The sequence below is a fragment of the Nakamurella endophytica genome, from assembly GCF_014646215.1.
In the GTDB taxonomy this organism is placed as follows: domain Bacteria; phylum Actinomycetota; class Actinomycetes; order Mycobacteriales; family Nakamurellaceae; genus Nakamurella; species Nakamurella endophytica.
In genome coordinates this window covers 570,252-627,922 of the sequence record NZ_BMNA01000003.1, presented here as the reverse complement: position 1 = coordinate 627,922, position 57,671 = coordinate 570,252, and the positions used below count along the sequence as shown (strand labels likewise).

The window sequence follows — 57,671 nt, the reverse complement described above, 5'->3', positions numbered from 1 at the left end:
GCTCGAGGGGCATGCCCAGCAGGTACAGGCTGATCATGTTCAGGGCGATGTGCGGCAAGCCGAAGTGCAGGAACCCGCCGGTCAGCAGCCGCCAGTACTGGCCGGCCGAGACCAGCTCGGGGATGGTGGCGCCCTGCCGGAAGACGGACGAGCCGGACGGGTCGGAGACCGACCCGGCCTGCACCGCCGTCACCACGAACACGACGACGTTCACGGCGATCAGCGCCGCGGTCACCACGGGCTGCTGCCCCAGCCGGGAGCCGGCGACGGTGCGCGCCACCCGCTGCTGGCCGCGGGACTCCGCGACGCACGCCCGGCAGTGGAAACCCACGCTCGCCGGGGTCAGGCACTCGGGGCACGCCGGCCGTCCGCAGCGGCTGCAGGTCAGCCCGGTCGGCCGCCCGGGGTGGAAGGCGCAGGTCGCGACGGCCGGCTGCACCGGACCGGACGCCGGCGGCCAGGCACCCTGGCCGGGCGCCGGCGGCCAGGCCGCAGGGCCGGGCGCCGGGGCGCCGTGCCCCGCCGCCGCGGCCGGGTCCGCCGGGCCGCGCCGGTCGGGGTGCGGAGGTACCGGTCCGCTCAGGACTGGTCGTCCTTGTCGACGGTGATGGAGCTGATCACGACGTCCTCCGACGGCCGGTCGAAGCGGTCCGTCCCGGTGGTGGCGATCAGGTCGACGACCTGCCGCGACTGCTCGTCGGCCACCTCGCCGAAGATCGTGTGCTTGAAGTTCAGGTGCGGCGTCCGGCCGACCGTGATGAAGAACTGGGAGCCGTTCGTGCCGGGCCCGGCGTTCGCCATGGCCAGCAGATACGGGCGGTTGAACTGCAGCTCGGGGTGGAACTCGTCGGCGAAGGTGTAGCCGGGGCCGCCGCGACCCGTTCCCGTCGGGTCCCCGCCCTGGATCATGAAGCCGTCGATGACCCGGTGGAAGACGGCGCCGTCGTAGAAGGGGCCGGTGCTGCCGCCCGAGGCGTTCTTGGTCGTGTACTTGGCCGTGCCCTCGGCGAGGCCGACGAAGTTCCGGACCGTCTTGGGCGCGTGGTCCGGGAGCAGCTGGATCCGGATGTCGCCCCGGTTGGTGTGCAGGGTCGCGTAGAGACTCACCGGGTCATCCTGCCACGCAGCGGCCGGCCCGTCCGGCGCCGTCCCCGGGGTCCCGGCGGGCGCTCAGCCGGTGCCGGAGCAGTAGTCCGGGGCCGTGCCCCGCTGCAGCCCGGCGCCGAACAGGGCGCACACGGCCATCGACCGGGCCTTGACCGACGGCGACTCGTTCTCCTCGACGACCACGGCGATCCGCCCGCGGGAGACCGCGTAGACCGACCGCGCCCCGGGCGCCCCGGCGACCTTGGGACCGCTGGTCAGCGACCCGCCGGTCCACCCTGCCGGCTGGCCGGCCGGCTCGGACTCGTCGACCGGGACGTGCTGGTCGACGGCAGCCGCCGCGGACTGCGGGGTGCCAGCCTCGATGAACCGGACGCTGCCCAGCGGTTGGCCGTCGGACCGGGTGAAGGTGCACAGCGGCTGCGGGGAGGTGTCGACCACCGTGGTCGGCCCGTGGTGCTGCCCGGTGATCAGCGACACCACGTCGGCGTCCAGGTACGGGCAGTCCCCCGCCCGCCCGGGGCCGAGCCGGGTCGCCGGCGGCGGCGCGGCGGTGACCGTCCGGCCGGCCAGCGTGCGGGTCACCGTCGACGGGGGCGCGGTCGTTGCCGGGCGGGACGGTGTGGCCGGCGCCGAGGTCGAGGTCGCCGGCGCACGCGTCGTGCGGTGCGCGGTGCCGGTCACCGGCGACGTGCGCGTGCCGGTCACCGCGGGGCCGGTGCCGGTCACCGCGGTGCCGCTCCCGCGCGCCGACGCGACCGTGGCGGCACCGCCGGTCGCGGGTGCCGTCGCCGTTCCGCTACCACCGGCCGAGCAGCTCGACACCGCCAGCAGGAGGACGGACGCCAGGGCCCACCGGACACGCACGGTCGCCGACCCTAGCCGGGCGGTCATGGGGTCCCGGTGTGCCCGCCCGCCCGGGCCAGCACCGTCCGCGCCTGGCGCAGCAGCGGCTCGTCGACCATGACGCCGTCCACCAGGGCGACACCGCCGGACACGGCGTCCAGGACACGCCGGGCCCACGCCGCCCGCTCGGCGGACGGCCGGGCGGCGGTGCGGACGGTCGGCACCTGGCGCGGGTGGATGCAGGCCTTGACCGCGAAGCCGCTGGCGAAGGCGTCCTCCGCCTCCCGGGCCAGCCCCGCCTCGTCGGCGACGTCCAGGTGCACCGTGTCGACGGCCGCCTTGCCCTCCGCCGCGGCGGCCAGCAGCACCTGCACCCTGGCCCAGCGCGCGAGGTCCCGCAGCGTGCCGTCGGGGAACCGGCTGGCCGTGCCGCCGGTGCCGGCCACCAGGTCCTCCGACCCCCACATGAGGCCCACCACCGGCTGGGCACGAGCCAGCTCGGCCGCGGCGGACACGCCGCGCGGCGTCTCGCAGAGCGCCACCACCCGGTGGCCGGCCAGCCCGGTCAGGTCGCCCGGGCTCTCCGCCTTGGCCAGCAGGACCGTCCGGTAGGCGGTCGCGGCCAGCGCCGCCAGGTCCGCGCGGTGGTCGGCGGTGCCGGCCGGGTTCACCCGCACCACGGTGCGCTCCGGGTCCACGGGATGCTCGACCAGCGCCCGCCGCGCCGCGTCCTTGCGGTCGGGTGCGACGGCGTCCTCGAGGTCGAGGATGACCCCGTCCGCCGCGGCCAGCGCCTTGCCGTACCGATCCGGGCGGTCGGCCGGGCAGAACAGCAACGCCGGCCCCGGGACGCCCGGCCACCCGGAGCCCGTCACGCCGGTTCCCCGGACGTCGCCGGCTCCGGACGGCAGAGCATCAGCACGGTGCGCAGCAGGGTGGCGACCACGACGCCGTGCTGGTTCCGCCCCACGTGCCGGAACGTCACGATGCCCTGGCCCGGCCGGCTGCGGGACAGTCGCTTGGCCTCGACGGTGCTCTCCGCCCGGATGGTGTCCCCGGCCAGCACCGGGTGCGGGAACGCCACCGACTCGAACCCCAGGTTGGCGACGATGGTGCTCTGCGTCAGGTGCCCGACCGAGAGCCCGACCACGATCGACATGGTCATCAGGCTGTTGACCAGCCGCTCGCCGAACTCCTGGGTGGCGCTGTAGGCGGCGTCCAGGTGCAGCGCCTGCGGGTTCATCGTCAGCGTGGAGAACAAGGTGTTGTCCGCCTCCCCGACGGTCCGGCCGGGCGAGTGCCGGTACAGGACGCCCTGCTCGAGCTCCTCGTAGTACAGGCCGCGCTGGTCCACGACGCGGGACGTCCCGCCGTCCGGCCCGCCGGCCGTCCCGCCGCCCGTTCCGGTCATCGCCGTCTCCTGCCTGCCGTCCGTCGCGCACCCGGTATCCGGGGACCGACGGTAGGACGACCGCCGCGGTCGCGCCCGCCGACACCGGCCGCCCCCACGCCCACCCGGGTACCCTCGGCCCGGGCGGACGACGCCGGTGGCGACGGCCGCCGGCAGGAGAGCAGGGGTGGGCCGGTGGTCGCGACGCAGAAGCGGGCGACGTCCCAGCGCGCCGCGATCCAGGCGGTGCTGGCCGGCACCGACGAGTTCGTGTCCGCCCAGGACCTGCACGCGGCGCTGCGCGCGGAGGGCTCCGTCGTCGGGCTGGCCACCGTGTACCGGGCGCTGCAGGACATGGCGGCCGCGGGCGACGTGGACAGCCTGCGGAACCGGTCGGGCGAGGTGCTCTACCGGCGCTGCGGGCAGCCCAGCCACCACCACCACCTGGTCTGCCGCTCCTGCGGCTCGACCCAGGAGGTCGCGGCGCCGGGCGTCGAGCAGTGGGCCCGCGCGGTGGCCGAGCAGTACGGCTACGTCGACCTCGACCACCAGGTCGAGCTCTTCGGTCTCTGCGCGGCCTGCGCCGCCGTCCGGGACTGAGCGGCGGCGCGGCCGCCGGTCACTCCCCGCCGTGCCCCGGCATGCTCGGGGCCAGGTCGTGCGGCGTGGACGCGTCGGCGTAGCGGAGCGTCGCTCCGACGCCGTCCCGCAGCGGCCGCTCGTCCTCTTCCAGCAGGACGACCTCGGCGTCGCCGCCCAGCGCCGCCCACACCAGGGCGGTGTCCGCCCGGACCTCGGTCGCCGACTGCGCGCCGACGGCCGTGACGTCGTCGGCGTCGACACCGATCTGCAACGGCAGCTCACCGACCCAGAGCGTGAACGTCGACGTCGGGTTGTCGTGCAGCAGGACGTGCTCGACCTGCGCGCGGCGCAGGGCGTCGACGACGTCCGGCAGGCTGGTGACGGCCTCGCCCTGGCGGCCCTCGGCGGTGTTGTACCGCTCCAGCACCGCGGCCCGCCGGCGCCGGCGCTCCTCGTCCACCGCGGCACGGATGGCCTCGGCCCGCTCGGCCTGGTCGCCGCCCTTGCCGCGGCCGCCGCTGGCGATCCGCACGGCGAGCTGGCGGCTCTCGGTGTCCAGCTCCTCGACGACCTTGGCCGAGGTCGGGGCGTCGGCCAGCACCAGCACCACGGCCGGCCGGTGCCTGCGGACGACCTTGCCCACCTCGGCGGCGATCTCACGGGCGTTCTGGTCCCAGGAGTCCTGGGTGAGGGATTGCACGTGGCGGGTCGACGTCGGGCCGCTCTCGTAGTCGGCCAGCACGTTGCGGCTGCCGACCACCTCGGTGCGCAGCACGGACTCGCCCCAGGCGTCGACCAGCTCCAGGTCCGCTCCGGTGTGGTCGACGTTGACGACCAGGTGCGGCAGGTGCACCGACAGCGCCCGGACGACGGGCAGCAGGTGCGGGGCCGGTCCGTAACCGGACTCGTCCCGCGGCGGCGGTTCCGGCAGCACCGCGTCGAACGCGAGGTCCTCGCCGGCCACGACGACGATACGGCCTGCCGGACCCGGCCGGCCGGTAGGTGCCAGCAGGGCCTGCTGGGCCGCGGCGAGGGCCGCCTCGGATGCCCCCGCCCCGGCCAGTCGCTCGCGCTCGTCCTGCCAGCGCACCTCGATCTCGTGCGCGGCGTTCTCATCCGACCTGGTGGCGTCGATGCTGACCGTGAGGAACGGACCGGTGAGGTCGGCCAGGTGACGCAGTGCCGTGAGCTTCATCCCTCGCAGGCTACGCAGGTGCGCCGACACCCGGCCGGACGGGTTCGTCCGGGCTGGTCCGGGGCCGGAAGCCCGCTGTCAGTCCTGCACGGGCTCGGTGAAGGTCGGGGTCAACGGGTCCGCGGCGGGCTCCCCGGTCCCGGCGCCGGTGTCGGTGACCGGCAGCACCGAGTCGTCGTCGGCCGCCTCGGCGACCGCCGGCGAGTCCTCGACCGCCGGTTCGGCACCGTCCCCGCCGCCGTCACCGGCGCCGTCCTGCAGCGCGGCGAGCAGCTGCTCGTCCTCGCCGCTGAGCGGCTCGGGGGGCAGGTGCTCCCCCGGCGCGCCCGCGTCGCTGCCGGTGTCCATCGCGCTGTCCGGCACCGGGGTGCCGGCCGTCCCGCTCTCGGTCATGCCGACATCCTCCCCGCCGGTCCGCCGCGGCGGGGCCTCGGGTGGCACGCGCCGCCGTCACCCGTGACGATGCCTGCGGACGGAGGGTCGCCGATGGCGGATTGGGACGGTGCCGGCTACGAGCGGGTCAGCCGGCTGCAGCGGACGATGGCCGAGCGGGCGCTGGCCGGGCTCGCGGTGCGCGGCGACGAGGCCTGCCTGGACGTCGGCTGCGGCGACGGGTACGTGACCCGGCGGCTGGCGGCCCTGGTCCCCCGGGGCTCGGTGCTGGGCGTCGACCCGTCGCCGCGGATGCTCGACCGCGCCGCCGCCGCACCGGCCGGGCCGGGCGCACCGGTGACCTACCGGCTGCAGGACGTCCGCGACCTGGACGACGTGCGCCGCTACGACCTGGTGGTGTCCTTCAACGCGCTGCACTGGGTGCCGGAGCAGCGGGAGGCCCTGCGCCGGCTGGCCGCCGCCGTCCGCAACGACGGGCGGCTGGTGCTGCAGCAGGTGTGTGCCGGGCCCCGGCCGAGCCTGGAGTCCGTCGCCGTCGAGGTCTGCCGGTCGCCGCGGTGGGCGGCCGCCTTCGCCGGCTGGACCCCGCCGTTCGTGCACGTGGACCCGGCCGGCTACCCGGACCTCGCCAGGTCCGCCGGGTTGACGGTCACCCGTCTCGAGGTCCGGGACGAGTCGTGGGACTGGGACACCCGCCGGGGGTTCGCCGACTGGTGCGCGGTCGGCTTCGGCGACTGGACCCGCCGGCTGGACGCCACGGACGCCACCTCCTGGGTCGACGACGTGGTGGCCGCCTACGAGCCGGTGGCCGGTGCCCCGGGACGCTTCCGGTTCCTGCAGCTGCGGGCCGAACTGGTCCCCACCTCGTCGGTCTGACCGGCTCAGCGGGCCAGCGGCAGCGGCGCGTCCCCGGCACCGGACAGCGTCGCGACCAGCCGGCGCCCGCCGGTCGCCGTGACCGCGCACGCCGCCTCGGCCGGCTGGTCCGCCCCGGACGCCGGGTAGCCGGGCACGGGCCGGCCCTGGACGTCGAAGTGGGTGACCGTCACGCCGACCGCGAGCGCGCCGCCTGCGGTGACGTCACGGCGGCCGGTCACCGCCTGGGTCAGCGCGGTGCAGCTGGTGGCCAGCTCGTCCGCCGGCGGCACGCGGTAGGTCAGCGGAAGGACGGCGATGACCTCGACGCCGTGCGGGATGCCACAGGGCACCGCCGGCCGCGGCGGGGCCGGTGAGGCCGCCGTGCACACAGCGTAGGAGTCGGGCAGCACTCCGCCGGGGAAGACGCCCCGCACCGACGTCCGGAAAGCCGACCCGCGGCCGTAGGAGACGCAGGCGACCCACTGCTGGCCCAGCCTGCGCTGGAGCGCGTCCGGTCCGATCACGGCGACCCGCCCGACCGCCGCGGGCACCCACGGCACCGCGGACCTGGTCGCGGCCTGGCCGAAGTCGGTGTCCGGGCGGATCCGGTCGAGCCCCAGGTAGGCGTCGGCGGCGGGACGGCAGGCGTCGACGTCCGGCACGGGCCGGACACCGAGGTTGTCCACGGGGAACAGCGGTCCGTCGCGGTACACGCTCACCACCTCGCCGACGTGCGGCAGGCGGCTCGCGGCGCAGTCCCCGGCCGGCACGGTCGGCAGGGCCGGAGCGGTCCTGTCGACCATCAGGTCCGGCCGCGGGTCCGCGAGGACGCAGTCGCCGACCCGCGGCGCGGCCGCCACGAGGACCGCCGGCACGGGCGATCCCGCGAGCCGGCGCGGCGCCGCGCCGGCCAGGCCGGCGCCGGCCACCGCGGCCAGCAGCAGGAGCACTCCGAGCACGCGCCGACGCACTCGGTCAGGCTACGACCGGCCCGGCGTTCCGCTGGGCCGGTCGAGGGATGTATCGGGCTCTTCACCGGACGTTCGGGACTCCGCGGTGGACCGCTGTCGGTGGTGCCCTGCACACTGCTGGAGCCCACAGGGACTTCACACTCCCGGTCCCGTCCGGCCCCTCCGGACGGGAGAGTCCTGCTGTCACCGACCCTGTCGGAAAGGTCGACCATGCACAGAGCCCTCCGCTGGCTGCGCCGCGTCGGCGGCGTCGCCGCCGCCTGCACCCTGGCGCTGCCCGTCACGGCGACCGTGGCGACGGCCGCGCCGGCCGCCCCTGCCCACCACGGCGGCGGCAGCGCCGTCCCGATCCGGTTGATGTCGTTCAACGACCTGCACGGCAACCTGACGCCGCCGGCCGGGTCGTCGGGGCGGGTCACCCTCGCCGACGGCAGCACGGTGGACGCGGGCGGCGCCGCCTACCTGGCGACGCACGTCACCCAGCTGCGGAAGGCGGCGCGGCACTCGGTGCTGCTGTCCACCGGCGACAACATCGGCGCGTCTCCGCTGAACTCGGCGCTGTTCCACGACGAGCCCACCATCGAGTTCCTCAACGACCTCAAGGTCGCGGCGTCGGTCGTGGGCAACCACGAGTTCGACGAGGGCTACCGGGAGCTGCTGCGCATGCAGTTCGGCGGCTGCCACCCGACCGACGGCTGCCAGTTCCGCCCCCGGTTCAGCGGAGCGCGGTTCCCGTACCTCGGTGCCAACGTCACCTTCGACAACGGCCGGCCGGCGCTGCTGCCGTTCTCGGTGACCTTCAGCGGCGGCGTCCCGATCGGCATCATCGGCGTGACCCTGCGGGACCTGCCGTCGGTCGTGGTGCCGACCGCCGTCCAGGGCCTGAAGTTCGGTGACGAGGTCACGGCCATCGACAAGACGGCGAACCTGCTCGACAAGCTGGGCGTGAAGACGCAGGTGGTGCTGCTGCACCAGGGTGACAACTCGGACGCCGACCCGGCCACCCCGAACGGGCCCGACGACTGCAACGTCGCGGCCGGCGGGCCGGCCACGGCCATCGCGCGGGCCGCCTCACCCAAGGTCGACGTGATCTTCACCGGCCACAGCCACCAGCAGTACGACTGCACCGTCAAGGACCCCGCGGGTCAGCCGCGGACGGTCATCCAGGGCCTGTCCTTCGGGCGGCTGGTGTCGGTGGTGGACGTGCAGGTCGACCGGCGCACCCGGGACGTCATCCGGTCGCGGACCAGCTCGTTCAACGAGGTGGTGACCCGCACGGTGCCCGCGGACCCCAAGATCCAGGCCCTGGTCGACCTGGCCACGTCGAAGTCGGCACCGATCGCCAACCGGCAGGTCGGCACCATCACCGCGGACCTGGTGCGGGCCGCGCCGGCGTCGGGCGAGTCCCCGCTCGGTGACGTGATCGCCGACGCGCAGCTCGAGGCGACCACCGGCAACGGTGCGCAGATCGCCATGACCAACCCCGGCGGCATCCGCACCGACCTGACCTACGCCTCGTCGCCGGCCGGCGAGGGTGACGGCGTGGTGACGTACGGCGAGGCGTTCGCGGTGCAGCCGTTCGCCAACATCATGCAGACCATCACGCTCACCGGTGCCCAGCTCGACGCGGTGCTCGAGCAGCAGTGGCAGCAGCAGCAGGACGGCACGGTCGTCTCCCGGATCCTGCAGATCTCGTCGACGCTGCACTACACGCAGCACCCGTCCGCTCCGCTGGGCTCCCGGGTCAGCGACATCACGGTCGGCGGGACGCCGGTCGACCCGGCCGCGAGCTACCGGGTGTCGGTCAACAACTTCCTGGCGGCCGGCGGTGACGGCTTCACCGGGTTCACCGCGGGCACCGACCTGACCGGCGGCCCGATCGACCTGGACGCCTTCACCGCCTACCTGACGGCGCACCCGAACCTGGCCCCGCCCGCCGCGGACCGCATCACCGTCGCGCCCTGACGGTCCCGGGCCGCGTCCGGGTGACCCGGACGCGGCCCGATCTCCATCCGGCGACCCGTCGCCCGGCAGATTCGTTCGCCGGCGGCGGGTCGCCGGCGTTGTCGGGGCGTGCGGCCGCGGCTTGGAGGGCTGTCGGGTCCGCCGGGGCCGGAACGTGCGGCCGGGCTGGCCGGAGGTCGGTCTGCCGGGGCCGGTGCACCGGAGCGGAACCGGCGGTCTCGCAGGCCCGTCGCTGGCCAGGACACGCGATCCGCGCCGCTTCGGTCGACGACCAGGATTGTCCACAACGGTTCCCTGCAGCCACCCGACGGCGTAGAATCGAACACATGTTCGAGCCGTCGTCACGCACGGAGAGGGCCGCTGTCCCCACAGCGGCCGACGTCCTCGCGTGGGCGGCCGCCCTTCCCGCGTTGGACGCGGATGTGCAGGATGCCGAGCGCATCGACCAGCTCACGGCACTGGAAACCCTCAAGTCGGTCTGCGCTGCCCTACAGGCACCGGTCACGGCGGCGTTCACCGGCTCGCAGGTCGCGCAACACCTGAGCGGGGGGCGCTCGCTGCCCGGCGCCCTGCGGAGCGTCGCCGGGCAGGTGGCGCTGGCACGCCGGGACAGCCCCGCACGGGGTCGCCGGCACGTCGCCGTCGCGACCACCCTCACCCGCGACCTGCCGTCCACGCTGGCGCAGCTCCGCGCCGGTCGCATCTCCGAATGGCGGGCCGCGCTGGTGGTCCGCGAGTTGGACTGCCTGCAGCCCGCCGAGCGCCGGCGCGCCGACGCCGAGATCGCTCCGCGATTACCGCAGCTCGGCGACCGGGCCACGGCGAGCGCCGCAGCAGCGGTCGCCTACCGGCTCGACGCCGAGGCGGTCCTGGCGCGCATCCGCGGAGCGGTGGCCGACCGCCGGGTGACCATCCGACCGGCGCCGGACACCATGGCGGTGATCAGCGCACTGCTGCCCGTGACGCAGGGCGTCGCGGTCTACGCGACGCTGCGCCGTCAGGCCAAGGTCGCCGCTGCCGCGGGCGATCCCCGGACGCGCGGGCAGGTGATGGCCGACGAGCTCGTCGGCCGGATCACCGGCACTGCCTCGACTCCGGACGAGCTCGGGTGCCGTCCGACCCCATCGGCATCGCGGTCGACCTGGTGATGACCGACCGTGCACTGCTGGACGGCGACGCGGAGCCCGCGCGGTTCGTCGGGCGCGGACTCCCGCCGGTGCCGGTGCCCGCGGCGGTGGCCCGGCGTCTCGTGGCCGCTCCGCGCACTGCGCGCGTGTGGGTGCGGCGGCTGTTCACCCAGCCCGGCACCGGCCGGCTGGTCGGGATGGACTCCCGTGCTCGGCTGTTCCCCGAGGCTGCTCGGCGGTTCCTCGTCGTCAGGGACCAGTCCTGCCGCACTCCGTGGTGCGACGCGCCGATCCGGCACCACGACCACGTCCAGGGACATGCCGACGGCGGCGCCACCGCGGTGCGCAACGGACAGGGACTCTGCGAGGCTTGCAACTACATCAAGGCAGAGCCCGGGTGGAGCGACCGAAGCGGCCCCTCGGACAGCATCGAGCGGCGCACCCCGACCGGACACGTCCACGCCGGCGACCCGCCGGCACTCCCCCGATCCGATCCGTGGCCGGCGGCCGGCCCAGCTCAGGCGCGCCGTGGGGACAGCCGGTCGAAGCCGGTCGGCAACCTGCGGATCTGGAAGGACACCAGCGCCGCGACCAGGCACATGCCGGCAGCGCCGAACCAGGCGACGGTGTACGAGCCGGACTGGTCGCGGATCAGCCCGGCGACCGACGACGCGATGGCGGCACCGAGCTGATGGGAGGCGAACACCCAACCGAAGACGATGGTTCCCGAGTCGCCGAACGCCTGCCGGCACAGCGCGACCGTCGGGGGGACCGTGGCGACCCAGTCCAGGCCGTACACCACCACGAACGCGATCATGCTGGGATGCACCTGGTCCGACAGCAGGCCGGGGAGCATCAGCAGGCCGACGCCGCGAAGGCCGTAGTACACGGCCAGCAGCACGCGCGGATTGATCCGGTCCGTCAGGTAGCCCGAGCACACGGTGCCGACGATGTCGAAGATGCCGACCACCGCGAGCAGGCCGGCGGCGGCCGTCTCACCGAGGCCGTGGTCGTGCGCGGCCGGGATGAAGTGCGTGCCGATCAGGCCGTTGGTGGTGGCGCCGCAGATGGCGAAGCCCGCGACGAGCGCCCAGAAGGTGCGGTGGTGCGCGGCCATGCGGAGCGTCGTCCACGCCCGCCGCGCCGCGCCCCCGGCTCCGGGCTGCGACGCAGCGGGGACGGGCGCTGCGGGGACGGTTGCGGCTGCGCCGGCGGGTGCCGCCCGGCCGGTCGGCGCTGCCGGGTCCGTCGGAACTACCGCACCCGCCGGCGCTGGCGGGCCCGTCGGCGGCTCGGCGCCGTACGGCAGTACCCCGAGGTCCGCCGGGTGGTTGCGCAGGAAGATCAGCACCAGCGGCACCACAGCCAGGGCGGCTGCCGCGACGACCAACGACGCCACCCGCCATCCGGAGTGCTCGCTCGCCGCCGCCATGACCGGCAGGAAGATCAGCTGACCGGTGGCGCTGCCGGCGGTCAGCACCCCGGTGACCAGACCGCGGTGCCGGACGAACCAGCGGTTGGCCACGGTTGCGGCGAAGACCAGCGCCATCGACCCCGTGCCGAGGCCGACCAGCAACCCCCAGGTCAGCAGCAACTGCCAGGACGCCCGGACGAACACCGTCAGTCCACTGCCGGCCGCGATCAGCACCAGCGCGACTGCGACCACCCGGCGGATCCCCCAGCGGTCCATCAGCGCGGCGGCGAACGGCGCGGTGAGCCCGAACAGGACCAGGTTGACACTGACGGCCAGCGACAGCACGCTGCGGGACCACCCGAACTCGCCCTGCAGCGGCACCATCAGCACGCTCGGCGCGGCGCGGAACCCGGCCGCGCCGAGCAGCGCGACGAAGGCCACCACGGCCACCAGCACCGCAGGATGCGGCCCGCGCCGACGACCGTCCGGTCTCGGTCGTGGCCCGCCGGCGGCGGTCCCGGGCACGGCGGCGGTCCTGGGCACGGCGGCGGTCCCGGGCAGGGCGGCGATCTCGGGCACGGGGCCGGTCGACGGCCCGGGGACGTCAGCCCCGCGACCGCGCGCGGAAGGGGGATCGCTGACCGCGGACACGCACGCCTCCCGGACGTCTGCACAGCTGACTTGCTCCAGGCAAGCTGCTCCGGCACGCTAGTGGCAGCACACCGTCCGGAGCAAGCCACCCGTGGAGGAGACTGCCGTGCCGTTGCGGTCGGACTGGTCGGCCGAGCTCTGCCCGATCGCCCGGACCCTCGACGTGGTCGGCGATCCGTGGGCCCTGCTCGTCCTCCGGCAGGCGCTGTCCGGCGCCCGCCGGTTCGAGGAGTTCCGGTCGGCGCTCGGCATCGCCGACAACGTCCTGAGCCGTCGTCTCCGCACCCTGGTCGAGCAGGGGTTGCTCGAGCGATCGCCGTACACGGACTCCGGGCGCACCCGGGACGAGTACCTGCTGACCCCGGCCGGGTCCGACCTGCTGCCGGTGGTGCACGCGCTCCTGCTGTGGGGCGAGAAGCACCGGCCGCACGACGACCCGGCGGTGCGCATGGCGATCGTGCACCGGGGCTGCGGGCAGGTCAGCCGGTACGCCGAGGTGTGCAGCGAGTGCGGCGAGGAACTGCGCCCGGACGACGTCACCTGGCGCAAGAGCTGGCGCGAGCCCCAGGACCTGCCACTGGTCGGCGCCCGCCCTCAGTAGGCCGGCGCCTCCCCCGGCGGGGCGGCCAGCGCCTGCTCGAGCCGGTCGACGAACACGACCTGCCCGCGCACCAGCAGCCGCCTGGCCTCGGCGAGGTCGACCCAGCGCGCCCGGTCGATCTCCGGGAACGCCACCATCCGCCCGGAGCCGCGGGGCAGCTCGAGCTGGAACGTGTTGCTGACGACCGCATCGGCGTCCAGGTCGCCGCGACGGGCGAAGACCCGCACGGTCTTGGCGGACTGCCGCGCGGTCCCCAGGTCCAGGTCCGGCCCGTCCGGCGCCGGCAGCGATCCGGTCTCCTCGCGGAACTCCCGCAGCGCCGCGTCGTGCGGATCCTCCTCCGGCCCGTGCTCGCCCTTCGGCACGGACCACGCACCGTCGTCCTTGCGCGCCCAGAACGGCCCACCCATGTGACCCAGCAGGACCTCCGGCCCCCGGCCGGCCAGCCGGTACAGCAGGAGGCCGGCGCTGGTCCGGCTCATCGCCGGCCCGCCGCCAGCACGGCCTCGAGCGTCCGCGGTGCGTGCCCGGTCACCTGCCGGACGTCGTCCGACACCGCCTCCAGGTCGCCCGCCGCGATGGCCGTGTACGTGCTCACCCACGCCTCGACCTGCCACGGTTCCGCCGTCCCCGCCCGCGACGCGAAGGCCTCCTCCAGCGTCTCGGGTCGGTACCGCACCGTCGCGCCCTGCGCGGCGCTGATCCGCTCGGCCGCCTCGGCGAGCGTGAACGCCTCCGGGCCGGTCAGGTCGAGCCGCCGGTGGGCGAACGTCCGCGGATCGCGCAGCACGACGGCGGCCACGTCCGCCACGTCGCGGCGGGCGACGGCGGACAGCCGGCCGTCACCGGCCGGCCCGCGGATCACGCCATCGGGCCCGGCCAGCAGCGGCAGGAAGTCCGAGTACAGGTTGTCCCGCAGGAAAGTCCACGCCATGCCGGACTCGCGGATCGCCTCCTCGGTGGCCCAGTGGTCCCGACCGAGCGTGAAGGTCGAGTCCGGCGCCGCGGCCAGGAACGACGTGTACACCACCTGCCGGACCCCGGCGGCGGCCGCGGCGTCGACGAACGTCCGGTGCTGCCCGCGCCGGTCCGGGTGCTCGGCCGCGGACACCATCAGCACCGTGTCCACGCCCGCCAGCGCGGAACGGACCGCGGCGCCGTCGTCGTACGGGGCGCGGGCCACCGCAGCCCCCGGCAGCCGGGGAACCCGCGCCGGGTCCCGGGCCAGCAGCCGGAGCGCGGCACCGGACGACGCCAGCACCCGGGCCACCATCCCGCCCACCGCCCCGGTCACCCCGGTGACGGCGAGCAGCGGGCGCGGGTCCGAGACGGTCGACATGACGGCGGCAACGCCGCACCCGCCGTCCGGATTCCGCGCACCGCCCAGCACCGCGCGACCGCGCGACCGCACCGCCCGACCGCCCCGCCCGACCGCCCCGCTCGGCCCGGCCGGCCGGGTCAACCGGCCAGCGCCACCGGCGACGGGGCGAGCAACGCCTCCATCTGGGCGGCCGGCATGGCCCGGGCGTACAGGAAGCCCTGCGCCAGGTGACAGCCGTGGGCCCGCAGCAGCTCGGCCTGCTCGGGCCGCTCGACCCCCTCCGCGGTCATCCGCAACCGCAGGTCGTTGCCCAGCGCCAGCAGCGCCCGCAGGAACCGCAACGCCTCCGGGTCCCGGTCGATGTTCGCGACGAACGCCAGGTCGATCTTCACCGAGTGCAGCGCGATCTGCCGCAGGCTCAGCAGCGACGAGTAGCCGGTGCCGAAATCGTCCAAGGCCAGCTCGGCACCGAGGTCGCGGAGCGCCGCGATCACCGGCAGCACCGCCCGGACGTCGTCGATCAGCGCGTCCTCGGTGATCTCCAGGACCAGCCGGTGCCCGCTCACCCCGTACCGGTGCAGCGCGTCCCGCACCCGGCCCGGGAAGCCCGGGTCCTTGAGCATGAGCGGCGGGACGTTCACGCTGGCCTGCAGCTGGTGGTCGCCCAGCCGGCGCGACCAGTCGGCCAGCTGCGCGCACGCCCGGTCGAGCATGTGGTCGGTCAGCCGGTCCAGCACGCCGGACCGGGCGGCGAGCCCGACGAACACCTCGGGCGAGATCCACCGGCCCTCGTGCCGCCACCGGGCGAGCGCCTCGACCGCCCGGACCCGGCCGTCGCGGATGTCGACGATCGGCTGGAACCAGGCCTCGATCCGGCCCTCGGCCAGTGCCCGCAGCAACGCCGGGCGCAGCTCGAGGTCGGCCGACTCCGGCAGCACCATGTCCGGGCGGTACACCGCGATGCGGCCCTTCCCGGCCCGCTTGGCGGTGTACATGGCCAGGTCGGCGCGGACGAACAGCTGGTCCGGCGACGGCGGCTCGTCGGCGGCCGCCAGGTCGGCGAACCCGATGCTGGCCCGCACCGACAGCACCCGGTCGGCCACCACGAACGGGGTGCGCAGCGAGTCCAGGAGGCGGGCGGCGACCGTGGCCGCGTCGTCGGTGTCCTGCACCAGGACCGCGAACTCGTCGCCACCGAAGCGGGCCAGCGTGTCGCCCGGCCGGAGCGCCCCCCGGAACCGTTCGGCCACCCGGACCAGCAGGGCGTCGCCGGTGGCGTGCCCGAGGGTGTCGTTCACGACCTTGAAGTCGTCGAGGTCCACGACCAGCACGGCCAGCGGGCGCAGGGTCGCGGCGTGGAGGGTCAGCGCGTGCGCCACCCGGTCGGCGAAGAGCGCCCGGTTCGCCAGACCGGTCAGCCCGTCGTGGAACGCCTGCTGCTGCAGCTGCGCCTCCCGGGCGGCGACCGTCTCCAGCAGCGCGACGTTGTCCCGCAGGGTGAGGTACTGCCGCAGCAGCACCGCCGCGACGGCCACCACGAGCACGACGTCGGCGACCGGCTCGGCGCGGTGGCCGAGGACCTGGCCCAGCACCGCGACCGCGCAGGCCAGGACCAACGGCAGGTAGGGCAGCATCGGGGCCGACGCGGTGAGCCGGCGCGGCGCCTGGAGGGCGGCCGGCGCCGCGGTGCCCGAGGCGGCCGCCGCCGACAGCCCGACCAGCACGAACCCGCACATCCAGAACAGGTCGGTCGCCGACCCGGTGGCATAGCGACCGATCGCGGTCAGGTACGCGAACGCACTGTCGGCGACCGCCATCGCGGCCAGCCCGGCCACCAGGATGGTCAGCACGCGCCAGTGCGCCGCGTACCGGGTGAGGGTCAGCAGAGCCATGGACAGCACGACGACGTCCCCGACCGGGTACGCCATCGACACCGCGAAGCCCAGGCCGCCGTCCTGCGCCGTGCCGGCGACCGTGGACAGCGTGGTGACCCAGGACAGCGACAGCAGCGAGCACACCACCACGACGCCGTCGATGAGCCCGCGCCAGCGGCTGCGCCGGTCGATCGGCGCCGGCAGCAACCAGAGCCCGGCCGCGGCCCCGACCGGCAGCAGGAGGTAGCCCGCGTCCGCGATGGACGGGAATGGCATTGCCCGGTGGAACCCCAGCTCGTAGACCGACCACACCGCCTGCCCGGCGGCCCAGCCGGCGAGGCCGATCCCGAGCCCGGTCCACGCGGCGCGACCCCGCCCGGTCGCCCGGCGCGCGGCCAGCCCGGCCGAGGCGGCGGCCAGCGCGGCCACCACGAACTGGGCGAGGTCGGCGACCCAGCGGACCATCCCTGCGCCGCCGGAGCCGCTCAGCACGACGGTCGCCGCCAGCAGGGCCACCACCGCCGACACGACCACGAGCAGGGTCGACAACCGGCGACCGCGCAGGGTTGGCGGTGCACCCCGGGTGCGCAGGGTCCGCCGGACGCCCGCTGCTCGCGTCTCCGCCACCGTCTCACCTCCGCAGGACCGTCCGGGCAGCGGTCGGCGACCGCACCGGCCCGGGTGGCCGCCCGGGCCGGCGTCCTGCCGGACTGCGCTGCGCCACCGACCATGACGGCTGGGCCGGCGGCGGACAGCCGCTTCTGCGGCACGAACACCTTCGAGGCGCCAGGTGCACACCCAGGGGCCGCCACGGGCGCCGGACATGACTGTCCGTGACGGTCGCGGTCCCCCGGGTTCAGCGACGCCCGACCGCCGGCACCTCGCCGAGCAGCCCGCGTTCCCGCGCCACCGCGGCGGCTTCCGTCCGGCTGCCCGCACCGAGCTTGACCATGATGTTCGAGACGTGCACGCTCGCCGTCTTCTCGGAGATGGCCAGCTCGCGGCCGATCTGCCGGTTGGACCGACCCGCCGCCACCAGCTCCAGCACCTGCGCCTCCCGCGGCGTGAGCACGTCCGGCGGAGGCTGGAGGGCGGCGCCGGCGGACCGAGCCCCAGCGGCGCCGGGAAAGCGAGCCCCACCGGCGCCCGGAGAGCCCAGGGTGCCGACGGTGCCGACAGTGCCGCCAGAGCCGACAGAGCCGACAGAGCCGACAGAGCCGACAGAGCCGACAGGGCCGTACGGCGGATCGGCCGCGCCGCCGGCGGTCTGCGCCCGACCGCCGGGGCCGCCGTCGCCGACCACACCCGGCGCCACGTCGCCGGGTATCCGCAGCCGCGCCCGGCGCGCCAGCCGGTGCAGCTCGTCGAGCAGCGGGCGGGCGCCGAGCGTCGAGGCCAGCGCGGCCGCCCGTTCCAGTGCCGCCAGGGTGTCGGCGCCCCGGTCCCCGGCCGCGATCCGGGCGGCCGCCTCGCGGTACCGGGCGTCGGCCTCCTCGGGGACCCGCGCGGCGCGGACGGCCGCGTCCGCCACCGCTGCCCAGGCCGGTCCGTCCTCGGCGCCGGCGGCCCGGGCGGCGTCGGTCCGGATACGCAGCCGCCAGAACTCGCCGTAGGGACCCTGCAACGCCTGCGCCGCCGAGCGCACCGCACGCTCGACGTACCCGGCGGCGCCCGCGGCGTGCGCGTCGGCGTCCTCGGTGCGGCCGGCCCACCGGGCCGACGTCGCGAGGTCCGCCGAGGCGGTCACCGCGCGGCCCAGCAACAGCAGCGCCTCGGTGCTGTACTCGTCGCCGTCCAACCGGCGCAGCCCCTGCTCGGCCATGGCCAGTGCGGCGGCCGGCTGGTGGCGCACCAGGTGCAGGTCCGCCGCCCGCAGATCGAGTTGCAGCTGCAGGAAGAAGTCCGGCGTGCCGCGCAGCCGGGCCAGGAAGTCGTCCGCCTCCGGCCGCCCCTGCCCGACGAGCACCCCCAGCGCGACGGTGGCCAGCACCCGCGCCGTCGGGCTGGGCGCGTACACCGCCGACAGGCTCTCGGCCAGCACGTCGTCCCACCGGCCGGTCGACTCGAGCAGCCAGGACCGCATGAGCAACAGGTCCAGGCCGTAGCCGCTGAAGGTCAGGCCGGCCTCGGCGGCCATCGCGATGCCGCGGTCGGCGACCGCGAGCGCCGCGGCCGCGTCGCCGTCCTCGAGCAGCTGGGTGCTGCGGAACCGCAGGGCCCGCAGCCGCAGGTGCACCGCACCGGTGCCCTGCCCGGCCCGGTCCGCCGCCTCGGCCAGCAGCGCGGCGCTGTCTCCCTCGACGATGCCGCGGCGGGCCAGCAGCGCCCGGCTGACCAGCACGTCGGTGGCGACCGGCGCCGCGTCCGCCGCCAGCGCCACCGCCATCGCCCGGTCCAGCGCCACCAGGCTCCCGGGCGGGTCCGACCACATCAGGGTGCGGGCCCAGGTGGCCAGCGTGCGTGCCAGCTGCGCGTCGGCCGGGCCGGCGTCGTGCAGCAGCTCGACCGCCGCCCGCGCCACCTCCTCGGCCCGGCGGTCGGCGGCCGGCAGCGGGGCGTCGTCATACGGCTCGTAGTCCAAGAGGTAACGCGCCAGCCGTTCCCGGGCGGCGGCCGCGGCCCGGACGTCGCCGCGGCGGTCCGCCTCGGCCACGGCGGCCCGGCCGTGCCGGACCGCGCGGCCGGTGTCGCCGCTGCCGGTCGCGGCGTCGGCCGCGCGGGTCAGCAGGTCGAGCAGGTCCGCCCCGGATCCCAGCCGCTGCAGCACCTGGACGGCCTGTTCCAGGTGACGCAGCGCTTCCGCGGACGCGGCCAGCCGTTCGGCCGCGGTGGCCGCGTCCACCAGCGCGCTGAGCGCGCCGGGCAGGTCCAGCGCGGCCATCCGATGGTGGGCGAGCTCGGCCGGGGACACCGCGTCCGGCACGGGACCGGACGCCCGGGCGGCCAGCACGTCGGCGAAGACGCCGTGCAGCCGGATCCGCTCGCCGGGCAGGAGGTCGTGGTAGACCGCCTCGCGCAGCAGGGCGTGCCGAAACGTGTACGACATCCCGTCGGTGACCAGCAGCCCGGCCTCCACCGCCTGCCGCAGGCCGTCCTCCAGCCGGTCGTCGGTGAGGTCCATGGCCCGCGCGGCCGATCGCAGCAGGTCCGCAGTCGCCGGACGGCCGGCCACCGCCGCGATCCGCAGCACCAGGTGACCGGCGGCCGGCAGCGCCTCGGCCCGGGCCAGCAGCAGGTCCGCCAGGTCCGCCGGCAGGGCGAGCCGGCCGGGCCGGGTCGGCTCCTCGTCGCAGGCGCGGGCGAGCTCCTCGGCGAAGAAGGCGTTGCCCTCGCTGCGGGCCCACACCTGGTCGATGACGGCCGGGTCGACCGGCACGCCGAGCAGCTGGTCCACCAGCCGGCCGATCTCCTCGCGGTCCAGCGGTCCCAGCACCACCCGGCTGACCTGCGGCAACCGCCCTAGTTCGGCGAGCAGCGGCCGCAGCGGGTGGCGCCGGTGCAGATCGTCCGTGCGGTAGGTGCCGACGACGGCGATCCGGCCCCGGCGCAGCGTGCGCGCCAAGAAGGACAGCAGGTCCCGGGTGCCGACGTCCGACCAGTGCAGGTCCTCGAGCACCAGCAGCACCGGGACGGTCTCGCCGAGCGCGGTCAGCAGGCGGTGCACGGCCTCGAAGAGCTGGCCCTGCGCCAGCCCGTCCGGCAGCCGGTCGTCGCCCGGCGGCTCGTCGACCAGGTGCGGCAGCAGCCGGGCGAGCACCGGCCGCCGGGCGGCCTCGACGACGAGCAGGTCGCGTCCCCGTGGGTCCTGCTCCATGGCCCGGAGGGCATCGACCACCGGCAGGTACGGCACGCCGAGGTCGCCGACCTGGACGCACGAGCCGAGCAGCACCAACCCCTGCTCGGCGGCCGTCGCGGTGAGGTCCTCGACCAGCCGGGTCTTGCCCGATCCGGCGTCGCCGCCGACCAGCGTGACGCCGGGCTCGCCGGCCAGCGCCTGCTCCCAGGCCTGGCGCAGCGCCGCGCGTTCCGCGGTGCGCCCGACCAGCGGCCGGCGGGGGCTGCGAGCCATGGGCTCATCGTGGCGCACGGCACCGACAGCCGGGGGCCGGACGGCGGAGCCGCGCCCCGCCGTCACGGGGCTCACGCGGTGCGGAGGGCGCCGCCGGGCAGCGGGCGGGCGTCGGGCACCCGGGTCGCCGCCCACAGCCGGCGCACGCCACCGGCCGTCCGGACGTCCCGGCGGTGCGCGGCCGACCGGCGGCCGGCGCGGGCGACCTCGCGGCGGAGGTCGTCCTGGTGCTGCTTGATGATCAGGTCCGTGGCGTACCAGTTGTTCGTCATGCCCAGCACGGTGGTCCTAAGGCGCCCCCCGGCACATCCGGACTCCTCCCTAGGCGCCACCTCAGACGCGGGGTCGGCGGACCTCAGACGCCGGGCACCTCGTCCGGCCACCCGGCGAGGCGGCGCCGGGTGCGGAACCGGCGCGGCAGCCCGCTGACCGGGTCGACGAACGCCACCTCCTCGGCCAGCAGCTGCAGGGGTGCGGACCAGTCCTGCCGGTCGACGTCGCGCAGCACCGGGTAGAACGGGTCGTCCTCGATCGGGATCCCGAGCCGCGACAGGTGCACCCGCAGCTGGTGGGTGCGGCCGGTCTCCGGCCGCAACCGGTACAGCGCCCGGTCACCGCGCACGGCCAGCCGCTCGATCCGGGTGACGGCGTTGACCTCGCCGGGCACCTCCCGGGCCACCGGCGTCCCGCGCTCCTTGACGATCCGGCTCCGCACGACGGCCGGCAGGTCCAGGTCCGGGCGGTGGGGCGCGACCGCCAGATAGCTCTTGGTGACCTCGCGGCGGGCGAACATGGTCTGGTACAGACCGCGTTGCGCCGGCGCCAGGGACAGCACCAGCACGCCGGCGGTGAGCCGGTCCAGGCGGTGCAGCGGGCTCAGCTCCGGCAGCCCGTAGCGGCGACGCAGCCGGACCACCACCGATTCGGTGACGTGCAGGCCGCGCGGGGTGGTGGACAGGAAGTGCGGCTTGTCCACGACCAGCAGCCCGTCGTCGCGGTGCAGCACGTCCACGTCGAACGGCACCGGCGGCTCCGGGGCGGGGTCGCGGTAGAGGTAGACGAACTCGTCCGGCTGGAACGGCAGCGTCTCGGTGACCGGGCGGCCGTCGGCCAGCAGCACCTCACCGGCGGCGATCTTGCCGTCCAGCCGCTCGCGGTCGACGGCGAACCGCTCCCGCAGGTGCTCGGCCACCGTGGTCCACGGACCGTCGAGGGGCAGCCGCACCCTGCTGGGGTTCAACCCGTCCCGCACCGGCAGCGGAGGCGGCCGGCGACCCGTCCGCTCCTGCCGCCGTGCCACCCGGCCAGGGTAGGTGCGCGCGTCCGGCCGTCGGGGCGCGGTCCCGACGGTCAGCCGGCGTCCGGCGGCGCCGCGGACCGCGGCCTCCGCGGACCGGCGCCCTGCGGATGGAACAGCTCGCCGCGCTCCAGCATGGCGACGAATTCGGCGATCCGGCGACTGCGCGTCGCCGCGGTCCGGATGGTCGACAGCCGGTACAGGAAGGCCCACCGGTTCTGCGACGTCAGCCCGTCGTAGCGGTCCTGTGCCGCCGGCGACGCGGCGAGCGCCGCGGCGAAGTCGTCGGGCGTGGTCGCCGTCGCCGGGCCGGGGTAGGCGGCGTCCCACCGCCCGTCCGCCTTGGCCGCCTCGACCGCCGCCCGGCCCGCCGGGAGCATCCGGCCCTCCCGCTCCAGCCGCGCGACGTGCTGGACGTTGCGCGCGGACCAGCGACTGTGGGAGGTGCGCGGCGTGAACCGCTGGAGGTAGCTGCCCTCGTCGCGGGAGCCTGCCTGGCCGTCGATCCACCCGACGCACAGCGCCTCGTCCAGGGCCTGGGCGTAGGTCAGGGTGGTGACCGCACCGCCGTTCTTGTGCAGTACCAGCCGCACCCCCGGGGCGGCGTCGTGGTGCCGCACCAGCCAGTCCCGCCAGGCGGCGGCATCGGGCACCAGCAGCTCGGGCAGCAGGACGGCCACCGGCTGACGGTACCGCCCGCTACGGTGGCCGCACCTGGGCAGACGGCATCGCCGGCGGGGGAGGGTCGACATGGCGGACGGGGCGCTGCGGCGGTGGTTCGGCCGGCACGACCCGACCTGGTACGCCACCCACCGGGCGGTCCGCGCCGGGATCGTCGTCACCGCGGCGTTCGCCCTGGCCGAGCTGACCGCGAACGACGGGCTGACCACCTTCGCCTCGCTGGGCGCCTCGGCGCTGCTGCTCTTCGTCGACTTCCCCGGCGACAACCTCACCCGCGCCGCGGGCTACCTCGGGCTGACCGTGGTGGGTGTGGTCTTCGTCGCGCTGGGGACGCTGGCGTCGGCGAACCCGGTCACCGCGGTGGCCGGGATGGCGCTCGTCGGCGGGGCGGTCGTCTTCGCCGGTGCGATGAGCGCCGCGATCGCCGCGGCCGGCCGCGCGGCGCTGCTGACCTTCGTGCTGCCGGTGACGCTGACCGGGACGGCCGCGGACATCGGGCCGCGCGTGCTCGGCTGGCTGCTCGCGGTGGCCCTGGCGGTGCCGGCGGCGCTGTTCCTCTGGCCGCCCCGCAACCACGACCGGCTGCGCGAGGACACCGCGGCGGCGCTCGCCGACCTGGCCGACCTGCTCGGCAGCTCCGGTCCGGTCCCGGCGGACCGGCGGGACCGCAGTGCGGCCACCATGAACCGGCTGCGGGCGACGCTGCGGTCCACCGAGTCGCGGCCGGTCGGGCTCAGCACCGGCAGCCGGCTGCTGCTGCAGTCGGTGGAGGACGTCGAGTGGCTCCGCGGGTCCATCGCCGGCGCCCACCGCGCCGACGGTGCGACCGGCACCACCGGTGCGACTTCCGCCGGCGGCGGCGACGCCACGACGGCGCGGCGGCTGGGCACCGACATCGCCCGCAGCACCACCGCGCTGCTGCGGGCCGCGGCCGACGTGCTCGACCTGCAGGCGGCGGACCGCGCGGAGCGCCGCCGCCGGCTCGACGACGCGCTGGCCGCGCACGCCGGGCTGCGCGACGACATCAAGGCGGCGACGACCGCCGTGCTGGCCGGGCCGCCCGGGTCCGGCCGAGCCCAGCTGGACATCGACCGCCACTGGCACACCGTCGCGTTCGCCGGCTACCTGGTCGCGCTGACCGTGGCCGAGGTGGCGGACGCCGATGCCCGGCCGCTGTGGCGACGGTTGCTCGGCCGCCGCCCGGCCCCGAGGCCGGGTCTGGCCGCGGCCGGCGCCTGGACCGCGGCCCGGCAGCTGGCCGCCCGGCACCTGGACCGCGAGTCGGTGACCCTGCGCAACGCGCTGCGCAGCGGGCTGGCCCTGGCACTGGCCGTCGCGGTGGCCCGGGTGACCGGTGTCGAGCACGCGTTCTGGGTCGTGCTCGGCACCCTGTCGGTGCTCCGCAGCGCCGCGCTGAACACCGGTCAGACCGCCGTGCGGGCCCTGCTCGGCACCGTGGTCGGCTTCGCCGTCGGCGCCGGCCTCATCGTGCTGCTCGGCGTGCACGCGCCGGTGCTCTGGGCGTTGTTCCCGGTGGCGGCCATGCTGGCCGGGTTCGCGCCGGCGGCCATCTCGTTCGCCGCCGGGCAGGCCGCGTTCACGGTGCTGGTGCTGATCCTGTTCAACATCATCGTGCCGACCGGCTGGACGGTGGGCGTCGTGCGCGTCGAGGACGTGGCGCTGGGCTGCGCCGTGGGTCTGGTCGCCGGTCTGGTCGCCTGGCCGCGCGGCGCCGCCGGGGCGCTGCGCCGCACCGTGGCCCGCGCCTACCGGGACGGTGCCGCGGAGCTCGACGCGGCCCTGGCCCCGCTGGAGCCGGCCGGCTCCCCCGCCGCGGGGTCCGTGCCGGCCGGGTCGGTGGACGCCAGGGTGCAGGCGTCGCTGTCCCGGCTGGACGACGCCTTCCGCACCTACCTGGCCGAGCGGGGCAGCAAGCCGGTGGACCTGGCGAGCCTGACCGCGGTCGTCAACGGGGCCCTGCGGCTGCACCTGGTGGCCGTGCCGATCGCCCGGCTCACCGGTGCGGAGACCGAGCCGGGTGACCCGGTCGCCGCGATCCGGTCCGGCGGTGCCGGACCCGCGGTGCGGTCGGCGGTGCGCCTGGTGGCCACCCGCGGCGAGGTGTTGGCCCGCCGGTACCGGCGGATCGCCGACGTGGTCGCGGGCGAGTCCGACGTCGCGGTCCGCCGCTGGCTCGGCGAGGTCGACGGCCCGGGGGCCTCGGAGGCCGCCGCGGCCGCCGCGGGTGGGCGGCCGGCGCCGGGCGACGTCCGGCACGTCGACGCCCTGGTGCTGGACGGCTGGTCCGCGCACGCCGACGGGCCGCTGACCGCCGCCGACGCCGAGGCACTGGCCCGCACGCTCTGGGCGGCGCTCTACCTGGACGACCTGGAGGTGCTGGCCGGTGGCCTGCGCGGCCCGCTGGCCCGGGTGGTGCGGGAGCGCGGCACCGTCGCCGACCCGCTGCAGGGCCGGCCCTCGACCGCCCCGGCGGCGGCCGGGACCGCGCCGGCCGGCCGCACCTGACGGCGTCGGTCACGGGCTCTCAGGCGGCGCGGACCTGGTCCCGCCCGGCGCCCTTCGCGGCGTACAGCGCCCGGTCGGCCCGGCCGATCAGCTCGTCGGCCGACTCCGTCCCGTCCCAGGTGGCGTAGCCGATGCTGCAGGTCTGGCCGTGCGGCACGGTCGCCCGGATCCGTTCCAGCACGGCCTCGCCGTGCTGCGCCGGGCAGTTGGGCAGGGCGACGGCGAACTCCTCGCCGCCCCACCGCGCGACCAGGTCGTCGCCGCGCACGGCGGCCCGCGCCGCGGCCGCGAACGCCGCCAGGTGCCGGTCGCCGGCCGCGTGGCCCCGGGTGTCGTTGAAGCGCTTGAAGTGGTCGAGGTCCAGCAGCGCCACGGTGAGCGGGGCACCGGACCGGCGGGCCTGGCCGAACAGGGTCCCCAGTTCCTGGTCCCAGCGGCGGCGGTTGGCCAGCGCGGTGAGCGGGTCGGTGGACGCCAGGGTCTCCAGCTCCGCCAGCAACGCCGCCTGCCGGAGGGCCACCGCGGCCTGGTCCGCCAGCAGCCGCACGACGGCGGCGCGCCGGTCGTCCAGGTCGGCGACCGGCCGGGTCCAGCCGGCCACCAGCACGCTGGCCGGGCCGTGGGTCGCGGTGCGGATCGGCAGCACGTACATCGAGCCGCCGCCGATCCGCCGGTGCAGCTCCGCCGGGACGCCGGTGGCGCCGGCCAGGTCCGGCAGGAACTGCTCCACTGCCGTGCAGGCGACCAGGTGGGCGACGGAATCGTCGGTCGGCGAGACCGTCTGGTGCCGCAGGTCCCCGGCCGTGGTCGTGGTGACCCGCAGGTCCCCGCCGGCCGGTTCGAGGAGCGAGACGACGTCCGCGTGGGCGAGCTGGCCGACGGCGTCGACGATGGACTGGCGGGCGTCGGCCCCCGACTGGATCTGCCGGGTGACGCGGGCGACCGCGTCCAGGTCCGCCTCGGTCTGCTGCCGGGCACGCTCGGCCTCGACCCGCTCGGTGACGTCCTGGCAGTGCGCCAGGGTGTGACTGGTCCCGTCGGGGCCGGGCAGGTGGTTGACGGTCGTCTCGACCCAGCGCACCTCGCCGCCGGGCCGCACCACCCGGCGGTGGGTACGGACGACGCCGTCCGCGGAGGCCCGGATCCGCTCCGGGAGGCGGCGCGCGTGCGGCCGGTCCTCGGGGTGCAGGACGTCCACCGCGGAGCGGCCGACGAGCTCGTCCTCGCCCCTGGCGACGAGGGCACAGAACGCCGGATTCACCGCCAGCCAGCGCCCGTCCTCGTCGATCAGGGCGACTCCGACAGGGGACCGTTCGAACAGCTGCAGCCAGCGCTGCTCGGCCTCGGCGTGCCGGCGTCGTTCGTTCTCCAGCTCGGTGACGTCCGTCGACACCCCGGCCACCGCCCAGACCCGGCCGTGCTCGTCGACCAGCGGAAACTTGTGCGACTGGTAGCGGCGGGGCCCTGCCGGGGTCTGCACCTCCTCGCGGAACGTCTGGGCCTGGCCGCCGGCGGCCACCTCGATGTCGTGTCGGTGGTAGGCGTCCGCGGTGGCCGGGAACAGCTCGGTCTCGCTGCGGCCGGCCACCGGACGGCCGGCGGCCGGCCCGCCGGCGCGGACCAGCCGCTCGAGTGCCCGGTTGGCGAACAGGAAGCGGCCGGACAGGTCCTTGGCGTAGATCATCGAGTCGCTGTTGTCCAGGACGCCGTCCAGCAGCCGCCGGTGGGCATCGCGGGAGGCCTCGGCGGCGCGGCGGGCGGCTACCTCGGCGGCCAGGTCGAGCGCCAGCCGGCGGCGGCGCAGCTGTGCCGAGACCTGGCGGGCTATCCGCTCCAGCTGGCGCAGCTGAGCCGACGTCAGCGTCCGGGGGACGAAGTCCGCGACGCACAGGCTGCCCAGCACGGTGCAACCGTCCGGCTGCAACGGGACGCCGGCGTAGAAGCGGTAGTGCGGGTCCCCGGCAACGATCGGCAGGTCGGCGAACCGCGGATCCGCCGCCAGGTCCGCCACCACCAGCGTGTCGGCCTGCTCGACCACGTGCCGGCAGACCGACACCTCGCGGGCGAGGGTCCGGTCGCCCGGTCCGCACATCGAGAACGCCCAGACGCGGTCGGCGTCGACGAGGTTGACCCGCGCGGCGGCCGCACCGGTGATCTCCGCCGCCAGCTCGCAGAGCTCGTCGAACTCGGTCTCGGCCGGGGTGTCGAGTACGCCGAAGCTGCGCAACACCTCGAGCCGCAGACGCTCCACGTCGTCCGACGGGGCGTCCGACCTGGCGTCCGAGACGCACCCGGCGCTCCCGCTCGACCCTGCGGTGTCCCCCGGATCCGCATTCACCGCGACCGCCGACGCCGTCATCGCCACACCTCCCCGCAGACGGTTGCTGACGCTCGGTGTCAGCAACCGTTCAGAGAGTAACCACTACCCGCGGTTCACGCAGCGTGAATCGACGAGACACCTGTGTCACGGACGGTCACCGCGCCTGTCGCCAGGCCCGTTCGAACGGCAACCGCCAGGCGTGCGGCGCGATGAGCTGGTGGATGGCATTGGGCCCCCAGGTGCCCGGCGGGTACATCTTCACCGGCGGCGGGTCGTCGAGCAGCGGGATGGACCGTTCCCACAGGCTCTCGATGCCCTCCGCCGTCGTGAACAAGGTGTGGTCCCCGCGCATGGCGTCCAGGATCAGCCGCTCGTAGGCCTCCAGGACGTCGCCCGCCCGCTCGGTCTCGTGCGTCGAGAACTGCATGGACAGCTTGTCGAGCTTCATGCCCGGCCCCGGCCGCTTGCCGTAGAACGACAGCGACACCTTGGACTCGTCCGCCAGGTCGAAGGTCAGGTGGTCCGGACCCTGCGACCCGACGCCGGAGCCGGCCGGGAACATGCTCTTGGGCGCCTCCTTGAAGGCGATCGAGATGATCCGCTGCCCCTCGGCCATGCGCTTTCCGGTGCGCAGGTAGAACGGCACCCCGGCCCAGCGCCAGTTGTCGATGCCGACCTTGAGCGCGATGAAGGTCTCGGTGTCGGACTCGCGCGCGACGCCCTCCTCCATCCGGTAGCCGCTGTACTGGCCGCGGACGACGTGCTCCGGCTTCACCGGCAGCAGCGACCGGAAGACCTTGTTCTTCTCCTCGCTGATCGCCCGCGGCTCCAGGGCGGTCGGCGGCTCCATCGCGACGAACGCCATGACCTGGAACAGGTGGGTGACCACCATGTCCTTGTAGGCCCCGGTCGACTCGTAGAAGCCGGCCCTGCGGTCCAGGCCCAGCGTCTCGGGGATGTCGATCTGGATGTGGTCGATGAAGTTGCGGTTCCAGATCGGTTCGAACAGCCCGTTGGCGAAGCGGAACGCCAGGATGTTCTGCGCCGCCTCCTTGCCCAGGAAGTGGTCGATGCGGAAGATCTGCGACTCGGCGAAGACCTCGTGGACCTGGTCGTTCAGCACGATGGCGCTGTCCAGGTCGGTGCCGAACGGCTTCTCCATGACCACCCGGGACCGCTCGACCAGCTTGGCCTCGTCGAGCATGGTGATCACCTGCAGCGCGGCCTTGGGCGGCACGCTCAGGTAGTGCAGCCGGCGCACCTCCTCGCCCAGCTCGGCCTCGGCGTCGGCCACGGCCTGGGCCAGCGCGTCCGGGCCGGCGCTCTGCGGCACGTACCGCAGTCGCGGCGCGAAGGCGGTCCACTGCTCCTCGGAGAGCTTGTGGCTGCCGAACTCCTCGATCGCCTTGCGGGCGAAGGTCTTGAACGACTCGTCGTCGTAGTCCTCCAGCGAGGTGCCGACGATCTCGATGTCCGGGGCCAGCGACGACACCGACAGGTGCGCCAGGCCGGGCAGCAGCTTGCGTCGCGCCAGGTCGCCGGTGGCGCCGAAGAGCACCACCACGTGCGGGGCGACGTGCTCGGAGTCGCGCCGGCTGGGCCGGGCGTCCGGTGACGGGTAGGCGATGGTCTGGGCTCTGGACTGCGCGGTGTCCACCACGGGACGATGATCCCACCCGGTGTCCAGGCCCCCAAGGGCCGGGCTCCGGGTTCACCCGCCGGGCCCTACCCGGTCCGGTCGGCAACCGTCACGGCGTCGCCCGCCCGGTGCCCGCCGTCCGCCCCCGACTCGACCGAACGCCGCTGCGCGAGGAGCTCGGTCAGCTCACCGATGCGGTCCGACAGGGCCTGCACCTGGGCGCGGGTGGCGGCCTGCTCCGCGTCGTCCTGCTGGGCGATCCGGCGCAGCAGCATCGAGGCGATGGTGGCGGTGACCATGCCGACCAGCGCGATGCCGCCGATCATCAGTGCCACGGCGACGCACCGGCCGGTGACCGTGACCGGGTAGAGGTCGCCGTAGCCGACCGTGGTGATGGTGGTGGCGGCCCACCACAGCGCCAGCCCGAAGCTGCGGATGGTGGCGTGCGGGGCGTGCCGCTCCGCCTGCAGCACGGCCAGCCCGGCGACGTAGACCAGCGACAGGGTGGACCCGCAGATGTACACGACCACCCGGCCGTGCAGCTTCACGCCGGCCGAGCGCTGGAAGATCGACAGCAGGGTGACCAGGCGGAGCAGGCGCAGCGGCCGCAGCATCGGCAGCAGCACGATGGCCAGGTCGACCAGGTGCCGGAGCACCCACCGGCGGCGGTGGGTCACCAGCACCAGCCGGCCGACGTAGTCGACGACGAAGACCACCCAGGTCAGCCATTGCACGATGCTCGCGACCCGCCACCACCGGCCGTGCAGGTCGGCGAGCACCTCCCAGGAGTACGCGGCCAGGAACACCACGGCGGCCGCCATCAGGGGCAGCTCGGCGCTGCGTTCCCAGCGCCGGTATGCGGCGGCCCGGGGATCGGTCTCCGGGTCGGCGCCGGGATCGTCCGGGTCCAGGGCGGTGCTGCCCAGGGGCCCGGCGGCCGAACGACGCATGGCCGCAGCATGACAGCCGGGTCAGGCGTCCGGCAGCGAGATCCACTCCGCCCAGTCCGTGTCGCTGCGCAGCAGTCGCGGCGACCGGAAGGGCCAGTCCCGGGCGAGCCACCGCGGCACCGTCTCGTCGAGCGCCCGCTCGACGTCGGACCCGACCAGCGCGTCCACCACCCACCACGAGACGTCCGCGTCGGCGCCGGGCCGCCCCGGATCGATGTACACGCAGCCCAGTAGGGCCGTCTCCGCCTCGTCGAAGAGCGCGTAGTTGAAGCTCTGGTGGGCCTCGATCTCGGCCTCGTGCCGGGCCAGGTCCTCGCGATCCTGCTCGCGGGTCATGGTGGCCGGCGGCCATCCCCAGGCCCGTCCGTAGACGGACCACAGGCGTTCCTGCGATCCCAGGACGGCCACCATGTCCAGGTCGACGTCGGCGGCGCGGATCGGCCGCAGGTGGTGGTGCGGGCCGACCTCGACCCGCACGGGGTGGACGAAGTCCGCGGGGAGCCAGTCGGCGGCGGGGGCGGTCACGGGACGACCCTGCCACGGCCGGCCGGGGCAGAATCGGCCGATGCCCGCCGTGCGCGTCGCCGTCGTGTCCGACACCCATGCCCCCCGGCACTGGAAAGGGCTCCCGCCCGGGGTCGCGGCGGTGCTGGCCGACGCGGACCTGGTGCTGCACGCCGGGGACGTCTGCGTGCCGTCGGTGCTCGACGAGCTGGCCGCCTTCGCGCCGGTACACGTCGTCGCGGGCAACAACGACGGACCGGAGGTCGCCGCCTGGGGCGCCACGCCGACGTGGGAGGGCGAGGTGGGCGGGCTGCGGGTCGCGATGATCCACGACTCCGGACCGGCCGCCGGCCGCCCGGCACGGATGCACCGCCGCTTCCCCACCGCCGATCTCGTGGTGTTCGGACACTCGCACATCCCGATGGACGTACCCGCGGAGAGTTCGGGCGTGCCGGTGCGGATCTTCAACCCCGGGTCGCCGACCGACCGGCGCCGGCAGCCGCACGGCACCGTGGGATGGCTCGAGATCGCCGACGGGCGCCTGGTGACCGCGCGCATCGTGCCGGTCACCTGAGCCGGTCACGGGCCGGTCGGGGCGGCCGGTAGCGTCGACCGTCCAGGTCCGTACGGCCGGGACGGCACCCGCCGGCCTCCGCCGTGCGGCCTCGACCACGAGGAGACGTCGAGATGGCGCACCGCACCGACGACCACAGCACGGGGGACCGCAGGGAGCCGTACTCCGACCAGGGCGGACCCCAGGGGCACCACGCGCAGACCCATGACGTCCGGCGCGAGCAGGCGACCAACTCGGCGCCGCAGTCGGACGAGCCGGACGAGTTCGCGAACGACCTCGCGCAGGACAACCGCACCGACCGGTAGCCCGCCCGCGGCCGACCCTCGCGGTACCGGGGAGGCCGCGGGGTCAACCCGCCGCGGCGGTGAAGGCCGGCAGGTAGCCCTGCGACTGCCCGGCCGCGGTCGGGTGGTACGACTCCCCCAGGTCGCGCAGGTCCGCGGCGTGCAACCACTTGTGGCCGCTGCAGAGCTGGTGGCCGGACCACGCCCCGCGCACGTCGACGAAGGTCCAGCCGTGCCGCGTGGCGGCGGCCGCCAGCGCGTCGTCCAGCAGGGCGATCCCGTGGTTGATGTCGGAACGTGTCCCCCCGCCGATCCCGGCGCACCACCAGGCGCCGGTCCGGTAGAACTCCGGATAACCCACCACGACGACCTTGGCGCCGGGAGCCCGGGCGGCCAGGGCGGCGCCGATCGCGTCCAGCGCCGCGGGCAGCACGGTGCGGACGGTGTCCTCGGCCTGCCGGACGGCCGGGGTGCAGTTGCCCCGGTGCAGGGCGCAGGCGGTCATCACCGAGCTGAAGCCGACGTCGTTGCCGCCCACCGTCAGGCTGACCAACGTGGTGCCGGCCGGCACCGCCGGGATCTGCGCGGTGAGCACGTCCTGAGTGCGCGCGCCGGAGCAGGCCAGGCTGGTGAACCGCACGTCGGGGTGGGCGGCCGCCCAGAGCGCCGGGAAGGCGTGCGGGCTGCGCCCGCAGTCACCGGTGTCGCCGGCCCCCACGCCGGCCGAGTACGAATCCCCGAGCGCCACGTAGGCCGGCGGCGGCGGCGTGAGCGCCTGGACCGAGAGCGCCAGCACGGCCGCGAAGACCGTCCACAGCGCCACGGCGACCGCCCGCACCCCGACCTCCGACGCCCCGCCCGGACCACCCGCTGCGGTCGGCGCGATGGTAGCCCGAGCACGACCGCGGTCGGCCCCGATCGCTACGCGACGGCCAGTGCCTTGCCGGCCTCCCGCGCCGAGTCCAGCGCGCCGGCGTGCATCTGCGAAGCCAGGTCGGCGAACTGGTCCAGCGCCGGGTTGACGCCGACCAGCGTGAACTCGCGCTCGATGACGGTCAGGTCGGCGCCCCAGACGTCGGCCAGGATGCGGCGCAGGTAGCCCGTCGAGTGGTCCCAACCCTCGCGGGGCGTCCCGGCGCCGTAGGCGCCGCCGCGCACGGTGGCCAGCACCACCGGCGTGCCCTGCAGCAGCGGCGGGCCGCCGGCCGCGGCCCTGGGGTCGGTGATCACCAGGTCGAACCAGGTCTTGACGTGCTGGGAGACGCCGAAGTTGTACAGCGGCACGGCCAGCAGGACGGCGTCGGCGGCGAGCAGCTCGTCGACCAACGCGGCGGCGAGCTCGACGGCGGCCCGCTGTTCCGGCGTCCGCTCGGCCTCCGGCACCCCGCGCGCCGCGAGGGCGTGGCCCCAGGCGTCGGCGGGCAGCGGGTCGACGCCGATGTGCCGGCGCTCGATCCGGTCGCCGGGATGCACCGCCAGCCACTCGGCCTCGACGATGTCCGCGATCTCGCGGCTGGCCGATCCCTCGGCTCGGATGCTGGCGTCCAGACGGAACAGGGGCACGACGTCCTCCTCGGTTGGTTACTTCATGCTTGAAGTAACCGTAGCACCGATGCTTCATGCTTGAAGTCCGGCGTGCGTCACAGCCCCGTCGGTACCATCCGACGATGGCCGCGGACACCGAGCCGTTGCCGGACGCGCCGGGTGCGGATCCGCCCGACGTGCGCTGGCTCTCCGACGACGAGACCGCCGCCTGGCTCGCCGTGGTGGCGATGATGCTGCGGCTGCCGGCCGCACTGGACGGGCGACTGCAGCGCGAGGCGGGCATCGGGCTGTTCGACTACCTGGTGCTGAGCTCGCTGTCCATGGTCGAGGGCCGGACCGCGCGGATGAGCGACCTCGCGGGTCTGGTCAACGGATCCCTGTCGCGGCTGTCGAACGTCGTCAAGCGGCTGGAGCAGCACGGCTGGGTGCGGCGCGCCCCGGACCCGGACAACGCCCGGTACACGACGGCGACGCTGACCGCGGCCGGCTGGGACAAGGTGGTGGCCACCGCACCGGGTCACGTCCGGTCCGTGCGCGACCTGGTCATCGAGCCGCTGGACGCGCAGGAGGTGCGGCAGCTCGGCACCTTCGGGCGGCGGATCGCCGATCGGGTGCTCGGTGGCCTGGCCGGCGCGCCGCTGCCGGCCGCGGGCGCCGAGGGCGCCGCCGACTGCTGCACCGAGTGACCGGCGGGGCGAGAAACACCCGTCCGGGACCGCGGACGACCGTCCGGTGGGGACACACCGCAAGGCGGTGACGCTGCGTGCGGCGCCGGGCCCCGTCCGGGTCACCGCACCTGCGATCCCATCGCCGCAGGTCACGGTGCGTCGGTGGACGCCAGGCACCGGACAAGGCCGGCCGGGTGATGGGCGGGGACGGGGGTGGGCATCCCCTTACTCTTCCCGGGTGACACAGCCCGTCGCCGACCGCCCGCAGCGCCGGATCCACGCCATCCTGGCGACCCTGGCTCCCCTGCTGCTGACTGCCGTCACCGCGTTCGTGCTGACCGGGACCGCAGATGCGGCGCCCGGCGCCGGACCCGCCGCCCCGGTCGCGCAGGCCGCCCGGCCGGCCGCGGCCGCGTTGGGCGACGGCTGGCTGCACACCAGCGGCTCGGCGGTCGTGGACGCGTCCGGCGCGCCGGTGCAGATCAAGGCGGTCAACTGGTTCGGGCTGGAGACGTCGAACTGCGCGCCCCACGGGCTGTGGCAGATCGGCCTGGACGCCGGCATGGCCCAGATCGCCTCCTGGGGCTTCAACACCGTCCGGCTGCCGTGGTCCAACCAATGCCTGGCCGCGCCCGCGACGGGCGTCGACGCGGTCAAGAACCCGACCCTGCAGCACCGGACCGGACAGCAGGTCATGGACGCCGTCGTGGCCTCGGCCCGTGCGCACGGTCTGAAGGTGCTGCTCGACCGGCACCGGCCGGAGACGTCCGCGCAGTCCGAGCTCTGGTACACGGCCGCGGTCCCGGAGCAGCGCTGGATCGCCGACTGGGTGACGCTGGCCCGCCGGTACGCCGCGGATCCCACGGTGATCGGCGCCGACCTGCACAACGAGCCGCACGGCGCCGCCTGCTGGGGATGCGGCGATCCGGCCCGCGACTGGGCGGCAGCGGCCACCCGGGCCGGGAACGCGGTGCTCGCCGCCAACCGCAACCTGCTCGTACTGGTGGAGGGCGTGGAGCGGTCCCTCGACGGCCGGACGACCTGGTGGGGCGGGTCGCTGGTCGACGCCGCGACCCACCCGGTGCGGCTGTCCGTGCCCGGCCGGCTCGTCTACTCGCCGCACGACTACCCGGCCAGCGTCTACGCGCAGCCGTGGTTCTCGGCGGCCGACTACCCGGCCAACCTGACCGGCGTCTGGGACCGCAACTGGGGCTACCTGCAGAAGACCGGCACCGCGCCGGTGCTGCTCGGCGAGTTCGGCACCAAGCTGGAGACCACCTCGGACCGGCAGTGGCTGACCGCGCTGGTGCGCTACCTCGGCACGACCGGCGCCGGCTGGGCCTACTGGGACTACAACCCGAACAGCGGCGACACCGGCGGCCTGCTGGCCGACGACTGGGTGACCCCGCAGACCGCCAAGCTGCAGGCGCTCGCGCCGCTGCTGGGGCGGACGGTGCCCACGACGCCGGCGCCGACGCCCGCCCCGTCCAACCCCGCACCCTCCGGTCCCGCCCCGTCCAACCCCGCGCCGTCCGGCCGCGCCGCCTCGGGTCCCGCTTCGTCCAGCCCCGCCCCGTCCGGCAGCACCTCCTCCACCGGCACCTCGGTGCCGGCGCCAGGCCCTTCGGGGACGCCGGGCGCCGTCACGGCGGCCTGGACCTTGCAGTCCTCGTGGAACGCCGGGTACGTCGCCCAGCTGGTGGTACGGCCGGCCCGCGGTTCCGTCGGCGGCTGGACGGTCAGCTGGGCCGACCCGGACGCGACCGGCGTCGTCAACGCCTGGGGCATGACGTGCCGGGTCGGCGGCGGGCGGGTCAGCTGCACGGGCGCGGACTGGGCCAGGACCATCGCCGCCGGCGCGTCGGTGACCGTCGGCCTGCAGGTCGCCGACCACGGCACCGGTCCGGCCCGACCGGAGCTGCGCGTCGGCTGACCCGACCCGAACTCCCGGGCACCGACCGGCACGGCACGGGGCGGCCGTCCGGTCCCGGCGATCCGGACGGCCCGGACGGAATCGCCCGTTCGCCGGCCCGGAGCACCTGTCCGAGGAGTTGGCGGCGGCGGCCGCTGCCGGACAGACTCCCCTGGACCCCGCACCGCGGGGCGCCGGACGGCGGGGGCACGGTCCGGCACGGATCCTCCGGGGGGAGACGACCGTGCGCGGTCGAGGCCAGCGTCCCGTACAGCGTCGAGCACAGTCAGCACCATCGGCACGGTCAGCACAGCCGAGGCGGTCCCCACAGCCACGACCGTCCGAGGCCTCCGGGGTCCGGTCGCCGTCCACCCGGTCACGCCGGGCGTGGCCGTCGATCGCCGGCGGTGCCGTCGCCGTCGCGCTGCTCGCCGGGTGCTCCGGCGGCCCGTCGCCGGCCGCGCCGTCACCCGCCCCGGCCGTCCAGCGGATGGTCACCACGACCACCGTCGTCCGCACCGCACCCGCCGCGGCTCCCGTCACCCGGACGGCTCCGGCCAGGACGGTGACCCGGACGGTCGTCCGCGCGGCCGCGACGCCGCGACCGCAGGTGTCGACGAGCCGGGTCACCGCGACCGCGACCGTCACCTCCGACCGCCTGGTCGAGGTGACCCGGACGGTCACCGAGACCCTCACCGAGACAACGACACTGACCGCGACGGTCACCGAACCCGCGCCCGAGCAGCAGGCGGCGCCGCAACCCCTGGTGGACCAGGGTGGCAGCAGCGTCGAGTACGGCAACTGCGCGGAGGCCCGCGCGGCCGGGGTGGCACCGCTCCACCGCGGCGACCCCGGCTACCGTGCCGGGCTCGACCGGGACGGCGACGGGGTGGCCTGCGAGTAGGGCAGGCAGGTCCGGGCATGGCTGAGCCCCCGCCCGGATGTCGGCTCCGGACGGGGGCTCAGGGGTGACGGCCCGGGGACGTCGGGAAGTCCCGGCGGGTCGTCGGGCGGCGGCGGACGGGACTCCCGGCACGCCCGCCACCGCGGCTCGTCAGCGGGTCACGGCTTGTACCCGCGGGTCGGCTTGACCAGCTTGATCAACGCGAAACCGGTGAGGACGACGGTCATCACCGACACGACGCTCCAGCCGGTGGTCAGCACGACGCGCTGGATCTGCGCGCCGGCCCGGTCGATCCACCACCACGTCGCGACGGCGACGGCGGCCGCTCCGAACACGGACCAGGCGAGCACCTTGCCGACCAGCGAACCGCCGCCGCCCTTGCCGGACTCGGCCTTGGCCTGCGCGGCCCAGCCGTCGCGCCGGCTGCCGAACCAGATGTTCAGCCAGGACACGAGTGTCGTCCAGATCCGGGTGGCCATCCACAGCTCCGCCGGGAAGACCAGCAGGGCGTAGACGATGTCGGCGGCGGTCCGGTCCGGCACGCGCCAGGCCACCTTGACGTTGATGGCGATGCCCACGGCGACCGGGATGAGCCACAGCGGCGACCAGACGAACTGGTGCACCGTCAACGACGCGGCGAGCAGGATCAGGAAGAGCAGCCGCACCAGGCCGTTGGCCAGCATCGAGAACTGCTGCTTCCACGGGATGAAGGTGTTGCGGTCGGGCATCTTGTGCCGCCACAGCAGCGCGGCCATGCCCTCGTCCCACTTGCGGCGCTGGCCCATCAGTCCGCGGACGGTGACCATCGGACCGGCGTAGGCCCGCGCCGTGGCCGACACCAGGGTCTTGCGGCCGGCCTCGTGCAGCCGCCAGGTCAGCTCCATGTCCTCGACCTGCGCGTCGGGGTCCCACGGCGAGTTCCGCTCGTGCCGGACGGCGACCTGCTGCAGGTGCCGGGTCCGGAACAGCGTCGCCTGGCCGCCGAGCACGTAGGTGGACCGGTTGCGGGCCATGATGTCGGTCAGCCAGGACGCGAAGTCCATGCGCTGGGCGCGGATCAGCTGGCGGGCGAAGAAGGTGGTGCCGAGCGAGATGTCGAAGGTGTAGCGGCACATCACGCCGGCGGCCGACGGCACCCGCAGCATCTCGGTCTCCAGCTGCGCGACCGCGTCCGGGGCGAGCACCGTGTCGGCGTCGACCCCGAGGACGAAGTCGTAGCCGGCGGCGAAGCGCTGCCAGCCCTGGGTCAGCGCGCCGACCTTCTTGTCCGCGTTGTCGACGGTCGTCAGCACCGTGACGCCCTTGAAACCCCGGGCGATCGACTCGGTCTCGTCGGTGCAGTTGTCCAGGATCACGACGATGGTGTCGATCGGGCGGGTCTGCCGGACGAGAGCGTCGAGGGTGCGAGCGATGTCGGCCTCTTCGTTGTGGGCCGGGACCAGCGCGAGGATCCGCGCGGCGCGGACCGGCTGGGTCACGGCGACCGGACGCCCGGTCAACGCCCGCCAGGTGGCCCTGGCGCGGGTGCGGACGGTGGTCATCGCGGAGCGGCCCGCGGGCCGGCCGGCGCTCGGCGCGGTCAGCAGCCCGGGCAGGGCGAAGTCGTCGAACGGGTCACGCAGGGGCTCGGCGTCGACGACCCGATCGTCGTCCAGCCGGCTCGGCAGCATCACGGTCATGAGAAATCCTGGGAGTTGTGACGCCCGTGGGGGCGGAAGTGTTGTGGACCGTCCGCGTCGTCGAGGGCTGGTCCTCGGGAGTGGTGAACGGATGAGGCGAGTCCCGGTCGCCCCATCCGCTCTGCAAGAAAACTAACGCTCCGCAACCTGGTTGACGCGACATTGCCCTTTGTTCACCCGTACGGGTTGTCCCCATCACTCCGCAGGGAGTGACGGTGTGTCACAGCGGCACACCGGGGCGGCGGCTGTCGGTCCCGGACGGCAGGATGTCGCCATGCGCATCGTGGTGATCGGCGGTACCGGGCACATCGGCAGCTACCTGGTCCCCCGACTGGTGCGGGGCGGCCACGAGGTGGTGAGCCTGAGCCGCGGCCGGCGGGGTCCCTACGTCGCCGATCCGGCCTGGGACGGCGTCGAACAGGTGGCCGTCGACCGGGACGCCGAGGACGAGGCCGGCACGTTCGGCCCGCGGGTGGCGGCGCTGCGGCCGGACGCCGTGGTGGACCTGCTGTGCTTCACCGTCGACTCCGCCGCGGCGCTGGTCGAGGCGCTGCGCGGCGCCACCGGCCACCTGGTGCACTGCGGCACGGTCTGGATCCACGGCCCGAGCACGATCGCCCCGGTCCAGGAGGACACCCCGACGGTGCCGTTCGGCGACTACGGGATCGCCAAGGCGGGCATCGCCCGGCTGCTCGCCGACGAGACGTCGGCCGGCGGGCTGGTGACGACGTCCGTCCACCCCGGTCACATCAGCGGTCCCGGCTGGCCGGTGGTGACCCCGCTGGGCAACCTGGACCCGTCCGTCTGGCAGGCGCTGTCCGCGGGGGACGAGCTGGCGATCCCGGGGCTGGGCGCGGAACTGCTCGCCCACGTGCACGCCGACGACGTGGCGCAGGTGTTCGAGCGGGTGCTCGACCACCCGGCCGAGTCGGCCGGCGAGGGCTTCCACGCGGTCGCGGCCCACGCGATGACGGTGCGCGGGTACGCCCAGGCGGCTGCCGCCTGGTTCGGGCAGGAGGCCCGGTTGCGGCCGGTCTCCTGGGACGAGTTCCGCGCCGACACCGCGGAGCACTTCGCGGATCAGAGCTGGGACCACCTGTTCCGCAGCCTGTGCCCGTCGATCGACAAGGCCCGCCGGCTGCTCGGTTACGTCCCCGCCCACACGCCCGAGGACACCTGCCGCTCCGCGGTGCAGTGGCTGGTCGAGCACGGACAGGTCCGGGTGGCCACCGCGCTGGTGCCGTGATGCCCGGGATGCCCTTCGAGGAACTCGCCCGCACGTCCGAGCAGGTCGCGGCGACCCGGTCGCGGCTGGCCAAGCGGGCGCTGCTGGCGGCCGCACTCGGCCGCGCGGCACCGGACGAGCTCGAGCTGGTGGTCACCTACCTGTCCGGCACGCTGCGCCAGCGGCGCACCGGCGTGGGCTGGGCCGCGCTGACCGACCTGCCGGCGCCCGCCGGCGCGCCGACCCTGACCGTGACGGAGGTGGACCGGGCCTTCGAGGCGGTGGCCGGACATGCGGGCAGCGGGTCGGCGGCGCGGCGCAGCCAGGCGATGGCGGAACTGTTCGGCCGGGCGACCGACCTCGAGCAGCGACTGCTCCGCGGGCTGATCTTCGACGAGGTCCGGCAGGGTGCGCTCGACGCGCTGGTGCAGGACGGCGTGGCGGAGGCGTTCGGGGTGCCCGTCGCTGCGGTGCAGCGGGCCGCGATGCTGCTAGGGTCCACGCCGGCGGCGGCGCGGCTCGCCCGGGAGGGCGGCCTGGCCGCGCTGGAGGCGGTCCGGCTCCGCGTCGGCCAGCCGGTCCGGCCGATGCTCGCCGCGAGCGCCGCCGACCCGTCCGCCGCCCTGCTCCGCACCGGCGTGCCGGCCGTCGCCGACGCCAAGCTGGACGGCATCCGGGTGCAGGTGCACCGGGACGGCGGGACGGTGCGGCTCTACACCCGGACGCTCGACGACATCACCGACCGGCTGCCGGAGGTCGTCGACGCGGTGCTCGCCCTGCCCACCCGGGACCTGGTGCTCGACGGCGAGGTCGTCGGCCTGCGACCGGACGGCCGGCCGCTGCCGTTCCAGGTCATCGCCTCGCGGACGGCCACCAGCGTCGACGTCGCGGCCGGGCGGGACCGGACGCCGCTGCGGCTGTTCGCCTTCGACCTGCTGCGGCTCGACGGGCGGGACCTGCTCGACGAGCCGCTCGAGGCCCGGGTCGCGCTGCTCGCCGACCTGCTCCCCGCCGACGAGGTGGTGCCCCGCCGGTCCGTCGGGTCGGCCGACGAGCTGGCCGCGGTGTTCGCCGACGTGGTCGCGCAGGGCTACGAGGGACTGGTGGTGAAGAACCCGCAGGCGCCGTACGCCGCGGGGCGCCGCGACGCGGCCTGGGTCAAGGTGAAACCGCGGCACACCTTCGACCTGGCGGTCACGGCCGCGGAGTGGGGGCACGGCCGCCGTGAGGGCTGGCTGTCCAACCTGCACCTGGCCGCGGTCCACCAGGACACCGGCGCGCTGGTGATGCTCGGCAAGACGTTCAAGGGGCTGACCGACCAGCTGCTGCAGTGGCAGACCGAGCAGCTGCTGGCGCGGGAGGTGCGCCGCACCCGCGGCACCGTCCACGTCGACCCGCCGCCGGTCGTCGAGATCGCCTGCGACGGCGTGCAGCGGTCCACGCGCTACCCCGGCGGCATCGCCCTGCGCTTCGCCCGGGTGCTGCGCTACCGCGACGACAAGACCGTCGCCGACGTCGACACCCTGGCCACCGTGCTGGCGTTGAACCCGCTGGAGGAGGACGCGCCCGGGTCGGGGTGACCCGCCGGCCCGTGCGCCCGATGTCCGGCTGACGTCCGGTCGATGTCCGGCCGGTGTCGCCCGCGGCTACCGGTCCGTCTCCACCAGCCAGCCGCAGGCACCGGGCAGCGCCTGCACCTCGTCCGGTCCCCAGCTGCCGGGGGCGTAGGGCTTCGGCGGCTCCGTGCGGTCGAGCACCGGCCGGGCCACCCGCCACGCCTGCGCCAGGCCGGCACTGGAGGTGAACAGGGTCCGGTCGCCGATGGTCACGTCGTGGATGAGCGCGACGTACGGCGGGAGCGGGTCCGCGCCACGGATGTCCTCCAGGTGCAGGTCGATGCTGTGCTCGACCAGCTCGAGCCCGGGACCGGGCTTCTTCAGCACCAGGCTCAGCTCCAGCGCACCCGACCCGGACAGCGACAGGGCCAGCACACCGCCCTGACCCGGCACCTGGGTCAGCGGTCCGTCGGGCTTGCGCAGCAGCAGCGACACCTGCTGCCTGGACTCGGCCAGCTGCTTGCCGCTGCGGAGCAGGAAGGGCACGCCGTGCCAGCGGTCGGTGTCGATCCACAGCGTGACCGCGGCCAGCGTGTCGGTGGTCGAGTCGTCGGCGACGTCGGGCAGGTCGCGGTAGCCCTCCGCCTGCCCGAAGACCGCCTCCGCCGGGTCGAGCGGGCGGAACGCGGCGATGACGGCCTCCCGCGCCTCCTGCAGGTCGTCGTCACCGAAGGACACCGGCGGCTCCATGGCCACCTCGGCGGCCACCTGGAACAGGTGGGTGACGATCATGTCCCGGAACGCACCGGTCGCGTCGTAGAACTGCGCGCGGTCGGCGACGTCCAGCGTCTCCGGGACGTCGATCTGCACCTGCTGCACATGCCGGTTGTTCCAGATGTCGCCGATCATGGAGTTGGCGAAGCGCAGCACGTGCAGGTTCTGCGTCGCCTCCTTCCCCAGGAAGTGGTCGATCCGGTAGACCTGGCTCTCGTCCATCTTCGAGAGCACCAGCTCGTCCAGCTTCCGGAAGCCGTCCGGCGAGGTGCCGTAGGGCTTCTCGTACACCACCCGGGCGCCGTCGAGCAGCTTGTGCTCGGCCAGGCCCTCGGTCAGGCCGGCGAACGCGACCGGCGGGACCGCCAGGTAGTGGATGTAGCGGGCGTTGGTCCCCAGGCTCTCCCGCGCCTCGGACAGCACGTCCAGCAGCGAGCCCGGGTCGTCGGACGCGAAGCCGCCGCCGGCGAACCGCAGCCGGGGCGCGAAGTCCTGCCACAGCGCGGCATCCGGGCCCTGCTCCAGGTCCAGGCCCTGCGCGGTCAGCGAGTCCTGCACCCGCTGCCGGAAGTTCTCGTGGGAGACGTCCCCGCGGCCGTTGCCCACCAGGATGTAGTTCTCCGGCATCAACCCGTGCTGCACGAGCTGGAAGAACGCCGGCAGCACCATCCGGTGGGCCAGGTCGCCGGTCGCGCCGAACAGCACGAACACGATGGCGTCCGTCGACGGCCTGCGGCCCGCTGCGCCGGTGGGCTCGCCGGATTCGGACTGGTCGGTGGGGGCTTGGGCGGAGGTCATCGGGGAGCCCTTCGTGACGGTGAGCAGCGGACACCACCGTGTGTACCCGGTCCCCGCCGCGCCCATGCCGCGGGGGCCGGCGACGCGCCGTCCCGACCCGGCGACACGACCTCCGACCTGCGGCGGGTGGGTTACCGTCCTGATCATCCGCTTTGTTGAACACCCAGCAGAGACAGGTCCCACCATGGCGCAGCACCGCCGTCGCACCGCCCTGCCCGCCCTCGCCGCCGCGGTGTCGGCCGTGGCCCTCGCGGTCACCGCCTGCACCGGCTCCGGCGGCTCGGCCGTCTCCTCCAGCACGACAGCCGTGACCGGGACCACCGCGTCGCCGGCCGGTGCCGCGTCCACAGTGACGTCCCCCGTTGCGTCCACCGCCTCGTCCGCCGGCGCGACCATCGCCTCGACGGCGGCTGCCGGCTCGTCCGGCGCCTCGACCCCGGCCACGTCCGGTGCGTCCTCCGGCGGCTCGGCGGGCGGTTCGACGACGGCGACCGCACCGTCCACCCTGGACACCCGCTACCCGCCCGCCGTCGCGGACCAGGAGGTGTCGGACGCCCAGGTCGACGCCGCCATCGGCCAGGTCGACGGCCTCGCCACGGCGGTGATGCGGCGGTCCGGCATCCCGGGCATGGCCGTCGCCGTCGTGCACCACGGCACGGTGGCGTTCGCGAAGGGCTACGGCGTCCGCAAGGAGGGCAGCCCCGGCGCGGTCGACGCCGACACGGTCTTCCAGCTGGCGTCGGTGTCCAAGGCGATCGGGGCGACGGTCGTTGCGCACGAGGTCACCGAGAAGACCGTCGACTGGTCGACTCCGGTGTCGAAGTACCTCCACGACTTCCGGCTCTCCGACCCGTGGGTCACCTCGCACGTCACGGTCGGCGACATGTACGCCCACCGGTCCGGTCTACCGGCCCATGCCGGAGACCTGTTGGAGGACCTGGGCTACAGCCAGTCGGACATCTTCCGGCGGCTGGGAGTGCTGCCGCTGCAACCGTTCCGGTCGACGTACGCCTACACCAACTTCGGGCTCACCGCCGGCGCCGAGGCGGTGGCAGCCGCGGCCGGCACGTCGTGGCCGGACCTGTCGCAGCGGGTGCTGTACCAGCCGCTCGGGATGACCTCCACCAGTTCGCGTTTCGCCGACTACGCCGCCCGCCCGAACCGCGCCTGGACGCACGTCCAGGTGGGGGGCAGGTGGCAGCCGAAGATCGTCCGTGACGCGGACCAGCAGACACCGGCCGGCGGAGTGTCGTCGTCGGTGAACGATCTCGCCAAGTGGCTGGCCATGATCCTGGGCGACGGCACCGGCAGCGGCGGCGTGAAGATCGCATCGCCGGACGCGCTGGACCCGGCACTGAGCGCGCAGATCGTGGCCAGCCCCGCCCCGCCGCAGGACCGGGCCGGGTTCTACGGCTTCGGGTTCGACGTCGCGTACCAGAGTTCCGGTCGCGTCGAGATCGCCCACTCCGGGGCGTTCTCCGCGGGCGCCGGCACCAACTTCGTCCTCCTCCCCTCCCTGGACGTCGGCATCGTCACGCTCACCAACGCCAGCCCGATCGGGGTCGCCGAGGCCCTGAACCAGCAGTTCGCCGACCTGGTGCAGTACGGCGCCCAGCGTTTCGACTGGTACGGGCTCTACTCGCAGGCGCTCGGCGGCCTCGGCGCCCCGTTCGGCCGGTACGCCGGCAAGCAGCCGCCGGCGAACGCGCGGCCCGCCGCCGACCTGTCCCGCTACGTCGGGACCTACGCGAACGGCTGGGTCGGCCCGGTGCAGGTCCGCCGCGCCGGCTCGGGCCTCGAGCTGGTCATCGGGCCGCGGAAGCAGACCTACCGGCTGACCCACTGGGACGGCGACGTGTGGACCTACCAACCGTCCGGGGAGAGCGCCAACCCCGGCAGCGTCTCGGCCGTGACGTTCGCCCGCTCCGGGCAGGGCGCCGCCACCTCGATGGACATCGAGTTCTACGAGCAGGACGGGGAGGGCGTGCTGCGTCGGACCTGAGGCGGGAGGACCGCCCGTGACGGTCCCGATTGAGCCCGTGTGGCGTGTGTGGCCGGTTACCATCACCCCTCGAAGGTCGGACGTTGTGGGGCAGCGTCCCGGGGGAAGGGGCTCACCGTTTCGCGCGCCGTTGCACCCCGGACCCGCTGGATCGAGGTCTCGCCGTCCGAGTACGCGCACGAGCGCGCCGGGCTCGCCTATCTGAAGACCCACCTGCCCAACGCCGCGCCGTACCGGGTCTGGACGAACTTCGAGTTCATGGACGGCAACGGCCGGTGGCACGAGGTCGACGCCCTCGTCCTGGGTCGCGGGCGGCTGCACCTGGTGGAGCTCAAGCACTACACCGGTCGGATCGGCGGCAACGAGCGGACGTGGGAGCGGGCCAACGGCCGGCTCGAGAACTCACCCCTGCTGCTGGCGCGACGCAAGGCCCAGCGGCTGGCCAGCCGTCTGGCCGACGAGCTGCGCAAGTGGGCTCGGGAGAGGGGTTACAACGCTGAGGAACTCGCCAGGTCCGTGCCGTTCATCCAAGAGGCGGTATTCCTCCACGCCGAGGACTTGAGGCTGGAACTCCTCGGCCTACAACGCGCAAACCTCTTCGGTATGCGCGGCAACCGGAGCCAGTTGCCGGACATCATCGACCGGCTCACCGAAGCACCGTCGGGTGAGCCGATCCGGGACCTGGACGGAGACAAGCTCGCGGTCGTCCTCGGGCGGCTCGGCATCGCCCGTCGGCCGACGCGGGTGGCTGGGTCGTGGCAGATCGAGGGCGCCCCGATCGCGGAGGGCGACGGCTGGCAGGACTGGCCGGCCACACACCAGCAGGACCCGGACCGGCAGGCCCGGATCCGTATCTTCCCGTCGCCGGCTGGCTCGCCGGACACCGTCCGCAGCGCATTGCGCCGACGCATCGAGCGCGAGTTCGCGCTGCTCCGGGACCTTCGGCACGACGCGATCGTCGCTCCCATCGATCTGGTCGAGGATGACCGTGGCGAACCGGGGTTGGTGTATCCGGTCGACGACGACTTCCGACCGCTGGACCTCCTGGAGCGGCCGCTGACCGGCGCGGAGCAGCGGGCGGTGTTGGAACGATCCGCCGAGGCCTTGGCATACGCCCACCGTCACAACGTCGCACACCGAGGCCTGACCCCCCGCGCCATCCGGGTGCAGCTTCCGGCGGCCGCCGATCAGGAGCCGCGCGTGCAGCTGGCGGACTGGTCGTGGGCGGGGCGAGTGCATCAGCCCGACACCGGCCTCGCCAGCCGCCTCGGCGCGCCCTCGGACTATTCGGAGTCGGACGGCTCCGGCGTCTACGAGGCGCCGGAGGGACGCTGGTCCTCGGCCGCCGACCGACCCGGGTTGGACATCTTCGCTCTCGGCGCGGTCGCCTACGAGATGCTCACCGGCGGTCCGCCGGCTGCGGACCGAGCCACCCTGCGCCTGCGAGTGCGCGAGGAGAACGGGTTGGACCTGTTCGCCTCCGGAGCGCCGTTCACCGACCAGCGAATGCGCGACCTCGTGCTGGCGGCAACCAGGCCCAAGGTCAGCGAACGGCTGCCGTCCGCACAGAAGTTCGCCGAACAGCTGGCCGCCCTGCGGTCGACCGCGACCGCGGACGTCGATCCCTTGCTCGCAGCCGTCGATGTGGTCATCGCCGACCGATTCAAGGTCCTCGAGGACCTGGGATCCGGTTCGACGGCCAAAGGACTCCGCGTGCTGGACCTCCCGCACGACCGGCAGTGCGTGCTGAAGATCGCTCTGGATGACGTCGCCGCCGAACGGCTCGAGGACGAGGCCGAGGTGTTGCGCTCGCTGGATCAATGGACGGGCCCGACTCGGGATCTGGTGGTCCGGCTGCTGGATGGCACTCCGCCGGTCGGCACCGAACGGTCCGCCCTGCTGCTGTCCGACGGCGGCGAGGACAACCTAGCCCGACGGTTGCGGTTCGGACCGGAGCCGCTGTCCAACCTCAGGGCGCTGGGAACCGACCTGCTGACGGCCCTGGTCGAGTTGGACAGGATCGGGGTGCTGCACCGGGACATCAAGCCGGCGAATCTCGGTCTCCGGCGACGGATCGGCGGCAAGCCTCCGCGCCTGACGTTGTTCGACTTCTCGCTGTCGCGAGGGCGCATCGGCGCCCTGGAGGCAGGCACCCCGCCGTACCTGGATCCGTTCCTGAACGATCCGCATCGCGGCGTCTACGATTCGGCGGCGGACTGGTACGGAGCCGCCGTGGTGCTGTTCGAAATGGCAACCGGCGAGGCCCCCCGCTACGGCGACGGGCTGAGCGATCCGGCCACCATCGCCGACGAGGTGAGCGTCGAGGCTGCTGGCTTCCCCGCCGATCTGCCACGGCCGGTCATCGACGGGCTGGTCCCGTTCTTCCAGCAGGCGCTCGCCCGGGACAGCCGCCAACGCTTCGGGACGCCCGCGCAGATGCTCGCCGCCTGGACGGCTGCTCTCGATGCGACCGAGGCGGGAGCCGGCACGGCCGTGTCGACCAAGCGGCAACCACGCCGCGCCGCCGCGCCGCCTTTTCGACCGGTGTCCCTGGACGACGTCCACATGCCAGCCGGTCTTGCGGGTCTGGACCAGCTCGTCACGGAACTGGGGCGACGCAGCGGGTCCTCCAACAGCAACACTCGGAAGCTGGTGTATCTTTTGGTGCCCCGGTCGCCAGTGGACGACCCTGTCGACCCCTTGGACACGCAGGCCGCACTGGGCTCCGCGCTCGGTATCACCCCGGCGTCGGTGTCACAGCAGTTCGGCAAGCTGGCGGAGCTGTGGCGTGATCAGGCTGAGCTGCGCCAGGCCCTGGAGTGGCTCCGCGCCGAGCTGGACAACCACCTGGCGGCCGACGGCGGGGTGGCTGCCGCGAGCACTGCGGTCAACTGGTTGCTCGATGTCCTGCCGACCGGCGAGCTCACCGCACCGCGTCGCACCGCCACGGGACTGTTGCGGCTGCTGCTCGAACTCGATACCCGGTGGCGGCCGGACTCCGCGTGGCAACGCCGGCGGCACGGCCGCACCATCGCAACGGTGGCACGAGATCCGTTGCGCCTCGACCAGGCAGACGCCGTCGCCAACAGGGCCGGCCGGCTGCTCCGGGAAGGAACGGAACTCGGCCGGTGGCTCGTTCCGGCAGCGGTTGCTGTTCCGGCACTCCGCGAGGCGTTCGAGGCCCTGTCCGGGCAGGCGAACGACGAAGTGGGCTCGGCGGTTCCGGACCGGGTCCTGCTCGAACTGGCAGCGACGGCGTCCGCCGTGGGACTGTCGGCCGCCGGCGAGCTGCACTCGGTCGATGCCCCCGTCGAGGCTGCGGTGGAGGCTGTGCTGCAGGGCTTGCCGGACACCGCCGAGGTGGCGCCCGACCACCTGGAACAGCGGCTGACCGCACGCTTCCCCCACGTGGCTGCCACCCTTCCGCGACGACCCGGTCTGGACAACGTCGTTCGAGCGGTCCGGCCGTCTCTGGGGTGGTCCCCGGAACGACGGGCGTACGTCAGCCCCGTCTCGGCCGCCGTCCCGGAGACGCTCGCCACCCGGCTGACCACCCACGGTCGACCGCCTGTTCCCGGCCGGACGGTTAGTCTTAGCTGGGCACGACTGGGGGACGGACCGGTGTTCCGAGCCGTTCAGGTGCCCACCGGATACGGAGACGACCTGGCCGCCGCCCTGGTCTCGCTGATCGACGCGCAGCATGTCGACGTCTCGGAGTTCCTGCTGTCCGCGATGGAGCGGCAGGCCGCGGCCGGCGGGGTGCCGTGGTGGGACATCGTCGCGGCGGACGCCGGCTCGGCGCAGGACCGGCAGGGACTCGCAGCGTTCGTGCAGCAACAACTCCCTGCCCTGTTCGATCAGGTCGAGCGTGGCTCTCGCCCCGTGGTGCTCACCGATCTCTCGGTCCTGGCCTCCTACGGTCTGCTCCCCACTCTCAGCCGCTGGGCCGACGTGACGCGGCCGCCGCCCCGCACGATCCTCGCGCTGGTTCCCGCCGGGACTCGACCCGGGACCGTCGACGGCGCTTCTCTGGTCCTCAACAGCCCGGAGCAGTCGGTCGTCCTGTCGTCCGATGAAGCCGCGGCTCTGCTCGCCGTGGCGGACGACCGCGCGCACGCACCGGTCGACGACGGCGCTCGCTGACTCCCACCATCGCACGCAAGCCTGCCGCAGTACCGGCGGCGGAAAGAGGGTTCCCGACCATGGCGACAGCAACCGGGCCGGCACTGACGGCCGCCCTGAAGCCTCAGCTGGCCACGTTGGTCGCCGACCTGCGGGATCGCACGCTGGGAGACCCGGAGGGCGACGCGGCCTGGCGGACGGGGCACCAGGCTGCGGTTGCCGCACAGCGCACGGCCGGCTCGTTCGAGGACTGGTCCACCGACCAGCTCACCCAGGCGGCGGTCGGCTGGCTGCTCGGTTCGGTGTTCGTCCGGTTCTGCGAGGACAACCTGCTCCTCGGCGGTCAGGGTCGGTCCCGAACCGCGGGTGTCTGGATCACCAGCAACGACCGCGAGCGGCGACAGGCCGCGCTGGACGCCGAGCGGGCGTTCTACCTCGCTCACTCGGACTACTCCTACCGCGAATGGCTCGAGGTCGCGTTCGCAGCTTTGGCAGATAACCCGGCCACCGCGGCGCTGGTCGGCGAGCACTCCGCTTCCCGGATCGCGGCTCCGAGCTCCGAGGCGGTCGGCCGACTGCTGGAGTTCTGGCGGCAGACCGACGACGACGGCAACCTGCGCTGGGACTTCGCGGACCCGCAGCTGTCGACACGTTTCCTCGGCGACGTCTACCAGGACCTGTCCGACTACGCGAAGGAGCGCTACGCCCTCCTGCAAACGCCGGACTTCGTCGAGGAGTTCATCCTCGACCAGACGCTGGAGCCGGCGCTGGCCGACCGCCCGCTCGAGGGCTTCCGGATGATCGACCCCACCTGCGGCTCCGGCCACTTCCTTTTAGGTTCGTTCCAACGGCTGCTGGCGCGCTGGCAGGCAGCGGCTCCCGGCTTGAGTTCCTGGCAGCACGTTCAGCTTGCGCTGGACGGGGTCCATGGTGTGGACCTCAACCCGTTCGCGGTGGCCATCGCTCGATTCCGGCTCACGGTGGCCGCCCTCAAGGCGGCCGGCGAGGTCTCGCTCGTCGACGCGCCGGAGTTCCAGATCCATGTCGCGGTCGGCGACTCGTTGCTGCACGGTGAGAGCCAATACGTGCTGAGCCACGACGACCGATCCATGGACCTCGACGTGGAAGCGTCAGGCTTCGCCTACCGCACCGAGGACTTGGCGCTGCTCCGCAGCATCCTGATGCCTGGGCGGTACGACGCCGTGGTCGGCAACCCACCGTACATCGTGGCCAGAGACAAGGCACTCAACGCCCGATACCGCGAGCTCTACAAGACCTGCAAGGGCACCTACGCCCTGACCGTGCCCTTCATGGAGCGCTTCTTTCAGCTCGCCAAGCCAGGAGACACTGCGGGCTGGGTTGGTCAGATCACGTCGAACTCTTTCATGAAGCGGGAGTTTGGCGCGCCGCTGATTGAGAAGTTCCTCGCAAATCGCGATCTCCGGTTAATCGTTGATACCAGCGGCGCGCATATCCCGGGTCACAACACACCGACGGTTATCCTAATTGGTCGCAATGACAGACAGCGCTCCACCATGGTGCGTGCCGTGCTCGGGATCCGAGGCGAGCTAGGGCGACCGGCGGTGGCCGCCGAGGGCAAGGTCTGGTCCTCGATTGCTCAGCACGTCGGCGCGAAGGACTTTGAAGATGAATGGCTGAGCGTCACAGACGTCGCACGGCAATCTCTAGCGCACCATCCGTGGAGCCTGTCCGGCGGTGCCTCACCACGCCTTGCTAGGGCCCTTTCGTCGGCAACAAGTAATCTCAGTTCGCTCATCGAAGTGATCGGGCGCACAACACACACAGGCTTGGATGACGCCTTTTACGTCCCGTTGTCCGTCCCTCTCACGTACGGGTTTGAGGAGGACGTCGTCCCTGTGGTACTAGGTGAGAATGTACGGAACTTCGTTGTCAGTCCCGCACTCGTCACCCTCTTCCCGTATCGCAGCGACGGCACCCCTGCACGGCCTTCCCTGCGAGCTATGCAATCCTTCTGGCGCACTCGAGCGATGCTCGAGCGCCGCGTCGACTATGACCAGACTCTGGCGCAACGCGGACTGCGATGGTTTGACCACTCGATGTTCTTCGCCCAGCGGTATATCACGCCCCTTTCGTTAGCATTTCCTTTTGTCGCCACTCACAACCACTTCGTCCTCGACCGGGGGGGCAAGGCCTTCAACCGAACCGCGCCGGTCATCAAGCTGCCGGCGGGCGCGACGGAGGACGACCACCTACGATTGCTCGGCGTCCTCAACTCCTCGACGGCGTGCTTCTGGCTTCGGGCAGTGTGCTTCCAGAAGGATGGTTCCGGCGAACCCTGGGAGCGTAGGCACGAATTTGACGCAAGCAAGGTTTCCGATTTGCCGTTGCCGAGACTTGCCTCCTGTACGAAAGCGCACATCCTCGACACCCTCGCGCAGCAATGGTCTGCTCTGTCCCCTGCGTCGACCATCGAACGCAGCGGAACCGACCGCGTCGCTTTGAAGCAAGCGGAGGAAGACGCGGATCGCACTCGGCGACAGATGATCGCCCACCAGGAGGAGCTGGACTGGGAGGTGTACCAGCTCTACGCCCTGCTCGACGAGGACTTGACGTACCCGCACGACATCCCGCAGGTGGCCCTCGGCGAGCGGGCATTCGAGATCGCGCTCGCGCGCAAGGTCGCGGCGGGAACCGAGAGCACGGAGTGGTTCGCGCGGCACGGTTCCACGCCGATCACCGAGATCCCGAAGCACTGGCCGGCCGACTACCGCGCTCTGGTACAGCGCCGTCTCGACCTCATCGAGTCCGACCGGTTCGTCAACCTCCTGGAGCGGCCCGAGTACAAGCGGCGGTGGCAGGGTGAGCCTTGGTCCAAGCGGCTCACCGCCGCATTACGGGATCACCTGCTGATTCGTCTGGAGAGCAGGTCGCTCTGGTTCGATGAGGGCGGGCGGCCGCGGCCACGGTCCGTCAACGAGCTCGCCGACGTCATCGAGACGCACCCGGAGTTCGACGGCCTCCGGGACGCCCTCGATCAGTGGGCGGGCCAGGTCGGCGCGCCGGTCGTCGCGACCCTGCAGAAGCTGCTGGACACGGAGCATGTGCCCTACCTCGCGGCGTTGCGGTACAAGGCCGATGGCCTGCGCAAGCGGGCCGAGTGGGAGCGGACCTGGGCGGCGCAGCGGGAGGAGGACGCCGGCGTTCGGGACCCGAAGGCGGATCCCATCCCCGTGCCGCCCAAGTACACCGGCGCCGACTTCCTGAAGACGAGCTACTGGTCTCACCGCGGCAAGCTCGATGTGCCCAAGGAGCGGTTCATCTCCTACCCGGGTGGCAACCGGGCGACCGACGGAACCCTGCTGCTCGGCTGGGCCGGCTGGAACCACGCGCAGCAGGCTCTCGCCCTGGGCGTCCTCTACAGCGAGCGATCGACCGAGAGCTTCGACCCCTCCGTACTGACCCCGTTGCTGGCCGGTATCGAGGAGCAACTGCCCTGGGTGCGCCAGTGGCACTCGGGACCCGACCCGGACCTCGGGGTGGACCTCGCCGGCTACCTCGACGGGCAGGTCGATGCGTGGTCGGCCGAGCTCGGTATCGCCCGCTCAGATCTGCCGAACTGGCGTCCTGTGGCGGCTGCGCGGGGCAGACGCCCCAGAGTTACGGCCCGGACGTGACCCCGAAGCACATGGCCTGTGTGCGCCCGGGTCTGGCGGCGTCAGCGCGGCCGGTAGACATCGCGTCGGTGGTCGACCCGGAGGACCACGATTTCCCGCCGCGGTTCGACGATCCGGTACAGGATGCGGTACGTGCCCCTTCGGGCGGACCAGATTCCGTCCAGGGGCTCGCGCAGCTGCTTGCCGACCCGATACGGCGCCTTCACCAGGGCCGTCGTCAAGAAGTCGATCACCGCGCCGGCAACCGCCTCCGGGAGTCGATCCGTCAGTGCCCGGCGAGCCGGCGGAGTGACGACCAACTCGTAGTCCGCACCGTCAGTCATGGACGCAGGCGTCGCACCGCATCCACGCCGCGCACGACGTCATCGCGGAGGTACGCAGCGTCCGCCTCGCGGATGTCCGACAGCGCCTCCGGATCCCCGAGGACGGTGAGCGTCTCCTCGAGGCCCGCGAGGTCGTCAGGACTGATCAGCACGGCGGCGTCGTGTCCGTGACGGGTGATGGTGAGTCGCTCGTGATAGCGCTCGACGCGGTCCACCACCTCGGACAGATGGTCCCGGACCGTGCGGAGAGGTTCGCTGGTCATGGCCACCATTGTGGCGCGCCCGTGGTCACCGTGCCACGGCACCTGACCAACGAGCCGGCCCTGGCGCGACCGGGACACGGATCCGCAACTGTGCTGACCGGCGGTCCGGGGGATGACACGATGACCCGGGGGCTTGGGCAGTGAACGCAGGAGGACAACGGTGAGCCACGTGGGGGCGGTTCCGCGGCTGCGGGACATCTTCGAGATCCCGGAGAGTGCCGGCACCGACGACTACGTGCTGCGCCTGTCGGAGTCCGTGGAGGCCGACCAGCTCGCCGCCACCCTGGACACCTACGTCGTGACGCCGGAGCTCGCGCGTGCCTTCGACCAGGCGCTGTCCTTGGTCGCGGAGGCTCAGCGCAGCGGCGAGAATCGCGCGGCGTTCATCGAAGGCTCCTTCGGCTCGGGCAAGAGCCACTTCATGGCGGTGCTCCACGCTCTACTCGGGCGGCACCCGAAGGCTCGCGCCATCGCGGAATTGCAGCCAGTGCTGTCCCGACACCCCGAACTCGACTCGAACCGGCTCCTACGGCTGACGTTCCACTTCCTGGACAGCCGCACGGTCGAGTCTGCGCTGTTCTCGCAGTACCTGGAACAGGTCACCGCGCTGCATCCGGAAGCGCCACCACCCGTCCTGCACTCCGCGCGCGGCCTGTTCGATGATGCGGCGGGCATGCGCACGCTCCTCGGCGACGCGAAGTTCTTCGAGTGCCTCAACGCGGCCGTAGCCCAACCCGGCGGCTCGATCTGGAGCCGGCTCGGGGTGACGTCGAGCTGGACAGCCCAGCGTTACGACGCAGCGGTCGCCCCGCAGGCCGACCCGGCCGAGCGCACATTGCTGCAGCAAGCACTGACCGGCGCCTACTACCAGAGCTACTCCCGCAACAGCGACTGGCTGTCCCTCGAGGACGGGCTGGCCGCGATCGCCGAGCACGCCAAGTCCCTCGGGTACGACGGTGTCGTGCTCCTGCTCGACGAGCTGGTGTTGTGGCTGACCTTCCTCATCACCGAACGCGAGCGGCTGAACGCCGAAGTTCAGAAGATCACCAAGCTGGTGGAGAGCAGCCGGGGGCGGTTGGCCGTGCCCATCACGTCCTTCGTCGCCCGCCAGCACGATCTGCGGCGCTGGCTGGACCGCAGCGGCCTCGGGGCCGAACAGGACTCCCTGGAACGGGCCCTGCAGCACCAGTCCGGTCGATTCGCCACCATTCCGTTGGGCGAGGAGAACCTTCCTGCGGTCGCCCACCGGCGACTCCTGCAGCCGCGGAATCCCGCTGCCGCGGCCGCGTTAGAGGCGGCCTTCGGCCGGCTCGACCGCAACCCTCGAGTCTGGGAGGTCCTGCGCAACAACATCAACGTGGATGAGGATCACCGCGGCTCGGACACTGCGGCGTTCCGTCTGACCTACCCTTTCTCGCCCGCTTTGATCGACACGTTGAAGAGCCTTGCCGGGCTGATGCAACGGGAGCGGACGGCACTGAAGGTCATGCAGAAGATGCTGATCGATGGAGCGGACCGGTTGACGATCGATCACGTCATGCCGGTCGGCGACGCCTTCGACGACATCGTCACGGGCACCTCGCCATCCTCCGATCCGCGGGTTGCGGAGCGCTTCCGCCAGGCGCGGGATCTGTGGACGACCAAGCTGCGCCCCTTCATCCTGTCCAGCAACAACATCTCGGCAGACACCGCCGACGCCGATCTCCCGCCGGGTACGGCCGGTGAGGTACGCCTGGCGAAGACTTTGATCCTTGCTGCTCTCGCACCCAACGTGCCTGCGCTGTCCGCGATCACTGCGTCGCGCCTGGCTGCCCTGAACCACGGGTCGATTCGTGAGGTGCTGCCCGGGGACGCTGCGAGCCAGGCGGTCCGCAAGGTCCGGGACTGGCGCGCTCGCGTGCCCGAGGTCCGGGTCCCGGACGGCCAGGCCGACCCGTTGATCACCGTCACCCTGGCCGACGTCGACTACCAAGGCGTGCTGGACCGAGCCAGGAACGAGGACACCGAAGGCCGCCGCCGGGATCTCGTCCGGGAGATGCTGTTCGAGGAGCTCCGGGTCGACGCGGAGAACCGCGCCCTGGACGGCGTGGTGAGCGACACGGTCATCTGGCGGGGCACGAAGCGCGAGGTGGAGTACGTCTTCGGCAACATCCGGGACCGCAGTTACGTCCCCGATGACGCCCTGAGAGCCCGACCGGGAACTGTGCGCATGGTCCTGGACTATCCCTTCGATGCCCCGGGCCAAGGCGCCCGCGAGGACCACATCCGGCTCGAGCGCTACCGCGGAGATCACGACTCCACGTTGACACTCGCCTGGGTGCCTACGTTCTTCACAGCAGAGGAGAACGAGGAGCTCGGTCGACTCGTCATCCTCAACACCCTGCTGCGCAACGAGAAGTGGGCGGTGCACGCCGCCGACCTCTCCGAGTACGAGCGGCCGCAAGCCCGGGCCATCCTGGAAGGGCAACAGTCCGGTCTGCGGAGCCAGTTCTCGTCCCGCCTGATGCAGGTGTACGGGATCGCCGGCGGACGGACCTTCCTCGAGGAGGAGCCACCCCTGGTGTCGCTGAGCGACACCTTCCGCCCCCAACGGCCGGTCGGCGCGACATTCGCGGATGCGGCGGCGCGGCTGATCGATCAAGCCTTCACCGCGGTCTATCCCGATCATCCAGAGTTCTCTCCGCCCGGACAGTTGGTCACCGACCGGGAACTGACCCAGGTCTTGAGCTTCCTGCGGCGCGCGGACGCGGACGCGGACGGCCGGGTGGTCCTCGAGCGACACGACCGCGACACGGCGCGCCGTATCGTGCAGCCGCTCGGCCTGGCGAAGGTCAACGAAACGCACCTCATCTTCACGTCGACGGAGTTCGCCACCTGGGACAGCCGCATCTCCCAGGCCCTGTCCGCCGCCGGCTACGACGCGACCGGGTCCGTCCCCGTGGAGGTCCTCCGTTCCGCCATCAGTTCGGGTCCGGCGGACCGGCGAGGTCTGTCGGACGGTGTCCGGGACCTGATCGTCGCCGCGTGGGCACTCCGACAGCGACGGGCGTGGTACCAGTTCGGCACGCCCATCCCGGATCCGCCCACCATCCGGGACATCCGTGGTGAGATGGAGCTGCGGTGCGAACCGCTGCCCGAGAGTCGGCTGTGGGGCCAGGCAGTCGAGCGGTTCGGCCACTGGTTCGGTCAGGGAGGCAACGAGCACCTGACCGCATCGAATCTGGCGGTCTTCGTCGACCATGGTCGCCCAGCAGTTGCCACCGCGGCCGCGGAGCAGCGCGCGCTGGTCCACCGATTGGAAGAGCTGGACCAGGCGTTCGACGTCGGGACCAGTGCCCGCATCGATCTCGCCCGCGCGCTGGTCGACCTGTTCGAGCGCCTGCAGCGCCCGGGTGTCGATCGGGTCGCCTTCGTCGCCCTGCTGGCCGAGGCCGTCCTTCCGGGAACCGATCAGGAGATCGGGCGCAGCTTGTCCTCCGCACAGCAGGTGGTCGACGCCATCGCCGCCTACCCGTGGGCCCGGTTCGCCAGCGTCCGGCAGGCGGCAGAGGCCAGTGAGCCCCTGGACACAACCGCTCGAGCCATCGTCCAGCAGTTGCGGACGTCGATCCGTGACCACGAGTACGTGACGCCGCTGGCGCGCGCGATCACCGTGGCCGCCGACGAGCGGGACCGGTGGCTGGAAGGCCAGCGTCCCGTCGCGCCAGTCACCAGCGCCCTGACCGCGCCGATGGCCGCCGCCTCACCGGCACCGTCGCCCAGCGGCGGCACCTGGCAGCGCGTCGGAGTGGACGTCGAGAACGCGGGAGCCCGGGAGGCAGACGTCCGGGCCCGGATCGTTGCAGCGCTGGCCGCCTTCCCCCACCTCGACTTCGAGGTGATGGTCGTGGCACAGCCCCGGGACGGCACATGAGCCCGACGACGACCACCGACAACCTGGCGGCGACGGTCGACAGGTCGACGGTCATCGCCCAGATCCGGCTCATGCGCCGGAAGCGGCGACGCGGTGTGCTCGCGATCCTGGCCACTCCGGTGTGGTCGGGCACCGACGTCCTCGAGGCCGACGGGTCGACCTACCGTGTCTGGCCGTGTCCGTCGCGTCTCGCCGTCCGCGACGCCCTGCGACACCGGCATGAGACCGAACCGGCGCCCGTCATCCTCACCGATCTGGAGGCGGCCGAGCTCGGCGACGGCATCTGCGACCACCTGGTGGACCACCGTCCGCTCTCACCGCACCCGCTCAGCGCGCTGCTCGACCTGTTCTCCGCCGACCGGCAAGAGACGCAGCTCTTCACGACCACGGCCGGCGCCCGATCGGCTCTGAGTCGGCTCGGGGCGGTGCAGGACATACGCCCGGCTCCGGCCGGTGTGCTGACGCGGGATCACCTATTCCACACGCTCGTGTCCACCGGTTTCGGCTTGGAAGAACCCGAACCCTCCCCGGTCGACGTGCTGCTGTGGTCGGCCGTTCCCGACCATGTCGCACGATTCGAACTCTGGCGTCGGGACGCGCATCCCGACCTTGTCGCCGAGGTCTTCGGCTGGTTGCGCCCCGGCTTGGGCCGGGCTGCCTCCGCACTGACGACGGCCTGGAGCCGCAGCGGCCCGGCCGACCTGCTACCCCTCGGGCTGGTGGCGGGGCTGACCCTCGAGGGCGCCGCCAGCGTCGGTCAGAGCCGCGGGGAGTCGGTGTTACTGGGGCGGCTGGAGGAGCGGATCGGCACGGAGTTGACGGAGGCCGCCACCGTCGCTTGGGCCGTCGCCGCCGCCGATGCGGGCCGGCGCCTCCTGACCGGCCGGCCCGATGACCACCTCGCCCGGGACGCCGCGCTGCGTCGCGCGGACGCACTTGCAGTGGATCTCCGTGCCGGAGAACTGGTGCGACGCTCCGACGTGCTGCCGAACGCGTTACCTTTCCGGCTCACGGCGTTGGCCCGGGCGGCGGCGCCGGCCCTGGAATCGTGGACTCCAGGGTCACAGATCGACACCGCCGCTCTGGCGCCCGTCGAAGCGGTCTGGGACGAGGTGGAGCAGCACGTCCAGGTAGGTCCCGGCGACTCACCCACACAGCCGGCAGGGGCTCGAGTTGGTCGCGCACTGGTCCGACT

Annotated in this window: 44 protein-coding genes (2 of these 44 cut by a window edge); 18 read left to right on the top strand and 26 right to left on the bottom strand. The window is 73.8% G+C overall.

Annotated elements, in window-relative coordinates; all coding sequences use genetic code 11:
* From IEY37_RS09970 to IEY37_RS09950, 5 genes are all read right to left on the bottom strand, one after another.
* A protein-coding gene (locus IEY37_RS09970) for a rhomboid family intramembrane serine protease (RefSeq protein WP_229674243.1) crosses the window boundary here: on the bottom strand, positions 1 to 331 show its beginning. It extends 443 nt beyond the left edge of the window; the window shows 331 of its 774 coding nt (coding positions 1-331); its start codon is at positions 329 to 331; its stop codon lies off the left edge, out of view.
* A 248-nt stretch (positions 332 to 579) separates the two neighbouring features.
* On the bottom strand, positions 580 to 1,107 hold the full coding sequence (locus tag IEY37_RS09965; RefSeq protein WP_188941358.1) for a peptidylprolyl isomerase: 528 nt from the start codon (positions 1,105 to 1,107) through the stop codon (positions 580 to 582).
* Between the two features lie 63 nt (positions 1,108 to 1,170).
* Positions 1,171 to 1,998, bottom strand: coding sequence for a DUF2020 domain-containing protein (locus IEY37_RS09960; RefSeq protein ID WP_188941357.1), 828 nt, complete (start codon positions 1,996 to 1,998; stop codon positions 1,171 to 1,173).
* Positions 1,995 to 2,825 (bottom strand): HpcH/HpaI aldolase/citrate lyase family protein, encoded by an 831-nt coding sequence (locus IEY37_RS09955; protein ID WP_229674242.1) that lies wholly within the window; start codon positions 2,823 to 2,825, stop codon positions 1,995 to 1,997. The genes IEY37_RS09960 and IEY37_RS09955 overlap by 4 nt, the downstream gene beginning before the upstream one ends.
* Positions 2,822 to 3,361 (bottom strand): MaoC family dehydratase, encoded by a 540-nt coding sequence (locus IEY37_RS09950; RefSeq protein ID WP_188941356.1) that lies wholly within the window; start codon positions 3,359 to 3,361, stop codon positions 2,822 to 2,824. Before IEY37_RS09950 ends, IEY37_RS09955 begins: the two co-directional genes overlap by 4 nt.
* Positions 3,362 to 3,535: 174 nt before the next feature.
* Between IEY37_RS09950 and IEY37_RS09945 the strand changes: the two genes are divergently transcribed.
* Positions 3,536 to 3,940 carry a Fur family transcriptional regulator gene (locus IEY37_RS09945; protein ID WP_188941355.1) on the top strand — a complete coding sequence of 135 codons (405 nt, stop codon included), beginning with the start codon at positions 3,536 to 3,538 and terminating at the stop codon, positions 3,938 to 3,940.
* Between the two features lie 19 nt (positions 3,941 to 3,959).
* On the opposite strand, the gene IEY37_RS09940 is transcribed toward IEY37_RS09945, so the two are convergent.
* Positions 3,960 to 5,117: a baeRF2 domain-containing protein gene (locus IEY37_RS09940; RefSeq protein WP_188941354.1), complete on the bottom strand. Its 1,158-nt coding sequence runs from the start codon at positions 5,115 to 5,117 to the stop codon at positions 3,960 to 3,962.
* 78 nt (positions 5,118 to 5,195) lie between these two features.
* Positions 5,196 to 5,510 (bottom strand): hypothetical protein, encoded by a 315-nt coding sequence (locus tag IEY37_RS09935; protein ID WP_188941353.1) that lies wholly within the window; start codon positions 5,508 to 5,510, stop codon positions 5,196 to 5,198.
* 93 nt (positions 5,511 to 5,603) lie between these two features.
* On the opposite strand from IEY37_RS09935, the gene IEY37_RS09930 reads away from it, so the two are divergent.
* Positions 5,604 to 6,386 (top strand): class I SAM-dependent methyltransferase, encoded by a 783-nt coding sequence (locus tag IEY37_RS09930; RefSeq protein ID WP_188941352.1) that lies wholly within the window; start codon positions 5,604 to 5,606, stop codon positions 6,384 to 6,386.
* A 5-nt stretch (positions 6,387 to 6,391) separates the two neighbouring features.
* Here IEY37_RS09930 and IEY37_RS09925 read toward each other — a convergent pair whose 3' ends face one another.
* Complete coding sequence (locus IEY37_RS09925; protein ID WP_188941351.1) at positions 6,392 to 7,339, bottom strand: hypothetical protein; 948 nt, start codon at positions 7,337 to 7,339, stop codon at positions 6,392 to 6,394.
* A 210-nt stretch (positions 7,340 to 7,549) separates the two neighbouring features.
* Here IEY37_RS09925 and IEY37_RS09920 point away from each other — a divergent pair, with 210 nt between their 5' ends.
* Positions 7,550 to 9,304: a bifunctional metallophosphatase/5'-nucleotidase gene (locus IEY37_RS09920; RefSeq protein WP_188941350.1), complete on the top strand. Its 1,755-nt coding sequence runs from the start codon at positions 7,550 to 7,552 to the stop codon at positions 9,302 to 9,304.
* Between the two features lie 326 nt (positions 9,305 to 9,630).
* Positions 9,631 to 10,452, top strand: a complete 822-nt coding sequence (locus IEY37_RS09915; RefSeq protein WP_229674241.1) for a DUF222 domain-containing protein — start codon at positions 9,631 to 9,633, stop codon at positions 10,450 to 10,452.
* Between the two features lie 496 nt (positions 10,453 to 10,948).
* On the opposite strand, the gene IEY37_RS09910 is transcribed toward IEY37_RS09915, so the two are convergent.
* On the bottom strand, positions 10,949 to 12,388 hold the full coding sequence (locus IEY37_RS09910) for an MFS transporter (protein ID WP_188941532.1): 1,440 nt from the start codon (positions 12,386 to 12,388) through the stop codon (positions 10,949 to 10,951).
* Between the two features lie 214 nt (positions 12,389 to 12,602).
* On the opposite strand from IEY37_RS09910, the gene IEY37_RS09905 reads away from it, so the two are divergent.
* Positions 12,603 to 13,097, top strand: coding sequence for a winged helix-turn-helix transcriptional regulator (locus IEY37_RS09905; protein WP_188941349.1), 495 nt, complete (start codon positions 12,603 to 12,605; stop codon positions 13,095 to 13,097).
* Here the strand turns inward: IEY37_RS09905 and IEY37_RS09900 are convergent.
* The 7 genes from IEY37_RS09900 to IEY37_RS09870 form a co-directional block, all read right to left on the bottom strand.
* Positions 13,091 to 13,579: an NUDIX hydrolase gene (locus tag IEY37_RS09900; protein ID WP_188941348.1), complete on the bottom strand. Its 489-nt coding sequence runs from the start codon at positions 13,577 to 13,579 to the stop codon at positions 13,091 to 13,093. The genes IEY37_RS09905 and IEY37_RS09900 overlap by 7 nt on opposite strands.
* Positions 13,576 to 14,436 carry an SDR family oxidoreductase gene (locus IEY37_RS09895; protein ID WP_188941347.1) on the bottom strand — a complete coding sequence of 287 codons (861 nt, stop codon included), beginning with the start codon at positions 14,434 to 14,436 and terminating at the stop codon, positions 13,576 to 13,578. The genes IEY37_RS09900 and IEY37_RS09895 overlap by 4 nt, the downstream gene beginning before the upstream one ends.
* Positions 14,437 to 14,555: 119 nt before the next feature.
* Positions 14,556 to 16,919, bottom strand: a complete 2,364-nt coding sequence (locus IEY37_RS09890) for a putative bifunctional diguanylate cyclase/phosphodiesterase (protein WP_188941346.1) — start codon at positions 16,917 to 16,919, stop codon at positions 14,556 to 14,558.
* Positions 16,920 to 17,148: 229 nt separating this feature from the next.
* A complete protein-coding gene (locus IEY37_RS09885; protein ID WP_188941345.1) occupies positions 17,149 to 20,361 on the bottom strand; it encodes a helix-turn-helix transcriptional regulator in 3,213 nt (1,070 codons plus the stop codon).
* A 71-nt stretch (positions 20,362 to 20,432) separates the two neighbouring features.
* Positions 20,433 to 20,633: a hypothetical protein gene (locus IEY37_RS09880; RefSeq protein ID WP_188941344.1), complete on the bottom strand. Its 201-nt coding sequence runs from the start codon at positions 20,631 to 20,633 to the stop codon at positions 20,433 to 20,435.
* 83 nt (positions 20,634 to 20,716) lie between these two features.
* Complete coding sequence (locus IEY37_RS09875; RefSeq protein WP_188941343.1) at positions 20,717 to 21,661, bottom strand: pseudouridine synthase; 945 nt, start codon at positions 21,659 to 21,661, stop codon at positions 20,717 to 20,719.
* 50 nt (positions 21,662 to 21,711) lie between these two features.
* Positions 21,712 to 22,338, bottom strand: a complete 627-nt coding sequence (locus IEY37_RS09870; RefSeq protein ID WP_188941342.1) for a YdeI/OmpD-associated family protein — start codon at positions 22,336 to 22,338, stop codon at positions 21,712 to 21,714.
* Positions 22,339 to 22,408: 70 nt separating this feature from the next.
* On the opposite strand from IEY37_RS09870, the gene IEY37_RS09865 reads away from it, so the two are divergent.
* Positions 22,409 to 24,865: an FUSC family protein gene (locus tag IEY37_RS09865; protein WP_188941341.1), complete on the top strand. Its 2,457-nt coding sequence runs from the start codon at positions 22,409 to 22,411 to the stop codon at positions 24,863 to 24,865.
* Between the two features lie 19 nt (positions 24,866 to 24,884).
* On the opposite strand, the gene IEY37_RS09860 is transcribed toward IEY37_RS09865, so the two are convergent.
* The 4 genes from IEY37_RS09860 to IEY37_RS09845 form a co-directional block, all read right to left on the bottom strand.
* Positions 24,885 to 27,224 carry a sensor domain-containing diguanylate cyclase gene (locus tag IEY37_RS09860; protein ID WP_188941340.1) on the bottom strand — a complete coding sequence of 780 codons (2,340 nt, stop codon included), beginning with the start codon at positions 27,222 to 27,224 and terminating at the stop codon, positions 24,885 to 24,887.
* A 115-nt stretch (positions 27,225 to 27,339) separates the two neighbouring features.
* Entirely contained in the window at positions 27,340 to 28,845 is a 1,506-nt protein-coding gene (gene zwf / locus IEY37_RS09855) for a glucose-6-phosphate dehydrogenase (RefSeq protein WP_229674239.1), read from the bottom strand.
* Positions 28,846 to 28,910: 65 nt separating this feature from the next.
* Positions 28,911 to 29,774, bottom strand: a complete 864-nt coding sequence (locus tag IEY37_RS09850) for a potassium channel family protein (protein ID WP_188941339.1) — start codon at positions 29,772 to 29,774, stop codon at positions 28,911 to 28,913.
* Positions 29,775 to 29,795: 21 nt separating this feature from the next.
* Complete coding sequence (locus tag IEY37_RS09845) at positions 29,796 to 30,299, bottom strand: GNAT family protein (protein WP_188941338.1); 504 nt, start codon at positions 30,297 to 30,299, stop codon at positions 29,796 to 29,798.
* A 49-nt stretch (positions 30,300 to 30,348) separates the two neighbouring features.
* On the opposite strand from IEY37_RS09845, the gene IEY37_RS09840 reads away from it, so the two are divergent.
* Together IEY37_RS09840 and IEY37_RS09835 are read left to right on the top strand one after the other, a co-directional pair.
* Complete coding sequence (locus tag IEY37_RS09840) at positions 30,349 to 30,852, top strand: metallophosphoesterase family protein (RefSeq protein WP_188941530.1); 504 nt, start codon at positions 30,349 to 30,351, stop codon at positions 30,850 to 30,852.
* 113 nt (positions 30,853 to 30,965) lie between these two features.
* The gene (locus IEY37_RS09835; protein ID WP_188941337.1) at positions 30,966 to 31,157 is read left to right on the top strand and encodes a hypothetical protein; all 192 of its coding nucleotides are present in this window, start codon (positions 30,966 to 30,968) and stop codon (positions 31,155 to 31,157) included.
* A gap of 43 nt (positions 31,158 to 31,200) precedes the next feature.
* Here IEY37_RS09835 and IEY37_RS09830 read toward each other — a convergent pair whose 3' ends face one another.
* Positions 31,201 to 31,974 (bottom strand): SGNH/GDSL hydrolase family protein, encoded by a 774-nt coding sequence (locus IEY37_RS09830; protein ID WP_188941336.1) that lies wholly within the window; start codon positions 31,972 to 31,974, stop codon positions 31,201 to 31,203.
* A gap of 83 nt (positions 31,975 to 32,057) precedes the next feature.
* A complete protein-coding gene (locus IEY37_RS09825; protein ID WP_188941335.1) occupies positions 32,058 to 32,699 on the bottom strand; it encodes an FMN-dependent NADH-azoreductase in 642 nt (213 codons plus the stop codon).
* A 104-nt stretch (positions 32,700 to 32,803) separates the two neighbouring features.
* Between IEY37_RS09825 and IEY37_RS09820 the strand changes: the two genes are divergently transcribed.
* The 3 genes from IEY37_RS09820 to IEY37_RS22035 all read left to right on the top strand — a co-directional run bounded on the left by IEY37_RS09820 (position 32,804) and on the right by IEY37_RS22035 (position 36,165).
* Complete coding sequence (locus tag IEY37_RS09820; RefSeq protein ID WP_188941334.1) at positions 32,804 to 33,367, top strand: MarR family winged helix-turn-helix transcriptional regulator; 564 nt, start codon at positions 32,804 to 32,806, stop codon at positions 33,365 to 33,367.
* Between the two features lie 220 nt (positions 33,368 to 33,587).
* Entirely contained in the window at positions 33,588 to 35,282 is a 1,695-nt protein-coding gene (locus tag IEY37_RS22535; protein WP_268237996.1) for a cellulase family glycosylhydrolase, read from the top strand.
* A gap of 469 nt (positions 35,283 to 35,751) precedes the next feature.
* Positions 35,752 to 36,165 carry an excalibur calcium-binding domain-containing protein gene (locus IEY37_RS22035; protein WP_229674237.1) on the top strand — a complete coding sequence of 138 codons (414 nt, stop codon included), beginning with the start codon at positions 35,752 to 35,754 and terminating at the stop codon, positions 36,163 to 36,165.
* Positions 36,166 to 36,323: 158 nt separating this feature from the next.
* Here the strand turns inward: IEY37_RS22035 and IEY37_RS09805 are convergent, their stop codons facing one another.
* Complete coding sequence (locus IEY37_RS09805) at positions 36,324 to 37,844, bottom strand: glycosyltransferase family 2 protein (protein WP_188941333.1); 1,521 nt, start codon at positions 37,842 to 37,844, stop codon at positions 36,324 to 36,326.
* Between the two features lie 274 nt (positions 37,845 to 38,118).
* Here IEY37_RS09805 and IEY37_RS09800 point away from each other — a divergent pair, with 274 nt between their 5' ends.
* The gene (locus IEY37_RS09800; protein ID WP_188941332.1) at positions 38,119 to 39,090 is read left to right on the top strand and encodes an NAD-dependent epimerase/dehydratase family protein; all 972 of its coding nucleotides are present in this window, start codon (positions 38,119 to 38,121) and stop codon (positions 39,088 to 39,090) included.
* Positions 39,090 to 40,649 carry an ATP-dependent DNA ligase gene (locus IEY37_RS09795; RefSeq protein ID WP_229674236.1) on the top strand — a complete coding sequence of 520 codons (1,560 nt, stop codon included), beginning with the start codon at positions 39,090 to 39,092 and terminating at the stop codon, positions 40,647 to 40,649. The genes IEY37_RS09800 and IEY37_RS09795 overlap by 1 nt, the downstream gene beginning before the upstream one ends.
* A 66-nt stretch (positions 40,650 to 40,715) precedes the next feature.
* On the opposite strand, the gene IEY37_RS09790 is transcribed toward IEY37_RS09795, so the two are convergent.
* Positions 40,716 to 42,197 carry a glucose-6-phosphate dehydrogenase gene (locus tag IEY37_RS09790; protein WP_188941331.1) on the bottom strand — a complete coding sequence of 494 codons (1,482 nt, stop codon included), beginning with the start codon at positions 42,195 to 42,197 and terminating at the stop codon, positions 40,716 to 40,718.
* Between the two features lie 184 nt (positions 42,198 to 42,381).
* Here IEY37_RS09790 and IEY37_RS09785 point away from each other — a divergent pair, with 184 nt between their 5' ends.
* Genes IEY37_RS09785 through pglX form a run of 3 tightly spaced genes read left to right on the top strand, consistent with a single transcriptional unit; the run spans position 42,382 to position 51,977 of the window.
* Complete coding sequence (locus tag IEY37_RS09785; RefSeq protein WP_188941330.1) at positions 42,382 to 44,199, top strand: serine hydrolase; 1,818 nt, start codon at positions 42,382 to 42,384, stop codon at positions 44,197 to 44,199.
* 48 nt (positions 44,200 to 44,247) lie between these two features.
* On the top strand, positions 44,248 to 48,342 hold the full coding sequence (locus IEY37_RS09780; RefSeq protein ID WP_188941329.1) for a protein kinase domain-containing protein: 4,095 nt from the start codon (positions 44,248 to 44,250) through the stop codon (positions 48,340 to 48,342).
* 59 nt (positions 48,343 to 48,401) lie between these two features.
* Positions 48,402 to 51,977 (top strand): BREX-2 system adenine-specific DNA-methyltransferase PglX, encoded by a 3,576-nt coding sequence (pglX, locus tag IEY37_RS09775; protein WP_188941328.1) that lies wholly within the window; start codon positions 48,402 to 48,404, stop codon positions 51,975 to 51,977.
* A gap of 41 nt (positions 51,978 to 52,018) precedes the next feature.
* Here pglX and IEY37_RS09770 read toward each other — a convergent pair whose 3' ends face one another.
* A complete protein-coding gene (locus tag IEY37_RS09770) occupies positions 52,019 to 52,300 on the bottom strand; it encodes a type II toxin-antitoxin system RelE family toxin (protein WP_188941327.1) in 282 nt (93 codons plus the stop codon).
* Positions 52,297 to 52,563, bottom strand: a complete 267-nt coding sequence (locus tag IEY37_RS09765) for a type II toxin-antitoxin system Phd/YefM family antitoxin (protein ID WP_188941326.1) — start codon at positions 52,561 to 52,563, stop codon at positions 52,297 to 52,299. The genes IEY37_RS09770 and IEY37_RS09765 overlap by 4 nt, the downstream gene beginning before the upstream one ends.
* 160 nt (positions 52,564 to 52,723) lie before the next feature.
* Here IEY37_RS09765 and IEY37_RS09760 point away from each other — a divergent pair, with 160 nt between their 5' ends.
* Both IEY37_RS09760 and pglZ read left to right on the top strand, forming a co-directional pair.
* The gene (locus IEY37_RS09760; protein ID WP_188941325.1) at positions 52,724 to 56,476 is read left to right on the top strand and encodes a DUF6079 family protein; all 3,753 of its coding nucleotides are present in this window, start codon (positions 52,724 to 52,726) and stop codon (positions 56,474 to 56,476) included.
* Positions 56,473 to 57,671, top strand: the 5' end (the start) of a protein-coding gene (gene pglZ / locus IEY37_RS09755) for a BREX-2 system phosphatase PglZ (protein WP_188941324.1). Its footprint extends 1,588 nt past the window's final position; 1,199 of the gene's 2,787 nt are visible here — the first part of the coding sequence; the start codon lies at positions 56,473 to 56,475; its stop codon lies beyond the right edge, outside the window. Before IEY37_RS09760 ends, pglZ begins: the two co-directional genes overlap by 4 nt.

Coding starts and splice junctions, on each gene's coding strand:
- IEY37_RS09920 (WP_188941350.1), top strand. CDS start 7,550: ATGCACAGAGCCCTCCGCTGGCTGCGCCGCGTCGGCGGCGTCGCCGCC.
- IEY37_RS09895 (WP_188941347.1), bottom strand. CDS start 14,436: ATGTCGACCGTCTCGGACCCGCGCCCGCTGCTCGCCGTCACCGGGGTG.
- IEY37_RS09960 (WP_188941357.1), bottom strand. CDS start 1,998: ATGACCGCCCGGCTAGGGTCGGCGACCGTGCGTGTCCGGTGGGCCCTG.
- IEY37_RS09940 (WP_188941354.1), bottom strand. CDS start 5,117: ATGAAGCTCACGGCACTGCGTCACCTGGCCGACCTCACCGGTCCGTTC.
- IEY37_RS09935 (WP_188941353.1), bottom strand. CDS start 5,510: ATGACCGAGAGCGGGACGGCCGGCACCCCGGTGCCGGACAGCGCGATG.
- pglX (WP_188941328.1), top strand. CDS start 48,402: ATGGCGACAGCAACCGGGCCGGCACTGACGGCCGCCCTGAAGCCTCAG.
- IEY37_RS09790 (WP_188941331.1), bottom strand. CDS start 42,197: ATGACCTCCGCCCAAGCCCCCACCGACCAGTCCGAATCCGGCGAGCCC.
- IEY37_RS09785 (WP_188941330.1), top strand. CDS start 42,382: ATGGCGCAGCACCGCCGTCGCACCGCCCTGCCCGCCCTCGCCGCCGCG.
- IEY37_RS09795 (WP_229674236.1), top strand. CDS start 39,090: ATGCCCGGGATGCCCTTCGAGGAACTCGCCCGCACGTCCGAGCAGGTC.
- IEY37_RS09835 (WP_188941337.1), top strand. CDS start 30,966: ATGGCGCACCGCACCGACGACCACAGCACGGGGGACCGCAGGGAGCCG.
- IEY37_RS09765 (WP_188941326.1), bottom strand. CDS start 52,563: ATGACCAGCGAACCTCTCCGCACGGTCCGGGACCATCTGTCCGAGGTG.
- IEY37_RS09880 (WP_188941344.1), bottom strand. CDS start 20,633: ATGACGAACAACTGGTACGCCACGGACCTGATCATCAAGCAGCACCAG.
- IEY37_RS09860 (WP_188941340.1), bottom strand. CDS start 27,224: ATGACGGCGTCGGCGGTCGCGGTGAATGCGGATCCGGGGGACACCGCA.
- IEY37_RS09850 (WP_188941339.1), bottom strand. CDS start 29,774: ATGCGTCGTTCGGCCGCCGGGCCCCTGGGCAGCACCGCCCTGGACCCG.
- IEY37_RS09900 (WP_188941348.1), bottom strand. CDS start 13,579: ATGAGCCGGACCAGCGCCGGCCTCCTGCTGTACCGGCTGGCCGGCCGG.
- IEY37_RS09930 (WP_188941352.1), top strand. CDS start 5,604: ATGGCGGATTGGGACGGTGCCGGCTACGAGCGGGTCAGCCGGCTGCAG.
- IEY37_RS09770 (WP_188941327.1), bottom strand. CDS start 52,300: ATGACTGACGGTGCGGACTACGAGTTGGTCGTCACTCCGCCGGCTCGC.
- IEY37_RS09885 (WP_188941345.1), bottom strand. CDS start 20,361: ATGGCTCGCAGCCCCCGCCGGCCGCTGGTCGGGCGCACCGCGGAACGC.
- IEY37_RS09820 (WP_188941334.1), top strand. CDS start 32,804: ATGGCCGCGGACACCGAGCCGTTGCCGGACGCGCCGGGTGCGGATCCG.
- IEY37_RS09800 (WP_188941332.1), top strand. CDS start 38,119: ATGCGCATCGTGGTGATCGGCGGTACCGGGCACATCGGCAGCTACCTG.
- IEY37_RS22035 (WP_229674237.1), top strand. CDS start 35,752: ATGGTCACCACGACCACCGTCGTCCGCACCGCACCCGCCGCGGCTCCC.
- IEY37_RS09805 (WP_188941333.1), bottom strand. CDS start 37,844: ATGACCGTGATGCTGCCGAGCCGGCTGGACGACGATCGGGTCGTCGAC.
- IEY37_RS09915 (WP_229674241.1), top strand. CDS start 9,631: ATGTTCGAGCCGTCGTCACGCACGGAGAGGGCCGCTGTCCCCACAGCG.
- IEY37_RS09950 (WP_188941356.1), bottom strand. CDS start 3,361: ATGACCGGAACGGGCGGCGGGACGGCCGGCGGGCCGGACGGCGGGACG.
- IEY37_RS09865 (WP_188941341.1), top strand. CDS start 22,409: ATGGCGGACGGGGCGCTGCGGCGGTGGTTCGGCCGGCACGACCCGACC.